At 61.5% G+C, this 54,682-nt stretch carries 59 protein-coding genes (2 of these 59 running past the window's edge); 26 read left to right on the top strand and 33 right to left on the bottom strand.

Going from position 1 to position 54,682, the window contains the following annotated elements; all coding sequences use genetic code 11:
• Positions 1 to 460, top strand: the 3' portion of a protein-coding gene (locus tag GZH79_RS17175) for a fasciclin domain-containing protein (RefSeq protein WP_211644969.1). Its footprint begins 119 nt before the window's first position; 460 of the gene's 579 nt are visible here — the last part of the coding sequence; the start codon falls outside the window, past its left edge; the stop codon is at positions 458 to 460.
• Between the two features lie 98 nt (positions 461 to 558).
• On the opposite strand, the gene GZH79_RS17170 is transcribed toward GZH79_RS17175, so the two are convergent.
• Positions 559 to 1,590 (bottom strand): M20/M25/M40 family metallo-hydrolase, encoded by a 1,032-nt coding sequence (locus GZH79_RS17170; protein ID WP_211644968.1) that lies wholly within the window; start codon positions 1,588 to 1,590, stop codon positions 559 to 561.
• Between the two features lie 293 nt (positions 1,591 to 1,883).
• Between GZH79_RS17170 and GZH79_RS17165 the strand changes: the two genes are divergently transcribed.
• From GZH79_RS17165 to GZH79_RS17150, 4 genes are all read left to right on the top strand, one after another.
• The gene (locus GZH79_RS17165; protein ID WP_211644967.1) at positions 1,884 to 2,387 is read left to right on the top strand and encodes a YbjN domain-containing protein; all 504 of its coding nucleotides are present in this window, start codon (positions 1,884 to 1,886) and stop codon (positions 2,385 to 2,387) included.
• Between the two features lie 82 nt (positions 2,388 to 2,469).
• Positions 2,470 to 3,285, top strand: coding sequence for a pyrroline-5-carboxylate reductase (gene proC, locus GZH79_RS17160; protein WP_211644966.1), 816 nt, complete (start codon positions 2,470 to 2,472; stop codon positions 3,283 to 3,285).
• Entirely contained in the window at positions 3,278 to 3,619 is a 342-nt protein-coding gene (locus GZH79_RS17155; protein ID WP_211644965.1) for a tRNA-binding protein, read from the top strand. Before proC ends, GZH79_RS17155 begins: the two co-directional genes overlap by 8 nt.
• Positions 3,616 to 4,560 carry a D-glycerate dehydrogenase gene (locus tag GZH79_RS17150; protein ID WP_211644964.1) on the top strand — a complete coding sequence of 315 codons (945 nt, stop codon included), beginning with the start codon at positions 3,616 to 3,618 and terminating at the stop codon, positions 4,558 to 4,560. Before GZH79_RS17155 ends, GZH79_RS17150 begins: the two co-directional genes overlap by 4 nt.
• On the opposite strand, the gene GZH79_RS17145 is transcribed toward GZH79_RS17150, so the two are convergent.
• Together GZH79_RS17145 and GZH79_RS17140 are read right to left on the bottom strand one after the other, a co-directional pair.
• Positions 4,557 to 5,045: a cytochrome b/b6 domain-containing protein gene (locus GZH79_RS17145; RefSeq protein WP_211644963.1), complete on the bottom strand. Its 489-nt coding sequence runs from the start codon at positions 5,043 to 5,045 to the stop codon at positions 4,557 to 4,559. The genes GZH79_RS17150 and GZH79_RS17145 overlap by 4 nt on opposite strands.
• Positions 5,046 to 5,075: 30 nt before the next feature.
• On the bottom strand, positions 5,076 to 5,675 hold the full coding sequence (locus GZH79_RS17140) for a thymidine kinase (RefSeq protein ID WP_211644962.1): 600 nt from the start codon (positions 5,673 to 5,675) through the stop codon (positions 5,076 to 5,078).
• A 109-nt stretch (positions 5,676 to 5,784) separates the two neighbouring features.
• Between GZH79_RS17140 and GZH79_RS17135 the strand changes: the two genes are divergently transcribed.
• On the top strand, positions 5,785 to 6,618 hold the full coding sequence (locus GZH79_RS17135) for an aldo/keto reductase (RefSeq protein ID WP_211644961.1): 834 nt from the start codon (positions 5,785 to 5,787) through the stop codon (positions 6,616 to 6,618).
• Here GZH79_RS17135 and GZH79_RS17130 read toward each other — a convergent pair whose 3' ends face one another.
• On the bottom strand, positions 6,619 to 7,737 hold the full coding sequence (locus GZH79_RS17130) for a beta-ketoacyl-ACP synthase III (protein WP_211644960.1): 1,119 nt from the start codon (positions 7,735 to 7,737) through the stop codon (positions 6,619 to 6,621).
• 123 nt (positions 7,738 to 7,860) lie between these two features.
• On the opposite strand from GZH79_RS17130, the gene GZH79_RS17125 reads away from it, so the two are divergent.
• Entirely contained in the window at positions 7,861 to 8,460 is a 600-nt protein-coding gene (locus GZH79_RS17125) for a DUF805 domain-containing protein (protein WP_211644959.1), read from the top strand.
• A gap of 3 nt (positions 8,461 to 8,463) precedes the next feature.
• Here GZH79_RS17125 and GZH79_RS17120 read toward each other — a convergent pair whose 3' ends face one another.
• The 3 genes from GZH79_RS17120 to GZH79_RS17110 all read right to left on the bottom strand — a co-directional run bounded on the left by GZH79_RS17120 (position 8,464) and on the right by GZH79_RS17110 (position 13,455).
• Positions 8,464 to 8,745: a hypothetical protein gene (locus tag GZH79_RS17120; protein WP_211644958.1), complete on the bottom strand. Its 282-nt coding sequence runs from the start codon at positions 8,743 to 8,745 to the stop codon at positions 8,464 to 8,466.
• A gap of 56 nt (positions 8,746 to 8,801) precedes the next feature.
• Positions 8,802 to 12,134: a carbamoyl-phosphate synthase large subunit gene (carB, locus tag GZH79_RS17115; protein ID WP_211644957.1), complete on the bottom strand. Its 3,333-nt coding sequence runs from the start codon at positions 12,132 to 12,134 to the stop codon at positions 8,802 to 8,804.
• Positions 12,135 to 12,228: 94 nt separating this feature from the next.
• Positions 12,229 to 13,455 carry a cyclopropane-fatty-acyl-phospholipid synthase family protein gene (locus tag GZH79_RS17110; protein WP_211644956.1) on the bottom strand — a complete coding sequence of 409 codons (1,227 nt, stop codon included), beginning with the start codon at positions 13,453 to 13,455 and terminating at the stop codon, positions 12,229 to 12,231.
• Between the two features lie 161 nt (positions 13,456 to 13,616).
• Here GZH79_RS17110 and aspS point away from each other — a divergent pair, with 161 nt between their 5' ends.
• Positions 13,617 to 15,395: an aspartate--tRNA ligase gene (gene aspS, locus GZH79_RS17105; RefSeq protein WP_211644955.1), complete on the top strand. Its 1,779-nt coding sequence runs from the start codon at positions 13,617 to 13,619 to the stop codon at positions 15,393 to 15,395.
• A gap of 187 nt (positions 15,396 to 15,582) precedes the next feature.
• Here the strand turns inward: aspS and GZH79_RS17100 are convergent, their stop codons facing one another.
• Entirely contained in the window at positions 15,583 to 16,185 is a 603-nt protein-coding gene (locus GZH79_RS17100) for a L,D-transpeptidase (RefSeq protein WP_211644954.1), read from the bottom strand.
• Positions 16,186 to 16,373: 188 nt separating this feature from the next.
• Here GZH79_RS17100 and GZH79_RS17095 point away from each other — a divergent pair, with 188 nt between their 5' ends.
• Genes GZH79_RS17095 through GZH79_RS17085 form a run of 3 tightly spaced genes read left to right on the top strand, consistent with a single transcriptional unit; the run spans position 16,374 to position 19,708 of the window.
• Positions 16,374 to 17,756, top strand: coding sequence for a DUF1800 domain-containing protein (locus GZH79_RS17095; RefSeq protein WP_211644953.1), 1,383 nt, complete (start codon positions 16,374 to 16,376; stop codon positions 17,754 to 17,756).
• Positions 17,757 to 17,758: 2 nt separating this feature from the next.
• On the top strand, positions 17,759 to 18,955 hold the full coding sequence (locus GZH79_RS17090) for a DUF1501 domain-containing protein (protein ID WP_211644952.1): 1,197 nt from the start codon (positions 17,759 to 17,761) through the stop codon (positions 18,953 to 18,955).
• A 12-nt stretch (positions 18,956 to 18,967) separates the two neighbouring features.
• On the top strand, positions 18,968 to 19,708 hold the full coding sequence (locus GZH79_RS17085; protein WP_211644951.1) for a GNAT family protein: 741 nt from the start codon (positions 18,968 to 18,970) through the stop codon (positions 19,706 to 19,708).
• Here the strand turns inward: GZH79_RS17085 and GZH79_RS17080 are convergent.
• Positions 19,685 to 20,401, bottom strand: coding sequence for a response regulator (locus tag GZH79_RS17080; protein ID WP_211644950.1), 717 nt, complete (start codon positions 20,399 to 20,401; stop codon positions 19,685 to 19,687). The genes GZH79_RS17085 and GZH79_RS17080 overlap by 24 nt on opposite strands.
• A gap of 151 nt (positions 20,402 to 20,552) precedes the next feature.
• On the opposite strand from GZH79_RS17080, the gene mce reads away from it, so the two are divergent.
• Positions 20,553 to 20,957 (top strand): methylmalonyl-CoA epimerase, encoded by a 405-nt coding sequence (gene mce / locus GZH79_RS17075; RefSeq protein WP_211644949.1) that lies wholly within the window; start codon positions 20,553 to 20,555, stop codon positions 20,955 to 20,957.
• Position 20,958: 1 nt separating this feature from the next.
• Entirely contained in the window at positions 20,959 to 21,246 is a 288-nt protein-coding gene (locus GZH79_RS17070; RefSeq protein ID WP_211644948.1) for a DUF1467 family protein, read from the top strand.
• On the opposite strand, the gene GZH79_RS17065 is transcribed toward GZH79_RS17070, so the two are convergent.
• Genes GZH79_RS17065 through GZH79_RS17050 form a run of 4 tightly spaced genes read right to left on the bottom strand, consistent with a single transcriptional unit; the run spans position 21,209 to position 23,901 of the window.
• Positions 21,209 to 21,922: an EI24 domain-containing protein gene (locus tag GZH79_RS17065; RefSeq protein ID WP_211644947.1), complete on the bottom strand. Its 714-nt coding sequence runs from the start codon at positions 21,920 to 21,922 to the stop codon at positions 21,209 to 21,211. The two genes, GZH79_RS17070 and GZH79_RS17065, sit on opposite strands and share 38 nt — an antisense overlap.
• Positions 21,919 to 22,497, bottom strand: a complete 579-nt coding sequence (locus GZH79_RS17060; protein ID WP_211644946.1) for a nitroreductase — start codon at positions 22,495 to 22,497, stop codon at positions 21,919 to 21,921. Before GZH79_RS17060 ends, GZH79_RS17065 begins: the two co-directional genes overlap by 4 nt.
• Before the next feature lie 58 nt (positions 22,498 to 22,555).
• Positions 22,556 to 23,659: a class II histone deacetylase gene (locus GZH79_RS17055; RefSeq protein ID WP_211644945.1), complete on the bottom strand. Its 1,104-nt coding sequence runs from the start codon at positions 23,657 to 23,659 to the stop codon at positions 22,556 to 22,558.
• Entirely contained in the window at positions 23,656 to 23,901 is a 246-nt protein-coding gene (locus GZH79_RS17050) for a hypothetical protein (protein WP_211644944.1), read from the bottom strand. Before GZH79_RS17050 ends, GZH79_RS17055 begins: the two co-directional genes overlap by 4 nt.
• Before the next feature lie 124 nt (positions 23,902 to 24,025).
• On the opposite strand from GZH79_RS17050, the gene GZH79_RS17045 reads away from it, so the two are divergent.
• Positions 24,026 to 24,772, top strand: coding sequence for a M48 family metallopeptidase (locus GZH79_RS17045; protein ID WP_349291226.1), 747 nt, complete (start codon positions 24,026 to 24,028; stop codon positions 24,770 to 24,772).
• Here the strand turns inward: GZH79_RS17045 and GZH79_RS17040 are convergent.
• Entirely contained in the window at positions 24,769 to 25,416 is a 648-nt protein-coding gene (locus tag GZH79_RS17040; protein ID WP_211644942.1) for a hemolysin III family protein, read from the bottom strand. The two genes, GZH79_RS17045 and GZH79_RS17040, sit on opposite strands and share 4 nt — an antisense overlap.
• Positions 25,417 to 25,533: 117 nt before the next feature.
• Between GZH79_RS17040 and GZH79_RS17035 the strand changes: the two genes are divergently transcribed.
• The 3 genes from GZH79_RS17035 (at position 25,534) to GZH79_RS17025 (ending at position 27,079) form a co-directional block, all read left to right on the top strand.
• The gene (locus tag GZH79_RS17035) at positions 25,534 to 25,881 is read left to right on the top strand and encodes a YigZ family protein (protein WP_211644941.1); all 348 of its coding nucleotides are present in this window, start codon (positions 25,534 to 25,536) and stop codon (positions 25,879 to 25,881) included.
• Between the two features lie 89 nt (positions 25,882 to 25,970).
• Positions 25,971 to 26,465 carry a peptide-methionine (R)-S-oxide reductase MsrB gene (gene msrB / locus GZH79_RS17030; protein ID WP_211644940.1) on the top strand — a complete coding sequence of 165 codons (495 nt, stop codon included), beginning with the start codon at positions 25,971 to 25,973 and terminating at the stop codon, positions 26,463 to 26,465.
• Positions 26,466 to 26,548: 83 nt separating this feature from the next.
• Entirely contained in the window at positions 26,549 to 27,079 is a 531-nt protein-coding gene (locus GZH79_RS17025; protein WP_211644939.1) for a tetratricopeptide repeat protein, read from the top strand.
• On the opposite strand, the gene rimO is transcribed toward GZH79_RS17025, so the two are convergent.
• Complete coding sequence (rimO, locus tag GZH79_RS17020) at positions 27,073 to 28,470, bottom strand: 30S ribosomal protein S12 methylthiotransferase RimO (protein ID WP_211644938.1); 1,398 nt, start codon at positions 28,468 to 28,470, stop codon at positions 27,073 to 27,075. The genes GZH79_RS17025 and rimO overlap by 7 nt on opposite strands.
• Positions 28,471 to 28,597: 127 nt before the next feature.
• Here rimO and GZH79_RS17015 point away from each other — a divergent pair, with 127 nt between their 5' ends.
• Complete coding sequence (locus GZH79_RS17015; RefSeq protein ID WP_211644937.1) at positions 28,598 to 29,695, top strand: endonuclease/exonuclease/phosphatase family protein; 1,098 nt, start codon at positions 28,598 to 28,600, stop codon at positions 29,693 to 29,695.
• On the opposite strand, the gene GZH79_RS17010 is transcribed toward GZH79_RS17015, so the two are convergent.
• Together GZH79_RS17010 and GZH79_RS17005 are read right to left on the bottom strand one after the other, a co-directional pair.
• Positions 29,692 to 30,468, bottom strand: coding sequence for an SDR family oxidoreductase (locus GZH79_RS17010; protein WP_211644936.1), 777 nt, complete (start codon positions 30,466 to 30,468; stop codon positions 29,692 to 29,694). The genes GZH79_RS17015 and GZH79_RS17010 overlap by 4 nt on opposite strands.
• A 169-nt stretch (positions 30,469 to 30,637) precedes the next feature.
• Positions 30,638 to 31,252 carry a GcrA family cell cycle regulator gene (locus GZH79_RS17005; protein WP_211644935.1) on the bottom strand — a complete coding sequence of 205 codons (615 nt, stop codon included), beginning with the start codon at positions 31,250 to 31,252 and terminating at the stop codon, positions 30,638 to 30,640.
• Between the two features lie 189 nt (positions 31,253 to 31,441).
• Here GZH79_RS17005 and GZH79_RS17000 point away from each other — a divergent pair, with 189 nt between their 5' ends.
• The 3 genes from GZH79_RS17000 to argF all read left to right on the top strand — a co-directional run bounded on the left by GZH79_RS17000 (position 31,442) and on the right by argF (position 34,594).
• Positions 31,442 to 32,254, top strand: coding sequence for an ABC transporter permease (locus tag GZH79_RS17000; RefSeq protein WP_249219244.1), 813 nt, complete (start codon positions 31,442 to 31,444; stop codon positions 32,252 to 32,254).
• Between the two features lie 184 nt (positions 32,255 to 32,438).
• Positions 32,439 to 33,608, top strand: a complete 1,170-nt coding sequence (locus GZH79_RS16995) for an aspartate aminotransferase family protein (protein WP_211644934.1) — start codon at positions 32,439 to 32,441, stop codon at positions 33,606 to 33,608.
• Between the two features lie 77 nt (positions 33,609 to 33,685).
• Complete coding sequence (gene argF / locus GZH79_RS16990) at positions 33,686 to 34,594, top strand: ornithine carbamoyltransferase (RefSeq protein ID WP_211644933.1); 909 nt, start codon at positions 33,686 to 33,688, stop codon at positions 34,592 to 34,594.
• Here argF and GZH79_RS16985 read toward each other — a convergent pair whose 3' ends face one another.
• From GZH79_RS16985 to GZH79_RS16960, 6 genes are all read right to left on the bottom strand, one after another.
• Positions 34,595 to 35,044, bottom strand: a complete 450-nt coding sequence (locus tag GZH79_RS16985; protein ID WP_211644932.1) for an NUDIX hydrolase — start codon at positions 35,042 to 35,044, stop codon at positions 34,595 to 34,597.
• A 70-nt stretch (positions 35,045 to 35,114) separates the two neighbouring features.
• A complete protein-coding gene (hrpB, locus tag GZH79_RS16980; protein WP_211644931.1) occupies positions 35,115 to 37,535 on the bottom strand; it encodes an ATP-dependent helicase HrpB in 2,421 nt (806 codons plus the stop codon).
• Between the two features lie 115 nt (positions 37,536 to 37,650).
• On the bottom strand, positions 37,651 to 37,932 hold the full coding sequence (gene rpmB, locus GZH79_RS16975; protein ID WP_211644930.1) for a 50S ribosomal protein L28: 282 nt from the start codon (positions 37,930 to 37,932) through the stop codon (positions 37,651 to 37,653).
• A gap of 182 nt (positions 37,933 to 38,114) precedes the next feature.
• Positions 38,115 to 38,888 (bottom strand): alpha/beta hydrolase, encoded by a 774-nt coding sequence (locus GZH79_RS16970; RefSeq protein WP_211644929.1) that lies wholly within the window; start codon positions 38,886 to 38,888, stop codon positions 38,115 to 38,117.
• Positions 38,885 to 39,865 (bottom strand): methylmalonyl Co-A mutase-associated GTPase MeaB, encoded by a 981-nt coding sequence (gene meaB / locus GZH79_RS16965; protein WP_211644928.1) that lies wholly within the window; start codon positions 39,863 to 39,865, stop codon positions 38,885 to 38,887. The genes GZH79_RS16970 and meaB overlap by 4 nt, the downstream gene beginning before the upstream one ends.
• 93 nt (positions 39,866 to 39,958) lie before the next feature.
• The gene (locus GZH79_RS16960; protein ID WP_211644927.1) at positions 39,959 to 40,261 is read right to left on the bottom strand and encodes an arginine transporter; all 303 of its coding nucleotides are present in this window, start codon (positions 40,259 to 40,261) and stop codon (positions 39,959 to 39,961) included.
• Positions 40,262 to 40,487: 226 nt separating this feature from the next.
• Here GZH79_RS16960 and lepA point away from each other — a divergent pair, with 226 nt between their 5' ends.
• The 3 genes from lepA (at position 40,488) to GZH79_RS16945 (ending at position 44,300) form a co-directional block, all read left to right on the top strand.
• Positions 40,488 to 42,287, top strand: a complete 1,800-nt coding sequence (gene lepA / locus GZH79_RS16955; protein WP_211644926.1) for a translation elongation factor 4 — start codon at positions 40,488 to 40,490, stop codon at positions 42,285 to 42,287.
• A 381-nt stretch (positions 42,288 to 42,668) separates the two neighbouring features.
• Positions 42,669 to 43,334, top strand: coding sequence for a hypothetical protein (locus GZH79_RS16950; protein ID WP_211644925.1), 666 nt, complete (start codon positions 42,669 to 42,671; stop codon positions 43,332 to 43,334).
• Between the two features lie 105 nt (positions 43,335 to 43,439).
• Positions 43,440 to 44,300: an NAD(P)-dependent oxidoreductase gene (locus GZH79_RS16945; protein WP_211644924.1), complete on the top strand. Its 861-nt coding sequence runs from the start codon at positions 43,440 to 43,442 to the stop codon at positions 44,298 to 44,300.
• A gap of 56 nt (positions 44,301 to 44,356) precedes the next feature.
• Here GZH79_RS16945 and mprF read toward each other — a convergent pair whose 3' ends face one another.
• The 5 genes from mprF to GZH79_RS16920 form a co-directional block, all read right to left on the bottom strand.
• Entirely contained in the window at positions 44,357 to 46,945 is a 2,589-nt protein-coding gene (gene mprF / locus GZH79_RS16940) for a bifunctional lysylphosphatidylglycerol flippase/synthetase MprF (RefSeq protein ID WP_211644923.1), read from the bottom strand.
• Positions 46,946 to 47,025: 80 nt separating this feature from the next.
• Positions 47,026 to 47,379 carry a hypothetical protein gene (locus GZH79_RS16935; protein ID WP_211644922.1) on the bottom strand — a complete coding sequence of 118 codons (354 nt, stop codon included), beginning with the start codon at positions 47,377 to 47,379 and terminating at the stop codon, positions 47,026 to 47,028.
• 43 nt (positions 47,380 to 47,422) lie between these two features.
• Positions 47,423 to 47,560, bottom strand: coding sequence for an entericidin A/B family lipoprotein (locus tag GZH79_RS16930; protein ID WP_211644921.1), 138 nt, complete (start codon positions 47,558 to 47,560; stop codon positions 47,423 to 47,425).
• Between the two features lie 72 nt (positions 47,561 to 47,632).
• Positions 47,633 to 48,004 (bottom strand): D-ribose pyranase, encoded by a 372-nt coding sequence (rbsD, locus tag GZH79_RS16925; RefSeq protein WP_211644920.1) that lies wholly within the window; start codon positions 48,002 to 48,004, stop codon positions 47,633 to 47,635.
• Entirely contained in the window at positions 48,001 to 48,756 is a 756-nt protein-coding gene (locus GZH79_RS16920; protein ID WP_211644919.1) for an alpha/beta fold hydrolase, read from the bottom strand. Before GZH79_RS16920 ends, rbsD begins: the two co-directional genes overlap by 4 nt.
• 81 nt (positions 48,757 to 48,837) lie before the next feature.
• Between GZH79_RS16920 and GZH79_RS16915 the strand changes: the two genes are divergently transcribed.
• A complete protein-coding gene (locus GZH79_RS16915; RefSeq protein ID WP_211644918.1) occupies positions 48,838 to 49,212 on the top strand; it encodes a hypothetical protein in 375 nt (124 codons plus the stop codon).
• Here GZH79_RS16915 and GZH79_RS16910 read toward each other — a convergent pair.
• From GZH79_RS16910 to GZH79_RS16900, 3 genes are read right to left on the bottom strand one after another with little or no spacing between them, the layout of a single operon-like run.
• On the bottom strand, positions 49,189 to 49,974 hold the full coding sequence (locus tag GZH79_RS16910; protein WP_211644917.1) for a 5-oxoprolinase subunit PxpA: 786 nt from the start codon (positions 49,972 to 49,974) through the stop codon (positions 49,189 to 49,191). The genes GZH79_RS16915 and GZH79_RS16910 overlap by 24 nt on opposite strands.
• Positions 49,971 to 50,996 carry a biotin-dependent carboxyltransferase family protein gene (locus GZH79_RS16905; RefSeq protein ID WP_349291225.1) on the bottom strand — a complete coding sequence of 342 codons (1,026 nt, stop codon included), beginning with the start codon at positions 50,994 to 50,996 and terminating at the stop codon, positions 49,971 to 49,973. The genes GZH79_RS16910 and GZH79_RS16905 overlap by 4 nt, the downstream gene beginning before the upstream one ends.
• Positions 50,993 to 51,730, bottom strand: coding sequence for a carboxyltransferase domain-containing protein (locus tag GZH79_RS16900; protein ID WP_211644915.1), 738 nt, complete (start codon positions 51,728 to 51,730; stop codon positions 50,993 to 50,995). The genes GZH79_RS16905 and GZH79_RS16900 overlap by 4 nt, the downstream gene beginning before the upstream one ends.
• A 155-nt stretch (positions 51,731 to 51,885) precedes the next feature.
• On the opposite strand from GZH79_RS16900, the gene GZH79_RS16895 reads away from it, so the two are divergent.
• On the top strand, positions 51,886 to 52,281 hold the full coding sequence (locus GZH79_RS16895) for a cupin domain-containing protein (protein WP_211644914.1): 396 nt from the start codon (positions 51,886 to 51,888) through the stop codon (positions 52,279 to 52,281).
• A 27-nt stretch (positions 52,282 to 52,308) separates the two neighbouring features.
• On the opposite strand, the gene GZH79_RS16890 is transcribed toward GZH79_RS16895, so the two are convergent.
• Both GZH79_RS16890 and GZH79_RS16885 read right to left on the bottom strand, forming a co-directional pair.
• A complete protein-coding gene (locus GZH79_RS16890) occupies positions 52,309 to 53,526 on the bottom strand; it encodes a mandelate racemase/muconate lactonizing enzyme family protein (protein WP_211644913.1) in 1,218 nt (405 codons plus the stop codon).
• A gap of 103 nt (positions 53,527 to 53,629) precedes the next feature.
• Positions 53,630 to 54,682, bottom strand: the 3' portion of a protein-coding gene (locus GZH79_RS16885; RefSeq protein WP_211644912.1) for a TCR/Tet family MFS transporter. Its footprint extends 153 nt past the window's final position; only the last 1,053 of its 1,206 coding nucleotides appear in the window; its start codon lies off the right edge, out of view — the gene reads right to left on this strand; its stop codon occupies positions 53,630 to 53,632.

The raw sequence follows: 54,682 nt of genomic DNA, 5'->3' as shown, positions 1-54,682 counted from the left end.
GATGCCCGACATGACCATCGTTGAAAACGCATCCAACGCCGAAAACCTGACCACACTGGTCGCTGCCGTTCAGGCCGCCGGTCTGGTTGACACGCTGTCAGGCGAAGGCCCGTTCACCGTGTTCGCACCCACGAACGAAGCCTTTGAAGCGCTGGATCAGGACCAACTGAACATGCTGCTGCAGCCGGAAAACCAGGCACAACTGGCCAACATCCTGACCTGCCACGTCGTTGCGGCCAATGCCGATTCCACCGCGATTGCAGGCATGATCGCTGACGACAACGGCGAACACGCCGTATCCACCGTCGGCGGCTGCACACTGACCGCAAAGCAGGACGGCGACACCATCACACTGACCGACGAACGCGGCCAGGTCGCAACCGTTGTGCAGGCTGATGTCACGCAGTCCAATGGTGTTGTCCACGTGATCGACACGGTTCTGCTGCCCGCAGCAGAATAAGACTGACTGACCCTGACCCCCGTTTTCGGGTCAGGCCAGCGCCCCCGCACATCGTTGTGCGGGGGCGATTTCGTTTGCGGCTGCCGTCGTGACGTGGGTCAGAATGTCCGCAGATAGGCGGTCAGGATATCCCGCGCAGCCGTCAGGTCGCCGCGATCCACCATTTCTGTCACGGTATGAATATAGCGCGTGCCGACCACGATCCCGATGGCGCGCGCGCCGGATGCCGCCTGCTGTGCAGCGGCCCCGTCCTGACCGCCCGCCGCCAGCATCGTCCGCTGATAGGGGATGCCCTTTTCATCCGCGAGCACCGCGAAATCGCGCACCAGTCCCGTGTCCGCGATGAACGAACTGTCCCGCACATGCAGGCCGAACCCCTTGCCGTGACGGGTCGTTGCCAGATGGTCCGCGATGCCGGGTGTGTCGCAGGCCAGTGTGGTGTCGATGCCGATGCCGATATCGGGCTGGATCCGGTGTGCGGCTGTCTTGGCGCCGCGCAAGCCGACCTCTTCCTGACTGGTAAAGGCCACGTGGATTTCCGCGCCGCGCCCGTCATCCCCCAGCGCGCGGATCGCTTCGATCCCCAGCCAGCAGGCGATGCGGTTGTCCAATGCCTTGGATACGATCTTGTCACCCATCTCCAACAATGGTTCGTCCATCACGACAAAATCACCGATCTGCACCCAATCCTTGGTCGCGGCGCCCAGCCCGGTGTCGATAAAGAACTCGCTGACCTCTGGCACCTTCTTGCGGTCCTCGGCGCTGGAAATATGGATCGGCTTTCCGCCGGGGTTCATCACACCTTTCAGGTCGCCGTCTTCGGTGCAGACCAGCACCCGGCGTGAAAACAGATTGCGCGGATCGAACCCGCCGACCGGCTGGACATAGATGAATCCCTTGTCGTCGATATGGCTGACCAGAAACCCGATTTCGTCCATGTGGCACAGCAGCATGATCTTTGGCGCATCCGCAGTTGCAGCGTCGCGGCGGCACAGCAAGCTGCCCATCGGGTCGGTTTCGACGTGGTCGAACAACCCGGCGATTTCCGACGTGATCAGGTCGCGGACACGGTCCTCTCGTCCGGGGACGCCGGGGGTTTCACACAGCCGCTTTAACAGGTCGATATTCATGGGTCAGGCTCTTGTTAAATATGGATTGGCGTCACCCTATGCGCCGTCTGTGGCACTGGCAATCTGACAGGTATGACCCCGTGCAGGATCACCAGCACAGAGTTATCCCCGTGAAACGGTGTGAAATCAGCCAAATACGGCCTTTGTCCACAGGTTATCCCCAAGAACAGGGTTTACAGAAAGTCAGCATGACGTCACGATATCTTGTAGGGGCGGAACAAGAACCATACCCGACCTAGAGCAGTGAACAAGCGGGCAGGACGACCATCCGAAGCCCGGAGAAAGGCAAAGCCATGGCCCTGACCGACACTTATCTGGACAGCGATGACATCCATCCGATCGACCTTGTCGAACAGTTGGCGGAACATCATGCTTGGGAATTCGACCGCGTCCACGACGACCGGATCGCGATGGCTGTCGAAGGGCAGTGGCGCACGTATTCAATCACGCTGGCATGGTCCGCGCATGACGAAACCCTGCGTTTGATCTGCACCTATGAAATGGAACCGCCCGCGTCGCGTTTGCCCGCACTGTACGAAGCGCTGAACGCGATCAACGACGACAGCTGGGCCGGCACGTTTACATGGTGGGGCGACCAAAAGATGATGGTTTACCGTTACGGTCTGGTGCTGGCAGGCGAACAGATCGCCAGCCCCGAACAGATCGACACGATGATCCATACGGCTGTCACCTGCTGCGAACGCTATTATCCCGCGCTGCAACTGGTCACCTGGGCGAACCGGTCGCCTGCGGATGCGCTGAAAATTGCGATTGCCGAAACCTACGGTCGCGCCTGATCATCTGACGCGGCGGCACTTGCTTGCACCCATCGGGGCCGGGGCGTAGCGTCTGGCAAAAGACGCAAACGGGGTATTTTACATGGATATGAACGATGTTGCCGAACGCGGCCTTGTGCTGCTGGGCTGTGGCAAGATGGGATCGGCGCTGCTGGACGGCTGGCTGAAATCCGGGCTGCCTGCGGGCTCTGTCTGGATACTTGACCCCAACCCCAGCGACTGGGTGCAGGCCACAGGTTGCCATATCAACGACGGCACACCCGATGCGCCCGCTGTGGCACTGGTCGCGGTCAAACCGCAGATGATGGGCGATGCGCTGCCCACGATGGCGGCGCTTGGCGGGGGCAGGACCCTGTTCATATCGGTGGCGGCAGGCACGCCGCTGGCGCGGTTCGAAACAGCCTTTGGTGCGGACAGTCCCATCGTGCGCACCATGCCCAACACGCCGTCGGCGATCGGACGCGGGATCAGTGCACTGGTGGGCAACCGGGCCGCGACCGACGACCATATGGCATTGGCCGAAACGCTGATGAACGCCGTGGGCCAGACCGTCCGGCTGGATGACGAGATGCAGATCGACGCCGTCACAGGCGTGTCAGGATCGGGTCCTGCGTATGTGTTTCATTTGATCGAAACGCTGGCTGCCGCTGGCGTCGCGCAGGGGTTGCCCGACGATATCGCCATAAAACTGGCCAAGGCGACCGTCGGCGGTGCTGGTCAGCTGGCAGAGGATTCCGACGAAGACCCTGCGCAATTGCGCCGCAACGTGACCTCTCCCAATGGCACGACACAAGCCGCGCTCGAGGTGTTGATGGACGCCGAACGTGGGTTTCCGGCGCTGCTGGCGCGTGCCGTTGCCGCCGCCACCGACCGCAGCAAGGAATTGTCGCGTGACTGATCAGATTGATTTCGACGACTTCATGAAGGTCGACGTGCGTGTCGGTCGGGTGGTCCGTGCCGAACCCTATCCCGAAGCCCGCAAGCCCGCGATCAAACTGTGGATCGACTTTGGTGGCGACATCGGGGAACGCAAGACCTCTGCCCAGTTGACGGTGCATTATACGCCCGACGGTCTGATCGGCAGGCAGGTCATGGCCGTCGTCAATTTTCCGCCCCGCCAGATCGGCAAGTTCATGTCAGAGGTTCTGGTGCTCGGCTTTCCCGACGCGGATGGTGCGGTCGTGCTGGCCACACCCGATATGGATGTCCCGGTCGGGGGGCGCTTGCATTGAAACGCCTGTTGCTGACCCAACCCTTTCCCGACGCAACCATCGACGCCGCACGCGCCCGTTTCGATGTCACCACCCGCGACGCAGGGCCGCTGTCGGTCCAAGACGCCGCCGCCGCGCTGCAGGACTTTGACGCGATCATGTGCACGCTGGGGGACGGGTTCAGCGACATGGCATTTGCCACGCCTGATCTGCGCTGCCGGATGCTGGCCAATTTCGGGGTGGGGTATAACCACATCGATGTGCGCGCGGCAAAGGTTGCGGGCGTCACCGTGTCGAATACGCCCGGTGCCGTGACCGATTCCACTGCGGATATCGCGCTGACATTGATGCTGATGGCCGCGCGTCGCGCGGGCGAAGGTGAACGCCTCGTGCGGTCCGGGGAATGGACCGGCTGGACACCCACGCAACTGCTGGGCATGCATCTGACCGGCAAACGTTTGGGGATCGTCGGCATGGGGCGTATCGGTCAGGCCATCGCACGCCGCGCCCATTTCGGTTTCGACATGAAGGTGATCTATTTCAACCGATCCGAAAAAGAGGTCGATTTTCCCGCCCGTCAGGTCCCCGATCTGGGCGCGTTGATGAACCAGTCCGACGTGGTGGTCGTGGCGGTGCCGGGCGGCGGTGACAACGTCCAACTGATTGACGCTGACGCATTGGCGCAACTGAACGACGGCGCTGTTTTCGTGAATATCGCGCGGGGCGACGTGGTGGACGAGGCTTCTTTGATTGCTGCGCTGAAATCAGGGCGCATCACGGCAGGTCTGGATGTCTACGAAAACGAACCGCAGGTGCCGCAGGAACTGCTGGATCTGGAAAACGCCGTCTTGTTGCCGCACCTTGGCACCGCCGCACTGGAGGTACGCGAAGCCATGGGGCAGATGGCGGTCGATAACCTGATGGCATGGGATGACGGGCACCGCCCGCCCAACGCGCTTTAGCGGGGGATCATCCGGCGGATGACCTGCCTGTCGCCCTTGATCAGGTGATGATACAGGCTTCCGCAGATGTGCAACACGACCAGCACGACCAGCGCCTTGGCACTGATTTCATGCAGATCCGCGATCATCCTTGCCTGATAAAACCACGCCAACGCGCCCGCCATCGGCATCCCGATCAGGATGGCATAAAAAGCCCAATGGGTCGCGCTGCTGATTTTTTGAATGACTGCGGGGGCGTCGGTTGGTGGCGGCGGGATCTGGGTGGTCAGGCGGATGCATAGCCGCCACAGCATCAACAGCCCGATTGAGGTGCCCAGAACCGCGTGCACGATCGCACCGGTGGTCCACCCGCCGGTTGCGGTTTCCATCCGCGCGCCAAATGCGGCTGACATCCCATCGGCCAGAACGAATTGTGCCAGCACCATGAGGGCGATCACCCAATGCAACACCATATGTTTTCGGGAATAGCGCTGCACGTCCGACATGGCATGTCATCCTTTGTCCATCGGCAAATCCTATAGCAGCCGATCGGGTTCCGCATCATCCATCGCCGCGCGCCAATGTTTACGGCAAAGCGAGATATAGCGTTCGTTGCCGCCGACCTGCACCTGATCACCGGATCGCAACACACGGCCCGACGCATCCTTGCGGACAACCATCGTGGCCTTGCGCCCGCAATGGCAGATCGTGCGGACCTCTCGCATATCGTCGGCCAGCGCTAGCAACGTGGCCGATCCCGGAAACAGCTGGCCCTGAAAATCGACACGTAACCCATAGCACATGATCGGCACGCCCAGATCGTCCACCGCGCGGGCCAGTTGCCAGACCTGTTCGTCTTCCAGAAACTGGGCCTCGTCGATGAAAACGCAAGCGCATGGACCGCTGGCGAGCCGACGTTCGATCTTTGAAAACAGATTTTCACCGGGGGCAAAGGTGTCTGCCGGCTCTCCGATCCCGATGCGGCTGGCGATGCGGCCCTGACCCGCGCGGGTATCCAGCCGCGCGGTCAGCAAATAGGTCTGCATCCCGCGTTCGATGTAGTTATGGCTGGCCTGAAGCAACACGGTCGACTTGCCCGCGTTCATTGTGGAATAATTGAAATACAGCTTTGCCATGGCGCTTGCCTACCGTCTGGGTCCGTAGATGTGCAAGACCTCGCAACATCGGGACGGAACAGATTTCGCCACGGTCCGTTTTGCCCTGTAAACGCAAAAGGACGATCCCATGACAACGATCCCCACCCAGACCTTTCACGACGGTCACGCCATTCCTGCATTCGGTCTAGGCATCTGGCAGGTATCCCGTGACGACTGCCCCCGCGTCGTCCGAGAGGCGATAGAGATGGGTTACCGCATGATCGACGGTGCCGCGATGTACGACAACGAAACCGAAATGGGGCAGGGCATCCGCGACAGCGGCATCCCTCGCACAGACCTGTTCCTGACGTCAAAGGTCTGGAACGACAGGATGGACCACGATGCCGTGCGCCGGTCGGTCGATGACAGCCTTGAACGGATCGGCGTCGATCAGTTGGACCTGATGCTTTTGCACTGGCCGTTTCCGGCTCAGGATACCTATGTCGCCGCATGGAAGGCGCTGATTGCCGCACAAGAGGATGGACAGGTCCGGTCCATCGGCGTGTCGAATTTTCAAAAGGACCACCTTGACCGCGTCATCGCAGAAACAGGTGTTCGTCCCGTCCTGAATCAGATCGAGGTGAACCCAAAGCTGCAACAGGCCCAGTTGGCACAGGTCAACGACAGCCGTGATATCGTTACGCAAAGCTGGTCGCCGCTGGGCAATGCCCGATCGTTTGACGCGGACCCGATCACCAAGATTGCAGAACGCACCGGCAAGACACCCGCGCAGGTGATCCTGCGCTGGCATCTGGATATCGGCAATGCCGTGATCAGCCGGTCGACAAAAACCGACCACCTGCGCGCCAACATGGATATATTTGATTTCAACCTGACCGACGATGATCTGACGGCAATCGCCACGCTCGATACCGGTGAACGCACCGGCCCCGATCCCGAACAGTTCAACGGTCTGGGCTGATCAGGCGCGTTCCACGACGACGGAACCGACGGAATACCCGGCGCCGAACGAACAGATGATGCCTTTGTCGCCGGCGACCAGATCGTCGGAATATTGGGAAAACGCGATGATCGACCCCGCGGACGAGGTATTGGCGTAATCTTGCAGGATATTGGGCTGTTCCCCCGGTTCGGGGTCGCGGCCCAGCACTTTTTTGCCGATATAGGCGTTCATCGTCTTGTTCGCCTGATGCAGCCATAGCCGTTTCAGATCCGTCGCCACCAGACCTTCGTCGGCCATGTGATCGGCCATGTGCTGGCTGACCAGCGGCAGCACTTCCTTGAACACCTTGCGGCCGTTCTGCATGAACTGCATGTCGCGGCGGTCTTCCATCTGGTCGCGTGTGCGGCGCAGGAATCCCGCGTTGTTGCGAATGTTGTTGGAAAATTCCGTTGCACAGCGGGTCGAAAGCACGCGGAAATGCGCACCCTTGGCATCTGTTGCGGGTTGCAGGACGGTTGCGGTGCAAACGTCGCCAAAGATGAAATGACAGTCGCGGTCGCGCCATTCGTGGTGGCCGCTGGTGATTTCGGGGTTCACCACAACCGCTGCCCTGACGGACCCCGATTTGATCATGTCAGCGGCCAGTTGGATGCCGAATGTTGCAGACGAACAGGCGACGTTCATGTCGAACGCAAAGCCGCCCGCGCCGATCAGATCCTGAATTTCGACCGCGACAGCGGGATAGGCGCGTTCAAGATTGGATGCGGCACAAATGACCAGATCGACGTCCGACCCGTCGAGCCCTGCCTGCGCCAGCGCCTTTGCAATGGCGTCCTGCGCGATTTCGGCCATCATGGACGGTTCGTCGTCGCTGCGGGCGCGGAACCGGGGATACATACGGTCAGGGTCCAGAATCCCTGCCTTTTCCATGACGTAGCGGCTTTCGATGCCCGATGCGGCTACGATAAAGTCTTCTGACGAATAGGGTTTGGCCACGATTGTTTCAGCAGCGATGGCATCGGCGTTTCCAGCGTTCCAGCGGTCCGCATAGGCGTTATAGGCGGCGACCAGTTCGGCGTTGGTGATCGTTTCTGGCGGGGTAAAGACACCGCTTCCTGTGATGGCGGCTGTGGGCATGTCGGAACCTTTCGATGCGTGCTGGATATTGCCGCCGGGACAGGGCGGTGTCCAGAGACAGCTCCCTTTACACTGCGTCCCGTTTCGTCGCAAATTTCCGTGAAACAGACAGGAGGCCCACCGATGGCCCAGTGGTATTATGTGAACGACGGTCAGGAACACGGGCCGATCGACGAATCTGAATTCGGTGCGCTGACGCGGTCCGGGGTTGTCGGGCCGGATACGCTGGTCTGGACCGATACGATGGAAAACTGGGAACCCGCGCGCCTGCATGTGCCGGGTGTGTCCGATGGGGTAGGGACATCAGCACGCGTGGTCCGGCCTGCGGTACCGTCGGATGACAGTGGCGGGCGCGATTATCGCCGTAAAAGCGGGATGAAAGACGCCCTTGTCGAATTCTTTCGGCGGTATTTCGATTTTCAGGGGCGCAGCAACCGGGGAGAGTTCTGGTGGCTGATCCTCGACAGCATTATCATCGGTGTCGTGCTTGGCGTCGTTGACGCCCTGCTGTTTGGTGATGTTGGGGCAAACTATGGTGTGCTGGGGAATATCTGGTCACTGGCGACGCTGATCCCCAGCATCGCTTTAAGTGTGCGGCGCTTGCACGACATCGATAAATCGGGCTGGTGGTTGCTGCTGGCGCTGGTCCCCGTCATCGGCTGGCTGGTCCTGATCTACTGGCATTGCCAGGTGCCGGATGAACACCCCAACCGCTTTGGCTAGGGGTTAGCGCACGGGCACCGAATACAGCACGTAGCCGGGCACGCGGTCGACTTCTGCAGCGCCGGTATCCAGTGCAAAGACGCCCAGATTTTCCATATCGGCCGGACAGGCGACCAGATCGGCTGCGTCGTCCAGAAACTGGTTGGTATAAGCGTTTTCACCCACGCGGCGGCATGGGTCACCATCCGCGCGGTATCCGTCACCGAACAGCGGTAAATCCGCAGGTGGCGGTGCGGCCGCCGTCGTGCAGGCCGCAATCACGACAAGGGGTAGCAATCGAAGCATGATGGGTCCTTTCCCTATGGATTGGACCCATCATAACACATGTGGCGCACGTCTGTTCAGCCTTGCAGGCTACGGACTTCTATTTCGCCATTCGCGCGCTCCTGCATTGCCATCACGGCGGCCTGTGCGGCTGCGGCGGTGGTGAAATACGGGATCTTGTCGTTCAGCGCGACCGCACGGATTTCGCGTGAATCCTCGACCGCTTGCGCGCCTTCCGTGGTGTTCAGCACCAGCGCGATTTCGTTGTCCTTGAGACGGTCCACGATGGTGCGCCCGCCTTCATACACCTTGTTCACGGTTTCGGCGGTGATCCCCAGATCGGTCAGCCACAGCGCCGTGCCACGGGTTGCGACGATCGTCAGGCCCAGATCGGTCAGGCCGCGTGCTGCTGTCGCCATCGCGTCGGTCTTGTCGTCGTCGCGGATCGACATGAACACCCGGCCTTCTTCTGGCAGATGCGTGCCTGCACCCATCTGTGCCTTCAGGAATGCGCGGGCAAAGTTCCGGTCCCACCCCATGACTTCGCCCGTGGACCGCATTTCTGGGCCAAGGATCGTGTCCACGCCGGGAAAGCGCGCAAACGGCAGTACCGCTTCCTTGACACTGAACCAAGGTGTGTTGGGATCGGCAAGTGTGAACGCATCGCCCAACGGCAGCACGTCCATCGGGTTTTCGGTGACGGGGTAGGGCGCGCGCAGCGGAAAGTTCGACAGCGGTTCGCCCGCCATCAGCCGTGCGGCGATGGATGCGATGGCGCTGTCTGTCGCCTTGGCCACGAATGGCACGGTCCGGGATGCGCGGGGGTTCACCTCGATCAGGTAGACCTCTTCGTTTTTGACCGCAAATTGCACGTTCATCAGACCGATGACCTTCAATTCCTTTGCCAGCATTTCGGTCTGCTTGCGGATTTCCGCAATCATCGCATCCGAAAGCGAATAGGGTGGCAGCGAACAGGCGCTGTCGCCGGAATGCACGCCCGCTTCTTCGATGTGCTGCATGATACCCGCGACATGGGTGTTTTCACCGTCACACAGGCAATCCACGTCCACTTCGACAGCGCCCGACAGGTAGCTGTCCAGCAGGACGGGACTGTCGCCCGACACAACCACCGCATCAGTGATATAGCGTTCCAGCTGCGCCTGATCGCGCACGATTTCCATCGCCCGGCCACCCAGTACATAGGACGGACGGATCACCAGCGGAAAGCCGATGTCCTTTGCAATTTCAAACGCCTGCGCGTCGGTCGATGCGATGCCGTTGATCGGCTGTTTCAGACCCAGCCGGTTGACGAGATCCTGAAACCGTTCGCGGTCTTCGGCCAGATCAATCGCATCCGGCGACGTGCCAAGGATCGGGATTCCGGCGGCTTCCAGATCGTTGGCAAGCTTTAGCGGGGTCTGCCCGCCGAACTGCACGATGACGCCGTGCAGCGTGCCGTTTTCCTGTTCGACCCGCAGAATTTCCATCACGTGTTCAAACGTCAGCGGTTCGAAATACAGCCTGTCCGACGTGTCATAGTCGGTCGACACGGTTTCGGGGTTGCAGTTGATCATGATGGTTTCATAACCCTGATCGGTCAGGGCATAGCAGGCATGACAGCAGCAGTAATCGAATTCGATCCCCTGACCGATCCGGTTCGGGCCACCGCCAAGGATCACCACTTTCTTACGGTCGGACGGGCGCGCCTCGTCTTCGACCTCGCCCATCATGGGGGATTCATAGGTGGAATACATATAGGGCGTCTGTGCTTCGAATTCGGCAGCACAGGTGTCGATCCGTTTGAACACCGCCGTCACACCGGCGCGGGTCCGCGACAGGCGCACGTCCTGTTCGCGCTGGCCTGACAGCGTGGCCAGCCGCGCGTCGGTAAAGCCCATCATCTTCAGTTTGCGCAGGCCGCTTGCATCTGCAGGCAGGCCGTTTGCGATCACCGCAGCTTCGGCATCGATGATTTCGCGGATGCGTGCCAGGAACCACGGGTCGAACCGCGTGACCGCCTGAATGTCGTCATTGGACAGACCGTGCCGCATCGCCTGTGCGATCACGCGCAGCCGGTCCGGCGTCTGGCGGGCCAGCGCCTTGGTGATGGCGGTGGCGTCGGGTGCGCCGAGGATCGTGATGTCGTCAAATCCGGTCAGACCTGTTTCCAGGCTGGCCAGCGCCTTTTGCATGGATTCGTGGATGGTGCGGCCAATGGCCATGACTTCACCCACGGATTTCATCGCAGTCGTCAGCAGGGGTTCGGACCCTGCGAATTTTTCAAACGCAAAGCGCGGGATCTTGGTCACGACATAGTCGATGGTCGGTTCGAACGACGCAGGCGTGACGCCGGTGATGTCGTTGTCCAATTCATCCAGCGTATACCCCACGGCCAGTTTCGCCGCGATCTTGGCAATCGGGAATCCCGTGGCCTTTGATGCAAGTGCGGACGAGCGTGACACGCGGGGGTTCATTTCGATGACGACCATGCGCCCGTCGTCCGGATTGACGGCCCATTGCACGTTGGACCCGCCGGTTTCGACCCCGATTTCGCGCAGCACGTTGATGCTGTGCGTCCGCATGATCTGGTATTCCTTGTCGGTCAGCGTCAGGGCCGGTGCCACCGTAATGCTGTCACCAGTATGTACGCCCATCGGATCGACGTTTTCGATGGCACAGACGATGATGGCGTTGTCGGCGGTGTCGCGCACCACTTCCATCTCGAATTCTTTCCAGCCCAGCAGGCTTTCGTCGATCAGGATCTGCGCCATTGGCGACGCTTCCATGCCGGTCCGGCAATAGTATTCATACTGGTCGCGGTTGTAGGCCACGCCGCCACCGGTGCCGCCAAGGGTAAAGGCGGGCCGGATGATCGCGGGCAGGCCCACGTATTCGATGGCTTCGACCGCTTCCTGCACACCGGCCTTGATGTCGAATTTACCGTTCGGGCCCTTGGGCGCCGTGACGATGGTGGCTTTGGGGTTTTCGATGCCCAGCCGGTCCATCGCTTCGCGGAACAGCTTGCGGTCTTCGGCCATTTCGATGGCGGCGCGTTTGGCGCCGATCAGTTCGACGTTGTATTCTTCCAGCACACCCATGTCGGCCAGTGCCAATGCCGTGTTCAGACCCGTCTGGCCGCCCATCGTCGGCAGCAGCGCGTCGGGGCGTTCCTTGGCAATGATCTTGGCGACCACCTCTGGCGTGATCGGTTCGATATAGGTGGCGTCGGCCATCCCCGGATCGGTCATGATCGTCGCTGGGTTGGAATTGACCAGAATGACCCGGTAGCCTTCTTCGCGCAGCGCCTTGCAAGCCTGCGCCCCGGAGTAGTCGAATTCACAGGCCTGACCAATGATGATGGGTCCGGCCCCGATGATCATGATGGACTTGATATCGTCGCGCTTCGGCATCGTGGCCCCCTCTGGTCTGGCAAATTGTCCGCGTTATAGGGGCGCGGCTGCGGGGGGCAAGGGGCAAACGACCCCATCCTGCCGATGTATGCGGTTAGCTGTCTGGCTGGGTTGTCGCAGGCTGGTCGGTGTGGTGCAGATAATCGCGCGTGATCGGCACCGCCGCCTTGTCGCGGGCTAACTGGAACTGAAATACGACCAGCCGTTCGTCGATGAATGACCGTTCCGACGCCGCCAGATAGAAACGCCACATCCGCACGAAACGTTCGTCATATAACGCGCGGGCTGCGTCGGCGCGCGCCTCGAACCGGTCGCGCCAGTGCCGCAGGGTATAGGCGTAATGCAGGCGCAGCACTTCGATATCGGTGGGGATCAGCGCGCTGGATTCGATTGTGTGCTGCATTTCGGACAGCGCAGGCAGATAGCCGCCCGGAAAAATGTGTGTGCGAATCCATTCGCTGGTGGCCCGTGGCCGGGTTGCGGTGCCGATGGTATGCACCAGTGCCACGCCATCCGGGGTCAACAGATCGCGCAGCGTGTTGAAATAGGTGCGGTAATGCGGCTTGCCGACGTGTTCGAACATGCCGACCGACACGATCCGGTCGAACGGGCCGCTGGCCTGACGGTAATCCTGCAGCCGGATGTCGATCCGGTCCTGCAGCCCCGCATCGTGCACCCGCGCACGGGCCATCCGGTGCTGTTCATCCGACAATGTGACGCCCACGACCCGCACGCCGTAATCGCGTGCCAGCGTCAGCGCCATGCCGCCCCAGCCACAACCGATATCCAGAACCCGCATATCGGGCTGCAGGCACAGCTTGCGGGCGATGTGATGTTTCTTTGCCTCTTGTGCCTCATCCAGCGACATCGATGGATCGCGGAAATAGGCGCAGGAATACTGACGGTCACGGTCCAGAAAAAGGTCATACAACTGCGACGACAGATCATAGTGATGCGCCACGTTTGCCCGCGCCCGCGTCAGCGGATTGCGCCGTACGATGCGTTGGACGGGCAGGGCCGCCTTGCGTGCGGCATCCATCAATGCGGTTGTGTGGCCTTGCTGGCGGTTGCGCATCAGCAGCGACAAAAGCCCGTCGATATCATCATCCGCGACGGTCAGGTCACCGTTCATGTAGGCATTGCCCAGCGTCAGGTCGGGCCGCAGAACCAATCCCCGGATCACGTCCTTGTTGTGCAACGTTGCGGCGACCGGGTTTGGACCACGGCCATATCGCACCTGTTGCCCGTCAGGCCACGTCAGATCCAGCGTATCGACCACAATCAACTGGCGCAGCGCCTTATCAAGTAAGGTGTGCCACATGGCGGGGTCCTTTCATCCCGGCGGTGGTGCAGTGTTTCCCATTTGAGTTAGGGCAGAATGCCGCAATGCCAAACGGGGGGCGGTCGCGCAGGCTTTGCCTTGACTTCCATGGGCGCGCGGGGTGTATCGGGGCGACCCGTTGCAGACCAAAGGACCAGCCCATGCACGCCTATCGCACCCATACTTGCGCCGATCTGACGGCCGCCAATGTCGGCGATACCGTCCGGCTGTCCGGCTGGGTTCACCGCGTGCGCGATCACGGCGGCATCCTGTTCATCGACCTGCGCGATACCTATGGCGTGACACAAGTTTTGTGCGACCCCGATTCCGACGCCTTTGCGGCCGTCGAAAAGGTCCGCGCAGAATGGTGCATTCGCATCGACGGAGAGGTCAAGGCACGCGCCCCCGAATTGGTGAACCCCAAATTGCCCACCGGCGAGGTCGAGGTGTTCGTGCGCGGCATCGAGGTGTTGGGATCGGCCAAGGAACTGCCATTGCAGGTCTTTGGCGATCAGGAATATCCCGAAGAAACCCGTCTGAAATATCGCTATCTGGACCTGCGCCGCGATGCGATGCAATCCAACATGAAACTGCGGTCCGACGTGGTGCGGTCCATGCGTCAGCGGATGTGGGATCAGGGCTTCCGCGAATTCCAGACGCCGATCATCACCGCATCCAGCCCCGAAGGTGCGCGCGATTTTCTGGTTCCGTCCCGGCTGCATCCCGGCAAATTCTATGCCCTGCCGCAGGCGCCACAGCAATTCAAGCAGCTGATCATGGTGTCGGGCTACGACAAGTATTTTCAGATCGCCCCCTGTTTCCGCGACGAAGACCCGCGTGCCGACCGTTCGCCCACGGATTTCTATCAGCTTGATCTGGAAATGAGCTTTGTCGAGCAGCAGGACGTGTTCGACACGATCCAGCCCGTGATCGGCGGAATCTTCGAAGAATTCGGCGGCGGTCGAAAGGTCGACCAGACGTGGGAACAGATCAGCTACCGCGATGCGGCCCTGTGGTATGGCACCGACAAACCCGACCTGCGCAACCCGATCAAGATGCAGGTCGTCAGCGACCATTTCCGCGACAGCGGCTTTGCGATCTTTGCCAAGCTGCTGGAACAGGATGGCACCCAGATCCGCGCCATTCCCGCGCCCGGTGGTGGGTCGCGCAAGTTCTGCGACCGCATGAACGCCTTTGCCCAGAAAGAGGGACTTCCGGGCATGGGGTATATCTTCTGGCGCGATCAGGGCGACGGCATGGAAGCCGCCGGGCCGCTGGCCAAGAACATCGGCCCCGAACGGACCGAAGCGATCCGCCAGCAACTGGGTCTGGGCATCGGTGATGCGGCGTTCTTCCTGGGTGGCAAGCCTGATGCGTTTGAATCCGTCGCCGGGCGTGCGCGGACCGAAATCGGGACGGAACTGAACCTGATCGACACCGACCGTTTCGCTTTTGCTTGGATCGTCGATTTCCCGATCTACGAACGGGACGAAGAAACCGGCAAAATCGATTTTGAACACAACCCGTTTTCAATGCCGCAGGGCGGGATGGCCGCACTGGAAGGCGACCCCGAAGACGTGCTGGGTTATCAGTATGATCTGGCCTGCAACGGTTACGAACTGGTCAGTGGCGCCATCCGCAACCACCGCCCTGAAATCATGTTCAAGGCGTTCGAAATCGCAGGCTATGGCCGGGACGAGGTCGAAAAGCGGTTCGGTGGCATGGTCAACGCGTTCCAGTATGGCGCACCACCCCACGGCGGCTGTGCGGCGGGAATCGACCGGATCGTCATGCTGCTGGCGAACGAAGCGAACATCCGCGAAGTCATCATGTTCCCGATGAACCAACGCGCCGAAGACCTGATGATGGGTGCGCCGTCGGAGCCGCAGAATGAACAGTTGCGCGAATTGCGTCTGCGGGTTTTGCCACCTGAAAACTGAACCAATCGGCAAGTTCTGCGTTATTTCCCTGCCAAGACAGGAGATATGCCATGCGTAGACTGTTGAAATATCTGGCGTTCTGGAAAGCTTTCAAACGCTTTCGCCGGGGTCGCCGGTAACCACAAGATCAACGAAAAAGGCGCGACCCGACGGGGCCGCGCCTTTTTTGTGCGTCAACGCCGTTTGATCAGGCGCGGGGCAGCAGGTTTTTTTCGTACAAGAACACCTTTGCGCCGATCGGCACGCGTGGATACAGGTCTTTCACCTGTTCATTGGTCAGACGTGCGCAGCCATTCGATACATCTGTGCGGATCGTGCTAGGATCATTGGTGCCGTGGATACGCAGGAACGTATCGCCGACCTGCGGTTGGAACAGATACAACGCGCGCGCACCCAATGGGTTTTCGGGGCCGCCCGGCATCCCGTCCGCATGTTGGGCATAGGATTCAGGATCCCGTTCGATCATGTCGGGCGTGGGTGTCCAGCTTGGCCATTCCTTTTTCGCGCCGACGTTAAATTCGCCAGCTTCGTACAGCCCGTCACGACCGACACCCACATAATAACGGATCGCTTCGGCATCCGGCAGGGTCCAATACAGTGAATAGACATCCGGAACGACGTGGATTTCACCGGGCGGCAGCGGATTGTCAAGCTGCACCAACTTGGGCGACAGGTCAAAGGACGGCGCCTCGATGGCTTGGGTTTCTTCCTGAGCGCGCAGCAGTGTCGGCAACGTCAGGCCGCCCGCACCCAATGCAGAGCTCATCAAAAATCGTCGGCGGTCGATCATGCGTTTCGTCCTTCAGTCGCGTATCATTGTGATATTTGGTCACTTTTGACCAATGGTGCAAGCCTCGGGCGGTCACAAGCGCATGTGTAATTGTTTCGATCCATGTTGTGTGGTCGAACACACACCTTTTATTCCGGCCCGCCCGGACCTAGCTTATCAGATATGGTGCGCGCAAAGGATTTGACCATATGACCGCGTCTTTCGACCCGATCATGGCGGCCACAAGGTTCGGCATCGGGCTTTCACCCCATCAGTCGCCCCCCGCTTCGGTAAATCAAATGCTGCAACGGCTGACGGGCCGCGATGATGCCGCCGCGCGCTTTCCCATTTCGGGGATGGATGACCTGACCCCGTCATTGGGTGATTTTCAGGACGCCAACGCCGCCAAACGCGCTGCAGGTGGCACCCCGCGCGAAGATGCGACCGTCGACGCCGCCCGCGTGATCCGCCGGGCGATGTCGACGATCCACCGCACCGATCATCTGGCCACCATCGCGCGCGGGGTATCTGCTGCGGACGGTCTGCGCGAACGGCTGACGCATTTCTGGGCCGATCATTTCACGGTCAAAGCCAAGAATTTTGGCACGCATTATCTGATCGCGCCCTTTGTGCAAGACGCGATCCGTCCCCATGTCGTGGGCCGGTTTTCCGACATGCTGAAAGCTGTGACATTTCATCCTGCGATGCTGATGTATCTGGATCAGGTGTCATCCAGTGGGCCGAACAGTGTCTTTGGCCAGCGGACAGGGCGCGGGTTGAACGAAAATCTGGCCCGCGAACTGCTGGAATTGCATCTGGTCGGGCCGCATATGGACTTTTCACAGACTGACGTGACCGAACTGGCCGAATTGCTGACAGGTCTGCAATATCAAGGCCGCAGCGGGTTTGCATTTCGCGCAGACCGTGCCGAACCGGGGGCAGAGGTGGTGCTGGGTCGCAGATACAGCGCGGACGCGACCCTGCGCACCATCGAAGCCGCACTTGAAGATCTGGCGACCCGCCCCGAAGTCGCGCGCCATATCGCCACGAAACTGGCGGTGCATTTCGTATCCGACACACCTGACCCGAACCTGATCGCCACGATGGAATCGGCATTTTACGACACCGGCGGTGATCTTGCTGCTGTTTGCGAATCCATGCTGACGCATCCGTTGGCGTGGTCACCTGTCCGGGCCAAGGTGCGCAGGCCCGATATCTACATGATGGCCGCGTGGCGCGCCCTTGGCATCACGGGCGAGGCAATCATGACCACTCCGCCAAAGGTGTATGACGACTGGATTCGCAAACCAATGGCGATCATGGCCCAACCCTATCTGGCACCGGTCGGTCCCGACGGCTGGGCAGAGGACCCGACCGACTGGATCACGCCGCAGGGGCTGGCTGGACGGATCAACTGGGCCATCGGTGCGCCTGCCGTCTTTTCCGACCCGCTGCCCGACCCGCGCGATTTCGTAAACGATGCGCTGGGTCCGCGCCCCCCGGCGGAGGTGGTGTTTGCCGCCAGTGCCGCAGAGACACGCGCCGACGGGATCGGAATTGTTCTGTCCGCGCCTGCATTTCAAAGGATATGACAATGGACCGTCGCACGTTTTTGGCAAACGGTGCTGCCTTGGGATGTTCGCTGGCGGCCAGCCCGCTGATGACGCCCATCGCCTTTGCGTCCGGACCATGGGACGCGCGGCTTGTGGTGATCGTGTTGCGCGGTGCGATGGACGGGCTGGATGCAGTGCGCCCTGTCGGCGATCCCGATTTTATGGGTCTGCGGTCCAGGATGCCGATGGAACTGGGTTTACCCGTCGATCCGTTCTGGGAACTGCATCCGGCGCTGGCCCCCCTGTTGCCGTTATGGGACCGGGGCCAGTTCGGTGCGTTGCACGCCACGTCGACCCCCTACCGGGGGCCACGCAGCCATTTTGACGCGCAGGACCTGCTAGAGGCGGGGACCATGCAGATGGGGCAAGCCACTGGTGGTTGGCTGAACCGGATGCTGGGCGTCGTGCCGGGCATGACCGCTGACACCGCATTTGCCATCGGGCGCGATCAATCTGCGATCCTGTCGGGTCCGCATCCGGTGATGCAATGGTCGCCGCAATCGCGGTTGGACATGACGCCCCAGACCCGGCGGCTGCTGGAACTGATCCTGCATGATGATCCCTTGTTTCGGAACGCGGCACTTGAAGCGGTCAATATCGCGGACAGCCTGACCGCCGAAGCGGCAGAGGCTGAAGATGCGCAGGATACGGGGGCGATGATGATGGTCGCCGATTCAGCCAAAAAGGACGCTGACGTCGTCGCCCGTTTTGCAGCCCAGCGGTTGCGGGCCGATACGCGGATCGCCAGTTTTTCGCTGAACGGCTGGGACACGCACGGGCGGCAGCATATTTCCCTGCGGCGGGCGCTGGATAATCTTGCACGGGTGATCACAACGCTACACGGCGAACTGGGGCCGATCTGGGACCGCACCGCCGTCTTGTGCGTGACCGAATTCGGCCGGACTGCGCGCGAAAACGGGACGCTGGGCACCGATCACGGTACCGGGGGCGCGATGCTGTTCGCCGGGGGCGCGCTGGACGGTGGGCAGGTGCTGGGCCGCTGGCCCGGCCTGTCAGAAGCCGATCTTTTTGAACGGCGCGATCTGATGCCGACAGTGGATGTGCGTGCGGCGGCAGGCGGCGTGATGCGCGATCTGTTCGGACTGCCGCGCGATGCAATCGAAACGATTGTGTTTCCGGGTCTGGATCTGTCGGATGCACCCCAACTCGTGTTGTAAGGATATGGGCCGATGACGGATCGACCACTGGGCGCAGTCTTGGCTGGCTGGCATCCGCCCGCCCGCCCGGCGACTGATCTGGCACTGACCGGACACCATGCGCATATGCGCCCGCTGGACCCTGTGGGCGACGCGCCTGCGCTGTTCGTACAACTTGGTCCGCATCCTTTGCTATATGATTATCTATTCGAACCGCCGCCTGCGACAGTTGACGATCTGCGGGCCATCCTGCTGGCCATTGCGGCACAGGATGTGCGGCTCTTCGCCATCTGCCGCGCAGGCCGGACCGATCCGCTGGGATATGCCTGCCTGATGAACATCAACACCGCCGCGGGCGATATCGAAATCGGCAACGTCAACCTGTCTCCGGTTCTTCAAAAAACGCCGGTGGCAACCGAAGCATTTTATCTGATGTGTGACTGGGCGTTCACGGCCGGTTACCGCCGCGTTGTCTGGAAATGCAATGCGCTGAATGCCCCGTCCCGCAGCGCCGCACAGCGGTTGGGGTTCAGTTACGAAGGCGTGTTTCGCAACCACCTGATCGTCAAGGGCCGAAACCGCGACACCGCCTGGTTTGCGATGACCGATGGTGACTGGACGGGCCTGTCGCGCGCCTATGATGAATGGCTGACACCCGCTAATTTTGACGCGCAGGGACGGCAGCGCAGTCGACTGGGTCCGATGACCGCACCGTATCGCGTGACATCCGATCCGGCATTGTCCGCGCCCTTAGAACCCGGCAGCGGTTTTTAGCCGCGATGTGACCATATCCGTCAGGTCGGTCAGTGGCAGGTCGGTATTCAACCCCGCCTTACGATCCAGCAAAAGCCGTTCGACCACATCCTGCAGGTCGCGGTCATCAGCGCTGGATGCGACCCCGGCCAGAAACTGTGCAATGTAATCCAGTGTTTCGGCGCTACGGTCATGTTCCAGCACACCGGCCGCATGTTTAAGATCATCGCGGTAGGCCAGCGGGTCGGGTGTGATCCGTTCTGTTGACAACAGCCGTGGCCCCGCAGGTTGCCGTTCGACAGGCAGATAAGAAAACAGAATCGTCTGAAACGCGCTGACTCTGGCGATTGGTTTTTCCATGAACCCATCCGCGCCCGCCGACAGGGCCGCATCACGCAGATCGGGATTGCCTGAGCTGCCAAGGATCACGTCGATGCGCGGGACCGCCTGTGAGAGCTGCGCGATCAGGTCCAGACCGCATCCGTCGGGTAAGCCGATATCGATGATCAGTACGTTGGGCCGATAAATCGACAGGTGTTTCATGGCGCTTGCCACGCTGTCGGCCCGACGAATGCGCGCGCCGGACCGCATGCACATCATGCGGACCGCTTCACAGGCGAAACGGCTGTCTTCGACCAATAGCACGGTGAGTCCCAAAAGCGGGCGCAACGCCGTTGGTGGTCGCCGCATCATGAAGGTGTCGACATTGTCCATGGTCCCCATTCCTTTGTTTTGTCTGTCTGGCCCTACAAAATCACTGGAAGGTGAAGGGGTGCTTAATGCCGCAGGGCAGGCGTGGCCTTATGCTTGGCAACTGGGCTGCGGGACGCCATAAGCGCACCAGTCTATGAAAAAGGGGAACGTGATGATCGGACGTTTGAACCATGTGGCCATCGCAGTGCCGGATCTGACCGCTGCCGCCGACCAGTATCGTGGTGCCCTGGGGGCCAGTGTCGGCCCGGCCATCGCGCAGCCCGCCCATGGTGTCACCGTAATCTTTGTCGAACTACCGAATACAAAGATCGAATTTCTGCACCCCCTTGGCGACGATTCGCCCATCGCAAAGTTCCTTGAAAAAAATCCTGCAGGCGGCATCCATCACATTTGTTACGAGGTCGAAGATATCATCGCGGCCCGCGACCAGTTGACCGCGTCAGGTGCCCGCGTGCTGGGCGATGGCACGCCCAAGATTGGCGCCCACAACAAACCCGTGCTGTTTTTGCACCCCAAGGATTTTCAGGGCTGCCTGATCGAGTTGGAAGAGGTCTGACATGAGCATCGTTTCAGCCATCGTTCTGTTCGCCGTGATCTGGTGGATGACGTTCTTTATCGTGCTGCCGCTGCGTAACGTGACGCAAGGCGAAGACAACAATGTCGAACCGGGCACCCATAGTTCAGCACCCGCCAGCTTCAGTTTCAAGAAAAAGGCCCGCACCACGACGCTTTGGGCGATCCTTGCCTATATCATCATCGCCGGGATCATCCTGACGGGTGCCATCGAAGTGCGGGATTTCGACTGGTTCAACCGGATGGGTGCGCCGAGCCTGCGTCCCGAGTAATCCGGTGGTAAAGGTGCGTGAACGTCGCAGCCCCCAAGATAGGGATGAACAGGTTCACCAAAGGGATCGAAAGCGGCAGCGCCATCAGAACGCCAGCCGCCCATATGGTCGGCATGTGCTTTTTGCGTAAGACGCGCGCGCCGTCGCGACCCAGACGGCGCATCGCGGCGACCTGAAAATACTCGCGTCCCAGCAAGTAACCGTTCAGCCCGTAAAAGATGAACGGCGCGGCAATGGGCAACAACACGTAAGCGACAAGTGCGACGATATTGGCCCCCACCAACACGCCAAAAAACCCCACGCTGTCGCGGATGCCGTCCCAGACCGATACGGGTGTGACTTGGGGCAGGGATGGATAATGTTTGTCCTCTACTGCCTGTGCGACGGTGTCCAGAAACAGCGATGTGATGGCGGATGCGACCGGAATCATCAGGAATACAGACGCAATCAGCATGCCGATCAGCGACCCCCAGCCCAGCAGGTTGTCCAGCCACGTGACAGGCCCGATCCAAGGCAGCGATATGGGGCCGGATACGAACCACTGGATCAACAGCAGGATCACCGCATAAATCATTCCCAACAGGGCCAGCGACAGCCCGACGCCCAGCCACAGCACCCGTCGGAACCGGGGATCGGGCAGTTGTGACATCGCGCGGGCAAAGGCCGTCAGGATCATGCGGAAACCCAGCGTGTGATCCGGTCAAGATCGGGGCGCGGTCGGTCGGGCGGCGTGCTGGTATCGGTGCCGATATGGATGATGCCCGCAATGCGTTCGTGTGCGGCCAGACCCAAATGCTGCTGCGAGAATAGGGGCGCGTGGCTGGCCCAGCCGGACAGCCATTGCGCGCCCCAGCCTGCAGCCAGCGCGGCGTTCACCAACGCAAGGCAGACACCGCCGACGGCATAGGTCTGTTCGATCTGCGGCACCTTTTCGGAATCCACTGTGGATTCGACCACCACAACCGCCATATGGGCCGCGCTGAACTGGCTTTGCTGCTTTGCGATCTTGTCGTCCGGTATGGAAAGCCGCGTGCCGATGTCGGGGATCGTCTGCGCCAACCGTTGCAGCGCAGGCCGTTCCAGCACGATGAACCGCCACGGTTCCAGTTTGCCATGGTCAGGTGTGCGCGCCGCTGCGGTCAGGATTTCAGTCAGCTGATCCCTGTCCGGCACAGGGGCGGTCAAAGTCAGACTGGGACGTGACCGCCGTGTCAGCAGGAACTGCAGGGCGGCATCGTTGCGATCTGGCATAGTGGCGTGTCCTTTCGATTGCTGCCCAGATAAGCTGCCGCAAGGAGGCGAACAACCATTAGCGCAACGCCTGTTCCATACCTGACAGCACCCCGTCCAGATAGGCGGCGAATGCGGCATCGGGTTGCCGGGCCGCAAATGTATCCGCCATCGGGTCAGGTGCGGTGATGCTGCTGCCCGACAAGGCTTGCAGCACCGCATGGCCGCAGAACGGGACATATGTTTCGGAATAACCGCCTTCGTGCACCAAGAGCAGGCGGCCATCGCAGACGTCCTGCGCCAATGCGCGGATCCGCGTTGTCATATCGCCAAACGTCTGCGCCGTGGCCAGCATGCGCCCCAGCGGGTCGTTGCCGGCTGCGTCATAGCCGCAGGCGACGATGATCACGTCGGGCGCAAAATCGCGGATCGCGGGCAGGGCCAGCCTGTCCATCGCGGCCAGATACCCGTCATGCCCTGTACCCGGCGGCAGGGGAATGTTCAGGTTGAATCCCAGCCCCGCACCGCGCCCGCGGTCGGCAAATGCGCCGGTATCCAGCGGGTAGTTGCGGTCCTGATGCAGGGACACGGTCAGCACGTCGGGATCGTCGTAGAAAATCGCCTCTGTCCCGTTGCCGTGGTGCACGTCCCAATCCAGCACCGCGACGCGTGCGGCCGTTCCGTCGGCCTGTGCCGCGCGCACGGCAATGGCGATATTGGCCAGCAGGCAGAATCCGTTGGGAAAATCCGGCAGGCAGTGGTGGCCGGGCGGGCGGGACAAGGCATAGGCATTGGTATGCGTCCCTGACAGCACAGCGCGCAGCGCGCCGACTGCCAATCCCGCAGACAGGGCCGCGATTTCAAATCCGCCGGGGCCAAATGGCGTGCGGCGACCCAGTTCGCCGCCCTGCGCGTCGGACAGTGCCTTGAATTCTGCCAGATATGACGCGGGATGGACGCGCAACAGCTCTTCTTGGGTGGCGGGTGCGGCACCTTGCATGTCCAGATCGCGGTCCAGCCCCGTGACGGCGATCAAATTCTTTAGCCGCCGCTTTGTTTCGGGGCTTTCGGGCAGACCACCGCTCACCATCGGCTGCACCAGCCCGCCGACGGGCAGGATGCCCGCGTAATTGCCGCCGCCGTGCCAGAAACAGCGTTCGTCCCAGAAAAACCCGGTCGTCATGATGTATCCTTGGCTGGCCGCAGGCTGTAGGCGCCTTCTGGCAGGTCGAGCGCCGCGAACAGATCACGCACCTGCGCCAGCGACAGGGTAATGGTGCGGTCTTCGTTCAGGCGCGTGTCAAACTGGCTGACGGTGACGCAGTCTTCGAATGTGTTGATGATCACGTCCTCTTGGAACGGCGGTCCTGCGTCGTCCACAAGCGTTACGGTCGTCGCGTCAAAATCGTGTTCGATGGTAAACATGTGCCAACCCTAGCGCGGCCATCAGCGCGGGCCAAGAGCGGTTTGACGCAACTGTCATTGACACGCTCTGGTCCCCTTGTCCCGGCGTTGCTACCCTGTGTCCGAACCGGACATGGAGCGGGTGGTGAAGCGACATATTCTGACTGTGATCGGTGCATTGACCCTGACGGCCTGCGCAGCGTCGGCCCCGGTGCCCACGGCACCTGTGGCGATCCCGGCCCCTGTGGTGTTGACGCCGCAGGCTGCTGCGGAATCGCGTTTCGTCGACCGGATGGATGCGCAAACCGCCGTACGCACACTGGTCAGCGTGGTTGACCGGATCGAACCCGTGGCCGAAGCGGCGTGCCGCGAAGCCGGTATCGAACCGAATTGCAATTTCGAATTTGCGGTCGATGCCAACCCGCTGGCGCAGCCCAATGCCTTTCAGACATTGGTAAAAGGCGACCAGCCCCTGATCGCGTTCACCGCATCGCTGGTGGCAGAGGCGCGCAATGCCGACGAACTGGCGTTCATCCTAAGCCATGAGGCAGCCCACCACATACTGGGCCATATCGCGCAACAGCGGCAAGCCGCATCCATCGGGGCTGCAGTGATGGGGCAGTTGGTCGGCCTGTCTGACGATCCGCGCGCACGACGCGACGCGGCAGCATTTGGCGCGGCGGTCGGGGCGCGCACCTATTCGCAACAGTTCGAACTTGAAGCAGACGTGCTGGGCACACAGATCGCGGCGCGCGCGGGGTTCAATCCGTTGCGGGGGGCTGAATTCTTTTTCCGCATTCCCGATCCGGGCAATACGTTTCTGGGCAGTCACCCCGCCAACGCGGACCGCGTCCGGGTGGTTCAGGCGACGGCCCGGTCACTGGGGTATTAGGTCAGTGCGGCGGCGCTGATCGCAATGGCCGCGAAAAAGCAGGCAGAGGCCGCCACGACAAATCCGTGCCAGATGGCGGTGCCAAACCGCAGCGCGACAACAGCGTAAAACAACACGCCGATCGAATACAGCGCGCCGCCTGCAACCATCAGGCCCAGTGCCACGTCGGGCACCAGCCCCATCAGGTCGCGCACCAGCAAGATTCCCAGCCAGCCCATCGCCAGATAGATCAATGGCCCCAGTCGTCCGGGCGTCGCCCAGAAAAAAAGTTTGCGCGTCACGCCGACTGCGGCAATCGCCCAGACCGCAGCTAACAGGACGTAGGCGAATGTCGTGTCCACCATGACCGCCAGCGGGGTGATTGTGCCTGCAATCATCACAAAAATTGCCGCATGGTCGATCCGCCGCAAGGTAGGCCGCACGTGATGCCAAGGCGTCATGTGATAGACGCCGGATGCCAGAAACGTGGCGACCAGTCCAAAGCCATAGATCGCCAATGCCGCCACATGCGCGCCGCTGGCGTGCATCGCGGCCCAGCCGACAAGCAGCGTGCCGCCGATCAGAGCAAAGGTCACGCCAAGGGCATGAACGGTGGCATCGGCCAGCCGGGCCGATTTGTCTTGCGTCGGGTAGGTCTGTGTCATTCCGATATGATAACCATTCTGAACGATGTCGTGTAGATGACGCTGTGTCACGACACCTCGATTTCTGGCACACTTGCCCTGTTGGCGATCTGTGCTGCGCCATATAGGCAGGCTGCCATGCGCATCATTGAAAAAGCCCTAACGGATCGTGGGTCCAGCTATGCCGTGTCCGGCGGGACCGTTGATACCGCCGACGCCGCAAAGGCATTCGTCAAAACCCTGCGTCGCAACAAGAAATTTGCCAAGGCCACACATAATACCTGGGCTGTGCTGTTGCCGGACGGCCCACTGAAAAACGACGATGGAGAGTCGGGCGCCGGTCTGGTGATCCTGCGGATGCTGGAACGCGAAGGGTTGGAAAACCACATCGTCGTCGTCACGCGCTGGTTCGGTGGCACGAAACTGGGTGGTGACCGCTTTCGTCGGGTGCAGGACGCGGTCCGCATTTATCTGGACCGTCGCTGACGGTATCCTCGCACGGATGTGTTGAAGCCTGCGGAACTGCATCAGTGCCCTTGCGTTGATCTTGTAACGTAATGAAGCAAGAGGCTTGCATGACTCAACGACGCACATTTTTACTGGGCGGCACGGCGCTGATCGTGGTGGGTGGTGCTGCGGTTCTGGCCACACGTGGCACCGACGCGCAAGCGCAGGACTTTCCCGTTTCACTGACACCCGAAGAATGGCGCGCCCGCCTGACCGACGCGGAATACGCCGTTTTGCGAGAGGAAGCGACCGAACCTGCCTTTTCCAGCCCGTTGAACGACGAACAGCGCGCGGGTACTTTCATTTGCGCGGGCTGTGAAACGCCGGTTTATCCGTCGGATACGAAATTCATGTCCGGCACCGGTTGGCCCAGCTTTTGGGACAGCCTTGATAATGCGGTGGCCACCAAAACCGACTACAAAATGGTCCTGCCCCGGACCGAGGTGCATTGCGCCACATGCGGCGGCCATCTGGGCCATATCTTTGACGACGGACCGGAACCCACCGGCAAGCGTCACTGCCTGAACGGTGTGGCGTTGGATTTCGTGCCTGAGACAACGTAACGCAACACCGTCAGATTATTTGTGTGTCAAGGTAAAGGCGCTGACCGCGATCTGCGTTAGCGATTGCAAATCGGAGAGTTGCTATGCGCATTGCCTTGATCGTCGGTGCTGCGATGATGCCTGTGTCAGTCTTTGCCGCAGGTCCGGCGCCCACACCGCCAAAGCCCACGCAAACGACCGAAGATTGCCCGCAAGGTCAGATTTTTGATCTTGCGACGCAAACCTGCATGGCACCCGAAGACAGCACCAACGACGATAGCGCCATGATGGATGCCGTGCGAGAGCTGGCTTATTTCGGGCGCTATACCGACGCCGCGGCGATCCTTCGGATGATGCCGGACCAGCAGGATGATCTTGTCCTGACCTACAAAGGTTTCGTCACCCGCAAGATGGGGGACATGGACGCTGGCATGGCTTTCTATGCCGATGCGCTGGCGATCAACCCAGCCAATTTGCTTGCGCGGTCATACATGGGGCAGGCCCATGTCGAACTTGGCGAAATAGAGCTGGCTTCGGTGCAGCTGTCTGAAATTCAACAGCGGGGCGGCAGCGGTACGTGGGCTGAGTCGTCGTTGCGTCAGGCCATCAATAGTGGCCGTAGCTACAACTATTGAACGCGCGCGGGCGAGCCCCACAGATCGTATTCGCTGGCTTCCTCGACCGTCACCTTGACGATGTCACCGACGGCCAGTCCGTCGGTGTTTTCGTCGATGAACAGATTCCCGTCAATTTCCGGCGCGTCGGCCCATGTGCGGCATGTGGCGATACCGTCTTCGTCGATGTCGTCGATCAAGACCTCTAGCACTTTTCCAACTTTTGCTTCCAGTTTGGCGGCGGAAATGGCCTGTGCTTTTGACATAAAGCGATCCCAGCGGTCCTGTTTGACCTCTGGTGCGATATGGTCGGGCAGGGCGTTGGACCGGGCGCCGGCGACGTTTTCGTATTGAAAGCAGCCAACGCGATCCAGCTGTGCGACGTCCAGCCAGTCCAGCAGGTGCTGGAATTCCGCCTCTGTCTCGCCCGGATATCCCACGATAAAGGTTGAACGCAGGGTGATGTCGGGGCAGATCGCGCGCCATGCCGCGATTTCATCCAGCGTTTTCGATCCGGCGGCGGGGCGCGCCATACGGCGCAGCACGTCGGGGTGGCTGTGCTGAAACGGAATATCCAGATAAGGCAGCACGCCAGACGCGGGGTCCGCCATCAGCGGGATCAGGTCGCGCACATGCGGATAGGGATAGACGTAGTGCAGCCGGACCCACGCGCCAAGCGTGCCCAGTTCGAGGGCCAGATCCGTGATATGACTGCGCACTTCGCCATTTTTCCACGGATTCAGATCATAGCGCCGGTCAAGACCATAGGCACTGGTGTCCTGACTGATCACCAGCAGTTCGCGCACACCGGCATCGACCAGTTTTTCCGCCTCGCGCAGCACGGCATGGGCGGGGCGCGATGCCAGTTTCCCGCGCATGTCGGGGATAATGCAGAATTTGCACTTGTGATTGCAGCCCTCGGAAATTTTCAGATAGCTGTAATGCCGTGGCGTCAGTGATACGCCGCGCGCGGGCAAAAGATCGACAAACGGGTCGGGCGACGGCGGCACGGCCAGATGCACCGCGTCCAGCACCTGTTCGTATTGATGCGGGCCGGTCACGGCCAGAATGTTGGGGTGATGTTCGCGGATGTAATCCGGTTCCGCCCCCAGACAGCCTGTCACGATAACACGTCCGTTTTCGACCAACGCCTCTCCGATGGCGTCAAGGCTTTCAGCCTTGGCGCTGTCCAAAAACCCGCAGGTGTTGACGATGACCGCCTGCGCACCCGTATAGTCGGACGAAATCGCGTAACCTTCGGCGCGCAGGCGCGTCAGGATGCGTTCGCTGTCCACCAGCGCCTTGGGGCAGCCCAGTGACACCATGCCGATGACAGGTTGGCCGGGGCGCGCGGCGTCGGTCACACGGGCGCGGGCAAGATCGGGGCGAAGCTCTGGCGGGTTCTGTGTCATACGGCGCCTATACGCCGGGTGGCCGGTTTCGGAAAGGGGTGGTGCATCCTGAGACGTTTTGGCACAGATGAGGGCGCAACATTCCGCCGCGCCGGGGTGATGCAGCAATGACATGCAAGGATGACGGATGCTTGTGATCTCGATTACGCTTTGGGTGCTGACGGCCTGTGTGGTTTTCATGACTGTGGTACCGATGTCCCGGGTATCGCACGGATTTATTCGCGCGGCCGATTTTCCCCGTCAGCAATTGCTGGTCCTTGTGGTTGTGCTGTTGGGTTTCGCAGGCTGGCTGAACCCTGCGGGATGGATGTGGATGATGGGGCTGCTGGCCCTCTGCGGATTGAATCAGGGGTTCTACATCGGGCGATACCTGCCGATCTGGCACGTGCAGTCGCTGCGCCCGCGCGTCAACGAAGCGATTGAAGCCGGCCATACCGTCAGTCTGATCGCGGCCAATGTCAAAAAGTCGAATCGCGAATATCACCGCCTGATCCAGTTGGTCAGGAAAATCGAACCGGATATCCTGATGGCTTTGGAAACCGACGCTGACTGGGTCGAAGGGCTTGCATCGCTGGCCGACACTTACCCCCATGTAATGACGCAGCCGCAGGACAACGGCTATGGCATGGCGGTTTACAGCAAATATCCGCTGGAACTGGCGGCCTTTCGCACGCTTGTGGTGGATGATGTTCCATCGTTGCGCGCGCGGGTCACGTTGCCGTCGGGGCAGTCTTTCCGGCTGTATGTGCTGCATCCAGAACCGCCCGTGCCCTTTCAAAATACCGAAGGCCGGGATGCGGAATTGGGTGCCGCGGGCATCGAGGTGCGTGACGACCCGCTGCCGGCCATTGTGGCAGGTGACATGAACGACGTGGCCTGGTCGATCACGACCAAGCGGTTCCAGAACGTGTCGGGGTTGCTAGATCCACGTGTCGGTCGCGGGTTCTTCAATACCTTTTCGGCACGCATGCCGTTGATGCGCTGGCCGCTGGATCACCTGTTTCATGACGCGCAGTTCCGTCTGGTTGAAATGAAGCGCCTGGAAGACATCAATTCCGACCACTTTCCCATGTATTTCAAACTGCTGCTGACGCCGCGCGAAGAGGCCGAAACCCGCCCCGAAGAGATCGAGGAGGAGGAGATGGAAGAAGTCGAAGACATGATCGCGCGCGAAAAGAAGTCCAACCGCGAAGCCATCGGTAGCGAGTGGGAAGACGAAGCCTAACGCTGTTTCTTTTGCATGCGGTAAACGCCAGCCAGCACGGCACGCAGCGGTAAAAGCGGGAAAATCCAGTTCAACGCGATGTCGAGCTTGCGGTCGTTGATGACGTGCAGCTTGCCCTTCATCATCGCGTCATAGCCAAAGCGTGCCACCTGTTCCGGCGTGGCGGCCCCGCTTTTGACAAGGTTGGTGCCCTGCAGATCGGCCACATCGGCAAAGCCGGTTTTCACATAGCCGGGGGCCAGCACGGTGACCGTGACGCCCTTTGGCGCGAGTTCATGGGCAAGTGCCAGCGAATAACTGCGTACGAATGCCTTGGACGCGAAATAAACCGCCTGTAGCGGACCGGGCATCATTCCCGCCGTTGACCCGACGTTCAGGATGCGACCACTGCCGCGCAAGGCCATCTGCTGCCCGATGTTATGGCTAAGTGTGACCAATGCCTTCACGTTCAGGTCGATCATCGCCTGTTCGCGCACAAGGTCGCGGTCGATATGCTGACCGTGACCGCCGAAACCCGCGTTGTTGATCAGGATGTCGATAGGCTGCCCACTGACCTGTTCCGCCAGATCGGCCGCGCCGTCCGGGGTGCCAAGATCAAGTGCGATGGTCTGCACACTTACCCTATGCGCCGTTTCAAGTTCCGCCTTCAGGGCGTCCAGCTTGTCGCCGCTGCGGGCCGTGATGATCAGATCGCCGCCACGGCTTGCGTGGTAGCGAGCGAATTCCATTCCGATCCCGGACGATGCGCCAGTAATCAAGGCAAGGTTTGGCATAAAGCGGTCCTGACGAATGATGCGGTCAACTTTGCGATCATGTCGTCCGCCGGGGTTTAGGTAAAGTCGTGTAATAATCGCCACAACAAATGACGTTGCTAAGCAAAACGCCGCGCCCATATCATCGGGTGCGGCGTCCATTCTGCATCATATTCGCCGGTCAACCAGTCTAGCGGCGACGGTCGCGCCGTGATGACATCGGCTGAAACGCAACCCCGACATGCGCTTCACAATAGGGTTTGCCAGCTTGCGACGGCAATCCGCAGAACCAGAAATCCGGGGTCGCGGGATCACCGACCGGCCATTTACAGGTCTTTTCGGTCAGGTCCATCAAACCGATCTTGCGGGCGGATTTTTCAACCTCGTTCACTTTGGCCAGTGCTTCGGGGCTGATTTCATTGGCGCTGGGCTGCGGCGGCAGGGGCTGACCTGCGGGAATAATCGCGCGCCGCGCTGCACTGATCGGGATGCCGTTTTCGTCCAGTTCTTCGGCTTCGTCCTCATCGACAGCTTTTTTGACCTTGGCAGGCGGGGCCGCCGATGTGGTCATCATTTCGGGCTTGATCGGTGCGGCTTCGACCGGTTCGGGCGCGACGGGGGTTTCGGGTTCGTCTGCGGGGGCCGCAGCGGCGGTTCCGGCACGGTTTGACAGGCCAAGGCGATGCACCTTGCCGATCACGGCGTTACGGGTCACACCGCCCAGCTCTTTGGCGATCACGCTGGCAGACTGGCCTTCGCCCCACATCCGTTTCAGCGTGTCGACACGTTCGTCAGTCCAGGACATCGGTTTTCCTTACTTCACTCGGGGCAGGGGGGATCAAAGCCCCGACCTGCGTCAAAATCGGGTCGTTCCCTATTCTAAGCATGCCAGCGGCGGATACAACCGCAGCCGCACTGCAAATCGCAGTGCTGTGCTGCTCTGGCCAATCCGGCTGGGTCGGTTATGTCTGGCGCATTGACCAAGGAGATCGCGATGACCACCACCACACGACCCACCCAGATGGGCGTGCGCCGTTTCGGGCGCTGGAACAAGCAAGGCACCCTTACCCTTGCCGGCAGAGAGGTGCGGCGGTTCATGAATGTCTGGTCACAGACGGTCATGGCCCCGCTGATCAACGCCGGCCTGTTGCTGATGATCTTCACCATCGCGATCGGGCCGCAGCGCGGCGACGTCATGGGCGTGCCGTTCATGACCTTTCTGGCACCGGGCATCCTGATCATGACCGTCATCCAGAACGCGTTTGCCAATACGTCATCCAGCCTTGCATCGGCCAAGGTCGGCGGCAACATCGTCGATACGCTCATGCCGCCGCTGTCGGCACTGGAATTGCTGATCGGCTATCTTTCGGGCGCTGTGGCACGCGGGTTGATCGTCGCCTTTGTCATCGCATTGGGGTCGTGGATTTTTCTGGGGGTCGCGATCCAGAACATCCCATGGGTGCTGACCTTTGTGACGCTGGGTTCGTTGTTCATGGGGGGGCTGGGCATGATCGCCGGTATCTTCGCCAATAAATTCGACCAGTTGTCAGCCATTTCCAACTTTCTGGTGACGCCGCTGTCGTTCCTGTCCGGCACGTTCTACAGCATCGAAGCACTGCCCGGTCCCCTGCAGGCTGCATCGCACGCGAACCCGTTCTTTTATATCATCGACGGGGTGCGCTACGGCATGATCGGCGTGTCTGACAGTTCCCCGTGGTTGGGGCTGGTGATCGTGCTGGTGTCGAATGCGTTTGTGCTGGGGCTGGTCTGGCGCTGGCTGGATCGCGGCTACAGGCTGAAGGCATGAACAGTCTTGCCGTTGCGTCAGTCAAAGGGTAGCAAAGGCGTATGAACATGTGCGCCACATCCCCGATCCGACGCCGACGCTGACACCGTCTGTCGATCCCGCACGTCTGCCACACCTAAAAATCGTTGACCCGCCCGCGCCGCTTCGGCATCACACGGGCTTGTTGTTTGACAGGAGCGATCTGATGATCCCATCCGTTTTGCCGACCTATAACCGCGCGCCCATGGCCTTTGAAAAAGGCGAAGGCAGCTGGCTGATTGCACAGGACGGAACCCGTTATCTGGACCTTGGTGCCGGGATCGCGGTCAATGCGCTGGGGCATGCCCATCCCGCGTTGGTGGCGGCGTTGACCGCACAGGCGCAGATGCTGTGGCATACCTCGAACTTGTATCACATCCCCGCGCAGCAGGAACTGGCCGACCGGCTGGTGGCTGCGACCTTTGCCGATACCGTATTCTTTACCAATTCCGGGACCGAAGCCTGCGAACTGGCAGTCAAGATGGCGCGCAAGTATTTCCACGACGCGGGCCAGCCCGACCGCACCGACATCATCACATTTTCCGGCAGCTTCCACGGGCGGTCGTCCGCCGGGATCGCCGCCGCCGGTTCGGAAAAAATGACAAAGGGGTTCGGCCCGCTGTTACCCGGCTTTGTCCATATGAATTTCGGTGATCACGACGGACTGACGGATGCGGCGGCATCGCCCACCGCCTGCGCCATCCTGATCGAACCAGTGCAGGGCGAAGGCGGCATACGTCCGGTCCCTGACCAATGCCTGAAAGGTCTGCGCGATCTGGCCGACGCCCACGGTCTGCTGTTGATATTTGACGAGGTCCAATGCGGCGTCGGGCGTACGGGCAAACTTTTCGCACATGAATGGGCCGGGATCGCGCCCGATATCATGATGGTTGCCAAAGGCATCGGCGGCGGCTTTCCGCTGGGTGCCGTTCTGGCGACTGAAATGGCCGCATCGGGCATGACGGCGGGCACGCATGGGTCCACCTATGGCGGCAACCCGCTGGGCTGTGCCGTGGGCAACGCCGTGATGCAGATCATCACCGACCATAGCTTTCTGGCAGAGGTCAACCGCAAGGCGGGCCTGCTGCGACAAAAGCTAGAAGGTCTGGTTGCATCGCATCCGGATGTCTTTGACAGCGTGCGCGGCGCTGGCCTGATGCTTGGCCTGAAATGCAAGGTCAGCAATGCCGATATTGTGCAGGCGGGTTATGCGCAGCACCTTTTGACGGTGCCCGCTGCCGACAACGTGGTCCGACTTTTGCCGCCGCTGACCATCACCGACGACGAAATCGCCCAGGCCGTTGATCGGCTGGACGCCGCCGCCGCCAGCCTGTGATCATCATCTTGCCCGAAATACTCCACGGGGGTGCGGGGGTGTGAAACCCCCGGACCTCGCCCGCCAAGGAACCGACCATGACCCATTTCCTAGACCTGCATCTGACACCTGCCGCTGATCTGCGGACCATCATCGACGACGCGATCCGCATCAAGCAGGCCCGCAACGGCCACCCAAAGGGCCAGCCTGACGTGGAACTACCGCTCAAGGATCACATGGTCGCGCTGATCTTTGAAAAGCCGTCGACGCGCACGCGGGTGTCGTTTGACGTGGGCGTGCGCCAGATGGGCGGGCAGACCATGGTGCTGTCGGGCGCCGATATGCAACTGGGCCACGGCGAAACCATCGCGGACACCGCCCGTGTGCTGTCACGCTATGTCGATCTGATCATGATCCGCACCTTTGAAGAAGCGACGTTGCTGGAAATGGCTGAATACGCCACGGTTCCGGTTATCAACGGGCTGACCAACCGCACACACCCCTGCCAGATCATGGCCGACATCATGACCTTCGAAGAACACCGTGGCCCGATCAAGGGCAAGCGCGTGGTCTGGTCGGGTGACGGCAACAACGTCTTTGCCAGTTTTGCCCATGCGGCCAAGCAATTCGATTTTGATCTGGTCTTCACCGGACCGGCACCGTTGGACCCAGAACCTGCCCTGAACGGGCTTTATACGATCGAACGTGATCCGGCCCGGGCGGTGCAGGGGGCGGATCTGGTGGTGACGGATACGTGGGTCAGCATGCACGATCCGCAATCGGCGCGGGAACGGCGGCACAACCAGTTGCGCGGCTATCAGGTCAACGATGCGCTGATGGCGCAAGCCAATCCTGACGCGCTATTCATGCATTGCCTGCCGGCCCACCGCGATGACGAGGTGACATCAAGCGTCATGGACGGTCCGCATTCGGTCATTTTCGACGAGGCTGAAAACAGGCTACACGCGCAAAAGGCGATCATGCGCTATTGCCTGCAAGCTGGGTGACTACAGTGCCTTGATGGCCTTGCGAAATCCCTTGTCACTCAGAAGTTTGGCCGCCTTTGACAGACTGACCCACTGGCGGTCACGACGCTGACGTTCGGGATATTTACGGGACATTTCGCTGACCCGGATGCCGTAAACCTTCACGCGGGCCGGTACTTGGCGGCCGTCGCTGAACCGTTTGCTGCCGTTGAATTTCGCCACCGGCTTGCTTGTGACCTGTCCCTTGCGCACGCCGCCTTCTTCCCAGGCTTCCTGCATCGCGGCTTCGGCATCGGTCAGGCCGTCGATTGGCCAGCCCTTTGGCAAGATCCACCGCCCACGAGAGGATGTGACAAGCAGGACTTCGCGGCCCTTCTTGCCTTTGCGGTGACACAGCGCAGCGACCTGCACCACTGGGCTCAATTCCGAAGTGACAGGATCTGCCCCGATAAAATCCATTTTCGCGGTCATGACGATGATAACTCTGCTGCTTTTCTTATTGCTTGCATTCAACCATATAGTTTTGCGCGAAAAAATTCAATTAATGCTTGCGGGGTTTCGCGCGCAGGGTCGGATCAGCGGCGCGGGGGTCTTCTGGCCAAGGGTGACGTGGGTAGCGTCCGCGCATGTCCCGGCGCACGTCAGCATAGGATGTTTCCCAGAACCCCGGCAGATCCTGCGTGGTCTGAACCGGCTTGTGTCCCGGTGACAACAACGTGACGCGTAGCGGTGTGCGCCCAACCGTTGGATGCACGGTCTGGCCAAACATTTCCTGAATCCGCAGGGTGATTTCGGGCACCTCGCTGTCGTAATCGATCGGAATCCGCCGTCCCAGCGGCGTGGTAAAAACAGGCGGTGCGGCCCGGTCCAGTGCCTGCAATTGATCCCAGTCCAGCATCGCGCGCCACGGGTCCAGCAGATCGAACTGCGCCCAGTCTTGTGCGGACCTGACCTGACCCAGATGCGGTAGCAGCCAGTCGTCCAGCGTGTCCATCAGGGCGTCGTCCGACAGATCCGGCAGGTCCACGCCACCGGCACGGACCAGTGCGACACGGGCGCGGAACCGCTGCGCAGCAGGGCTGGGACGCAGGCCCAGGTGGCGCACCCCGTCCAGCATCGCGCGGGCGGTCGCGTCCTGCGGCGCGTCATCCCAACGGCGATCATCCAGCACGATGGCGCCCAGTTGTTCGTGTTCGCGCGCGACGACACGACGATCGCGGCGGGACCATGCGCAGACCCGATGCCACGCGATCCGGTCCCCCAGCACGGCGCGCAGCTCCGCTTCGGCAATCGGGATGGCCTGCCAGATCCCTGCTTCGCGCGGGTTGCCGTCGGTGTCCGTCACCACCAGCAACCGTTGACCCGCCAAAGGATCGGCAGCGTCCAGCATCGCACCCTTGCCGCCGGACAACAGGTAGCGCGGATCATCCCCCGGGCGGCGCAGCGCGATACGGTCGGGATAGGCCAGTGCGGCCATCTGCGCGGCACCAAGACGCGCGCCCTGCGGCACGGTGCGCGTCAGGCGTTTCGCCTCTGCCTTGATCTGTGCCAGTGCCGCGCGGTCGGCGGTGCCCGGCACAGACCCACCTTGCAGCGCCGTCAAACGCAGCGACAGATCGGTGCCCGCCCCGCGCAGCGGATCGCGCGTATCCAAAAGTGCTGCAAGCGTGGCTGCGGCCGTCCCGGCGGTGGCCAGCATGTGACCCAGCCGTGGATGCAGGGGCAGGGCGGCCAGCGCGCGCCCGTGTGACGTGATCCGGTCCTGTGCATCCAGCGCGCCCAGATCGCGCAGCAGGGCGCGCGCCTCTGCCAGCGCGGTGGTGGGGGGCGGGGTCAGGAACGACAAATCTTCGCTGCCCCATTGCGCCAGATCCAGTGCCAGACCGGTCAGGTCGGCAGCGGCGATTTCGGGGGGGGCAAAGCCGGGCAGCGCGCCGTGTTCACCAGCCGTCCACAGCCGATAGGCGGTGCCTGCGGCCACACGGCCCGCGCGACCCGCGCGCTGGTCGGCTTCGGCGCGCGATACCCGTTCGGTCACCAGCCGAGACATGCCTGATCCGGGATCGAACCGCGCACGCCGGGCCTGTCCTGCGTCCACGACGACGCGGATATCCTCGATTGTCAGCGATGTTTCCGCAATGGCCGTCGACAGCACGATCTTGCGGCCCGAGGTGACGGGCGCGATCGCGGCGCGCTGTGCGGCAAACGGCAATGCGCCGTAAAGTGGCCGGATGTCGCAATCTGGCGGCAACCGTCCGTTCAGGGCGGCAGCGACCTGTCGGATTTCACCTGCACCGGGCAAAAAGACCAACACCCCGCCGTCCGTGTCCGGGACGATCCGGGCAACCAGATCGGCGACGGCATGTGTCAGGCGCACACGTGGCCCAAGCGACCGGTCCAGATAGCGGATATCGACGGGATAGGCGCGGCCCTGTGCCGTGACGACGGGTGCGTCGTCCAGCATCGCGGCGACCGGGGCTGCGTCCAGCGTCGCGGACATCACGATCAGCGACAGGTCAGGACGCAGCGCGGTCTTGATTTCCCATACGAATGCAAGCCCCAGATCGGCCTGAAGCGAGCGTTCGTGGAATTCGTCAAAGATGACGGCGCCGACGCCCGTCAATTCCGGATCATCCTGCACCATGCGGGTCAGAATGCCTTCGGTCACGACAAGGATGCGACAGTCCGGACCGACGCTGGATTCGCCGCGCATGCGGTAGCCGACACGCGTGCCGACCTGTTCGCCCAGTTGTGCTGCCAGTCGGTCGGCGGCGGCGCGCACGGCCAGACGCCGGGGTTCCAGCATCACGATCAACCCTGCGGTCAAATCGGCCTGCAACAGCGCCAGCGGCACGCGGGTCGTCTTGCCCGCGCCGGGCGGGGCCTGAAGCACGACGCGGCCCGTCGTGCGCAAGGCCGCCACAACGTCAGGCAGCACAAGATCAATAGGCAGATCAGTCATGACCGCACTGCATTTCAGCAAAAATACCGGCGGTGTCCGATATTTTCGGTGGCTTTACGCGAAAAGCCCGGCTGGAAACCAACCGGGCCATATCGTCAGATGCGCGGGGCAAGGCTTATGCCGTTGCTTTTGCGATCTCTTTTTTGACTTTCAGCGCCTCGGCAGACAATTCTGCCTCTTTCGCTTTTGCCATGAACGCGTCCAGACCGCCGCGGTGATCAACGGTGCGCAGGGCTGCGTTGGACACGCGGAACTTGAATGTCCGGCCCAAGGTGTCGGACATCAAAGTCACGTCCTGCAGGTTCGGCAGGAACCGACGACGCGTGCGGTTGTTCGCGTGGGATACGTTGTTGCCCGACATCGGGCCTTTTCCGGTCAGATCGCAACGGCGCGACATGGGCGTGTTCCTTCTTCTTCTTCGGTCCGTGCGTCGCGGTGCGCCGCAGGCCTGACATGGAGGCCACGCAGGGGTGGCCGGATGGACATTTGGCCCGCGCGGGACGAGGGCGTGAATTCAGTTTGCAGCGCCTACGGTGAATCGGATTTCGCGTCAACCCCCGAGAGGCTGGCCGCCGCGTGTCAGCGCGTCCGTTCACGCGCTTTTGCCGCACAGACCGGGTGGTTGCGATCCAATCCGCGCGCCAGACGGGACCAGTAATCCTGTTGCCCGCCGCGTCCGGCACGGTGGTCGTCCAGCAAGGGCCGCAGCCCCGCGTCAGGGTCCAGCAGCAGCCCCTGGACGCGTCCGGCACGCTTTGCTTCGCGCAGCACACCGACGGCGGGGTGCCCGCCACCCGTCAGGCGGACCAGCCGCAAGCGCGGACACAGCCGTTGCAAAGCCTTGCCGTGGGCCAGATCGGCGGCGTTCAGGTCATCCAGCAGGATATGCCCGGCCAATGCAGGATCGGCGGTGGTTGTCAGATCGCCAAGGGCCGCATCGAAACCAACCGCTTCTTCGCGGTAGCGCCATTCGAACGGGGCATGGATGTGGCTGATCGAGACTTGCGGCGACACGGCGACGATCCGGTTGATCCGCAGTTTCCGGCTGAACCGCACAGCGCCATAGCCGCCCATCGAAAACCCGATGCCAAGCACCTGATCATAATCCTGTGCCACCGGGGCCAGTGCGGTTTCCAGGGCGCGGGTATCGGCGTTGACGAACCAATCGTTCGCCGCCGTGCCGATCATCAACTGGTCATAGCCCGCCGCCAGAAAGCGCGGGTTTGGGGTCATGTCGGTGAACCCGCTGCGGCCAATCACCCGCCAGTCGAACGACACGACCAGTCGGCGATGCCCTGCGCTGACCAGATCGGCGCGCAGGTAGGCGCCGTCGAACCGCCGCGTGACAATCATCCGCGGTCCAGCGGCGCCAGCGCTGCACGGGCCGCTGCCGCCGGGGTCATACGCCCTTGTGCGACGTCGTTCTCCAGGTCGGCCAGCCGGCTGCGCAGGGTCGCGTCGTTGGTCAGCAAGGCCATCATTTCGGCGCGCAGCTCCTCTTGGAACCAATGACGCGCTTGACGTGCCCGCACGGCGTCCCAATGGCCCGTATCGCGCCGCCACGCGGCCAGCGTCTGCATGTCGGTCCATGCCTGGTCCAGCCCGCTGTGGTCCAGCGCAGAGACGGTCATCGCCTTTGGATATCCGTCGGGGTCACCCTCGCGCCGCCGCATCAGGCGCAACGCGCCCGCATAATCGGCGCAGGTCCGGCTGGCCTGTGCGCGCAAATCGCCGTCGGCCTTGTTCACCAGCACCAAGTCCGCGATTTCCATGATGCCGCGCTTCACACCTTGCAATTCGTCCCCGCCCGCTGGGGCCAGCAGCAACACGAACAGGTCGGTCATCAGGGCAACGACGGTTTCGGATTGACCAACGCCCACCGTTTCCACCAGCACCACGTCAAAGCCTGCCGCTTCGCACAGGCGGATCGCTTCGCGGGTGCGCCGCGCGACCCCGCCCAGATGCGTCTGGCTGGGCGAGGGGCGGATGAACGCGCGCGGATCGCGGCTAAGATGATCCATACGCGTCTTGTCGCCCAGAATGGACCCACCCGACCGGGCTGATGACGGATCGACCGCCAGCACCGCGACACGCATGTCCTGCGCGGTCAGCATCAAGCCAAAGCTTTCGATGAATGTGGATTTGCCGACGCCGGGGGTGCCGGACATCCCGATCCGCAACGCCTGCCGATCTGAACCCACGGCATCCAGCAGCGCAAGCGCCTGATCGCGATGATCGGCTTTGCCGCTTTCGACCAGCGTGATCGCACGGGCCAGCGCCCTGCGGTCACCGGTGCGGACAGCCTTGGCCATGGCGGCAATGTCGGTCATCGCGTCCCCCTGTGGTGGCCGGATGCGGGCGCCCCGGCCTTGTGCCACCTGTCTAGCCAGAACACGGCTGGACCGCCAGCCGATGGCCGCGATCTAGCGGCACTGGCGCTGGGCGCGATCTGTAAATGATTTGTAGCGGGCCCAGAACGCTTCGTCTGCGGATCTGTCGGACTGGCGGATATCCTGCGCCTTTTGCGGTTCGTCAAAGAACGTCGCGGCCAGTTTCTGGTCGCGTCCCGATAGATTCTGGTTGGCGGTCTGCTGCACGCAGGAACACAAGGCCGAATTCGCCGCCGACCGGCCAGAGGCCATGCAGGCCTTGCCCAATTCACCACGCACGCCGAAACCACAGGAGTTCAAAACAAGGACCGTCACGGCCAGAAACAAAAATTTCATGGTGCTGCCTGTCAATTTACCCGGACGCGCCCGGTTTTCCGGTGTCATCGCCCACTGCCTGACTCAACTATGCCAGCACAGCCCGTGCGTGGCAATGCCGGATCGGGTGCACTGACGCATCACAGGCGTGGTTTTTGGGGTGCAGCCGCGGCGGCGTGTCCTCTTGCAAAAGCGGGTGCATGACGGCATTGACACGTAACCCGAATTTGCCGGAAAGCATGTCCCGATGACCGATCTGTCCCGTATCCGCAATTTCTCTATCGTGGCGCATATCGACCATGGCAAATCGACGCTGGCCGACCGCCTGATCCAGTCGACCGGCACCGTGGCCGACCGCGACATGAAAGCACAAATGCTTGATTCCATGGATATCGAGCGTGAGCGCGGCATCACAATCAAGGCGCAGACCGTGCGTATTGATTACAAGGCGGACGACGGCGAAACCTATGTGCTGAACCTGATCGACACCCCCGGTCACGTCGATTTCGCCTACGAGGTCAGCCGGTCCATGCGCGCCGTCGAAGGATCATTGCTGGTGGTCGACAGCACCCAGGGCGTCGAGGCGCAGACGCTGGCCAACGTCTATCACGCGATTGACGCAGATCACGAAATCGTGCCCGTGCTGAACAAGATCGACCTGCCCGCATCCGAATGCGACCGCGTCGCCGAACAGATCGAAGACGTGATCGGCATCGACGCATCGCAGGCGATCCGCGTCAGCGCCAAAACCGGTGTCGGCATCAAGGAAACGCTCGAAGCCATCGTGACCCGTCTGCCCGCCCCCAAGGGCGACCGCGATGCCCCGCTCAAGGCGATGCTGGTCGACAGCTGGTATGACAGCTATCTGGGCGTCGTGGTGCTGGTCCGCATCATCGACGGCGTGATGAAGGTCAAGGAACGCGTGCGTTTCATGCAGAATGGCACGCTGCATCTGATCGACCGGCTTGGCGTGTTCAAGCCCGGCATGCTGCCCGTCGACGAACTGGGCCCCGGCGAAATCGGGTTTTTCACCGCCCAGATCAAAGAAGTGCGCGACACCCGCGTCGGTGACACGATCACCACCGAACGCAAGGGCGCCGACAAACCGCTGCCCGGCTTCAAGCCGTCGCAACCGGTGGTGTTCTGCGGCCTGTTCCCGGTCGATTCCGCCGAATTCGAGGATTTGCGCAACGCCATCGACAAACTGGCCCTGAACGACGCGTCCTTCAGCTATGAAATGGAAACCTCTGCCGCGCTCGGTTTTGGGTTTCGCTGCGGCTTCCTCGGGTTGCTGCACCTCGAAGTGATCCGCGACCGGATCGAACGTGAATACAACATCGACCTGATCACGACCGCGCCCTCTGTCGTCTACCACGTCTATATGAAAGACGGCACGCAGGTCGATCTGCACAACCCCGCCGACATGCCCGACCTGACGCTGGTCGACCACATTCAGGAACCGCGGATCAAGGCGACGATCCTTGTGCCCGACGAATATCTGGGCGACGTGCTGAAGCTGTGTCAGGACCGCCGCGGCGTGCAGATGGAACTGACCTATGCCGGGTCGCGCGCCATGACGGTCTATGACCTGCCCCTGAACGAGGTGGTGTTCGATTTCTACGACCGCCTGAAATCGGTGACAAAGGGCTACGCCTCCTTTGACTACCAGCTGACGGGGTATCAGCAGGACAATCTGGTCAAGATGAGCGTGCTGGTGAACGACGAACCCGTCGATGCGCTGTCCATGATGGTCCACCGTGACCGGGCCGAAATGCGGGGCCGCGCCATGGTTGAAAAGCTCAAGGACCTGATCCCCCGCCACATGTTCAAGATCCCGATTCAGGCCGCCATTGGCGGCAAGGTCATCGCCCGCGAAACCCTGTCCGCCCTACGCAAGGACGTCACCGCCAAATGCTACGGCGGCGATGCGTCCCGCAAACGCAAGCTGCTGGACAAGCAGAAGGCCGGTAAGAAGAAGATGCGGCAGTTCGGCAAGGTGGATATCCCGCAGGAAGCGTTTATTTCCGCGCTTAAAATGGACAGCTGAAAGCTGGCCATTTTAGGCGCGCGTGCGGGAAAGCGGTTGGCGTAGCCAACTTCGGCCGGCACCGGGTTATGTCCCAGCAGTTTTTTGCGTGACTTGCTTCTGCGGTATGTTAGCTTTGTGAGTAACGCAAAACTTATTTTACATGAGACTAGAGCGCCTTGCGACGAAAAGTTGCTGTTGGTGAGCTTCGTCTATGCCCGCCGACCGCTGGACATATGTCGTGAGGATCGAGAAATTTAGCTCCTTTTGTCTGAGTTAAGCGAAAATAGATCAAGGTGTTTCCATGCTTGTGGTATTTTTGGAGAATGGAGTTGGACAAGAGAAACGCTACAGTCTCGATATATTTTTGTAGCGATTATTTTTAGAGGGCGTACTCGATCTGTGAGTGATTTTCCTAGAGTTCCGCAAACCATTGCGAGAATAGGAGCCGGCTTGGTTTCTATGGCTGCTTTAACTTGGTTGTTTTGGGACGGGGTTTTAACCGCACCTGACGCTGAACCACTACTTACATTTTCAATTTCACTATTTGTTTGGTTTTCAACCGAATTTAAAAGGAGTGATGAGATTGTTTACCGTGCGTCAACAGCCAACGATATTAGGGTGGCAAAGCTATTTTTGGGATACCATGCGCATCAACTTAGGACTTTACTGTGGGAGCACAGTTTTAGAAACAGCCTGCCGTCGGAATATTTTGATGAGTTTTCTGCATTAACTACAGACATTGACCGTAGACTGATTAAATTCCAAAAACCTCGTCTACGTAACTCTTTTGATGATTTTAGTTTCAAGTTTATAAAATTCATACAGCAGCTTGCGACCAATACTACTCGAGAGGGCGATGAGGAATCGGCGCGAATTTACGTTAAAGCACGTCGGCTGTCCCCGGGCCCTTGGACAGCGCATGAAAAAGCAGAAGCGAATGAATTAGATGCACTAGGTTCGGAGTGCTGGGAATTATTAAATAGGCTTATTGAGAAAGTACATACCGAAGTCCCAGAGGCCTTTGACGATGAAATAAATATATCTTGGCGATATGTTAGATCCTAGCTTTATCTCGTTTAATAAGGTTTGCTCTTCCCTAATTTGGCGGCCGACTCCGCTTCACAGTTGCGGCAAAATCAACATGCTGCGTCTCAAACAAGGACCCCCACCATGAACCTCACCTTCCTCGGCCTTGGCGTGATGGGCTACCCGATGGCGGGCCACCTCGCCAAATCCCACAGCGTCACCGTCTACAACCGCACCGCGTCCAAGGCCGAAGGCTGGGCCAGTGAACACGGCGGCAAACACGCCGACACTCCGGCCAAGGCGGCACAGGGCGCCGACATCGTCTTTGCCTGTGTGGGCAACGACGACGACCTGCGCAGCGTGACGCTGGGGTCGGACGGCGCATTCGCGGGCATGGCAGCAGGGGCGGTCTTTGTCGACCACACCACCGTCAGCGCACAGGTCACGGCGGAACTGTACGCCGCCGCCCGCGCGCTTGACCTGCACTTTGTCGATGCGCCGATCAGCGGCGGGCAGGCGGGGGCGGAAAACGGCCAGCTGTCGATCATGTGCGGCGGTGATCAGGCCGCCTATGACACAGCCGAACCTGTCATGCAGACCTATGCCAAACTGTGCCGCCGCATCGGCGCGTCGGGCGCGGGCCAGACCACCAAGATGTGCAACCAGATCGCCATCGCGGGGCTTGTGCAGGGTCTCGCGGAATCGCTGCATTTCGCGCAAAAGGCGGGCCTTGATCCCGCTGCCGTGGTCGAGGTGATCAGTCAGGGCGCCGCCGGATCATGGCAGATGGCCAACCGGTCGGACACCATGCTGGCGGATCATTACGACCACGGTTTCGCCGTCGACTGGATGCGCAAGGATCTGGGCATTTGCCTGGCCAAGGCGAATGAAACCGGCGCCAGCCTGCCCGTCACCGCTTTGGTCGATCAGTTCTACAAGGACGTCCAGACCATGGGCGGCGGCCGCTGGGATACATCTTCCCTGCTGAAACGTCTGACGCGCTGACGGCCCGGCTTCTTCTTGCCGTAAATATCCCGGGGGTCCGGGGGCAGCGCCCCCGGTCACTTGCGCCGCAATCCGCGCAATCCCCCTGAAATCAGCAGCGACACTTCATAAAGCACCCGCGCGGCCTGCAACTGCCCCGGAGAGGCGAGGTAGTTCGGCTCCCACTCGGGGTCGAATTTCTGCTTGAACGACCGCAGCCCTTCGAAATGATAGAACCGCGCGCCGTGGGTATAGATGAACCCACCGACACGGTTCCAGACGGGCGCATGCGGACGGCTTTCCAGACCTGCCAACGGGGCGCCCCCCAGCGAAAACCATGTGTATCCACTGTCCCGCGCCCACAACAACAACCCCGCGAACAGCCCGTCCATCGCCGCAGGCGTGGTCGCTGGATCGTACCGCATCAAATCGATCCCCAGTTCGCTCTTGTCGGACGCCTTCAAGATGTTGGCAAAGGACGCGATGCGCCCCGTTTCGCGGTGGCGCAGAACGGCAATATCGAAATATTGCAGGAACGCCGGATCGAACCGGCCCAGTGCGAAATTCTTTTCCGATCCCCCCTTCAGCGCCAGCCAGGCGTCCGATACCGTGCGCAGCGCATCGATATATTCCGGCACCTCTGCGGCAGGGATGATGGCAAAGTCATAACCATCGCGGATCGCGCGGCTTTGGGCATGGCGCCAGTCCTTGCGTTTTGGACCGTCCAGGCTGAACCCGGCCAGTGGCACCCGCGCGATTTCCCCGATCTTGACCACATGCAGCCCCAGATCAAGGTAGGCTGGCAGATAGGCGGTCTGCACCGCGTAGAATGCACAGGTGCGCCCCATGCGGTCGGCCATGTCGCGCAGGTCCCAGATCAGCGATTCGCCTGACACGCGGTTGCCGATGGGGTCGCCCTTTGCGATCAGGCTGCGCCCGGTATCGGCATAGGCGATCGCGGCGTCGCCGTCGGGTGAGATTAAGAACCGTTTGTCACCGGTCAGCGCCATCGCGGCATCGGTGACCGTGCTTTGCGCCACAAGCTTGCGCACCACGTCCGGGATCGGTTCAGGACGCAGCCGGGTTGCGGCGCGGCTGATCAGCGAATTCAGCGATACCGCCGCCAGCAGGACCGATACGAGGACCGTCGCGCGCAAAAAACGCGGCGCATCGGCGGACCACGCGAACTGCCACCACAGCTCTTGCGAATAGGCGACGTTGCGATAGGCGAAAAACCCGATCCAGGTGATCCCCGCGAACAGCAGCACCAGCGACACGATCCAGCGCACATTCAGCCGCAGGGCAGATCCCAGACCGACCCGGTGGAACGCGTCGCGAAACGACCACAACACCAGCAGTGACAGCGACAGGGCAATCATTGCTTCGTATTCGATGCCGCGCAGCAGTGATGCGACCAGCCCGGCAGCCAGCAACCCCATCGCGATCAGCCATGCGCGGCGCATCCGGCGATATAGCCCGCGCGCCACGATCAGCAACATGACGCCAGCAACCGATGACAGCAGATGCGAGGTTTCGATCAGCGCCAGCGGCAAGATATCTTGCAAAATGTCCATCCGTTTTGACACGGTAGGCAGGTCGCCCGACAACAGCAGCGCGGCGCCTGACAGCATCGCCAGTACGGCGGTCAGAACCGGCACGATCGGGCGCATGGCCCGGCGCAGCGCCAGTGCCGCCGCACCCGCACGACGGCGGTTCGCAAGGGTCCAGGCCAGTGCCAGACCCAAAACAGCAATGCCAAAGGGCATCAGCGTATAAATCAGTCGGTAGACCAGCAGTGCGGCCAACAGGTCGGGCCGCCCGGTGCCGCCCAACGCGGCAATGATCGTCGCCTCAAACACACCCAGGCCGCCTGGGGCGTTGCTGATGAACCCCAGCCCCAGCGCACCGATGAAGATGATGAAAAAATAAACGAAATTGCCCGCCAGATCCGCCGGCATCAGAAAATACAGGGTCAGCGCCGTGGCGATCAGGTCGGTCAGCGCAATGGCCATCAGAGTCAATCCGCGCGTCGCCTTTGGCAACGAGGTGGACAGCACGCCGATCCGCAATTCACGGCTGCTGGGCCAGGTCCATAAAAACAATGCGCCGACACCGGCCAGCAAGCTCAATCCGATGATCGTGCCCGGTAGTGCTGGCAGATTGATGACCTGCGACAGCCCTTCGGGCCGAAAGGTGAACATCAGCCCGATCAGCGTCAGCAGACCTAATGCAAAGGCGATCCAAGACGTGGCGATCAGACGCGCGACGGCAGCGATATCGACCCCGAACGCCGCATAAATGCGATACCGGATCGCACCGCCTGTCAGCCATGAAAAACCCAGCAGGTTCGACACCGCCATTGAACTGACGCCGGTCAGGACGGGCACCCAGCCCGGCATCGCGGGCGTTTTCATCCCGCGCAGGATCACCGGATCATAAAGCGCCAGCGCAATGTAGCTGCTGACCATCGCCGCGACCGACATTCCAATCGCCTGCCAGGAATAGCCCTGCACCGCGCGCATCAGGTCGGCGGGCACGATTTCGCGGCTCAGATTGCGCAGGACAAACAGCGCGATCAGCATGATCGCCAGCGGGATCAGCATTCGCAGCAGGGGATGCGACAGGATGCCGGACATTCTGTTGTGTGCGGCGGGCGTGTCGGACATCCATTGCTCCGGTCCGGGGATAAACGAAAGCGGACCCGTGCGCGTTATGGCACGGGTCCGCCTGAGATGACATTAACGGATCAGGATTTCTTGCGGTAGGTGGCCGCAAAGATGATCGTCGCGGTCAGCGCATAGACAAAGTTCACGCCCAGAACAAAGCTCCATGGTGCGTTCGCGTCAAAGACATAGACCGCCAGCAGGGACGGCAGAACGGTCAGCAACGCAAGCCCCCCAAAAAACGCCCCGGCCCCGGTGCCACGATGAAACAACGGGATCAGCAACAGCGCGATCAACACCGCCACGGCGTTCCGACCAAAGGACATAATCAGCGGCATCACATCCGCGCCCGCCAGTATATTGATGGCAATCGCGTTGGCGATCGTTCCGATGATACCGGCAATGACGGCGACAATGACGCTTCGGGTCAGGGACATGCTAAAATTTCCTTTGGTCAGAACGGGACGTGAAGTGATGCGCTTACAGGTCGCTTTGAATTTCGCGCGTCTCCTGCGTGATGGTTGAACCGGCGGTTGACAGATCCTGACCTGCACCCGCAATGGTGTTGCAGGCGGTCAGTGCAGTCAGCGCAATGGCGACGATAGTCAGACGGGTCATGATGGGCACCTTTGTATATGATACAGTTGAGCAGCTAAAGTAGATCCGGCAACCGCGTCTTCAACGCACGGGTCAGAATGTAACACCGGAATACAAAACGATATTGGCATAGGGTGTGGTTTCCCCGGTGCGCACCAGAACGCGTGCGTCCCGTGTCGCCAGCTTGAACGCATCGTGTGTCACCAGCCGGGGCGGGCAGGGCGCAAGCAATTGCAGGTCCGTACCTGACTCTTGCGCCATCAGGCAATGTTCGACTTCCAACTCTGTCAGGATCGCGGCTAGGACATCGGCAAAACTGGGCAATCCTGCAATGACCGCCAGATCGACAACGGGCACGCCGGGCGGCACGGGCAAGCCTGCGTCCGCAATGACAAGACCGTCACCATGTCCCATCCGCGCGATGGCCGCCGACAGGGCTGCGTTCAGGATACCGCGCTTTTTCATGCGGCCATTTCCAGAAAGCTGCGAACGGCGGATTCCACCGCGCGGGGCTGTTCGGCGTGCAGCCAATGGCCTGCGTTCGCCACCGTTTCGATCCGGGCACCGGGGAAAACCGCACTGATCGCATCGGCATCAGCGTCCGCGACATAATCGGAATTTTCGCCGCGCAGCACCAGTACCGGTCCGCCAAAGCGTCCAACTGGTTCGGGCCAGCCCGTGATATGGTCCATATCGTCCCCCAATGCAGTCAGGTTCAGATCCCAGCGGCGGTCGCGCAGGTTCAGGCTTTGCAGCAAAAACGGGATCACGGCGGGGTCGATATCCATCTGTGCTGCGGCGTCTTTGCGGGTTTCGACCGCAGACAGATCGACGCCGCGCATCGCGTTCAGTGGACCGAACTGGTCGTGCGCATAGGCCTTTGGCGCGATATCGGACACGATCAGGCGGCGCACCATATTGGGTTGCGTCAATGCCAGCACCATCGCAGCCTTGCCCCCCATCGAATGCCCCAGCACATCCGCGTGCCCGCCATGTGCCGCGATGACGTGGGCCAGATCGTCTGCCATATCGGGATAACGGTGCGTGTCGCTGTGAAAGCTGTCGCCGTGGTTCCGCATATCCACGGCGATCACCTGCCGCGTGTCCGACAGACGTTTCGCGATCACGCCCCAGTTGCGCGCAGAACCAAACAGCCCGTGGGCGATCAACAGGGGCGGCGCATCGGTGGGTTCACCGTGCAGGATGGTGTTCAGCATGTGGCCTCCTCGTGACAGGCGCGCGGGGCTGTGGTGCGTGGTCGCTTGAGAACGCCGCGCCGCGCGCTTACACCGCACCTTATGCCTGATGCCCAGACAACCCGCCACATCCAAGATGTCCACCGCCTGATCGAGGCGCGACTGGGCCTGAAAGGCAGCACGATCCAATCCCAGATGGGCAAACTGGGGCGCAGGCGTCTGCCTGCCACCCTGCGCCGCGATATCGATGCAGTGGCGGCGGCGGAACTGCATGCCAGCCACCCCACGCTGTCGCGCCAGATCGACGTGGGCCGCGTCGCCCGTTCCGCCACGCTTGCGGTCAAGGCATTGAAAACCATCGATCCGATGGAACGGCGCAAGACCCTGATCCTGCGCGGCCTTGCGAAATGGTCGGCCTTGGGGATCGCGGTGTTTATCGCAGTCGTCTGGTGGTTATGGGCCACGGGTCGGGTCTGATCGGTCCGGCGCGGCGACGGTATAACCCGCATCGTGCAATGCCGCAGCCAGCCTGCCCGCAATCGCCAGCGCGCCCGCGTTGTCACCATGCACGCAGATGGTGTCGATCGGGCACGCCAACAGCCTGCCGGACCGTGTCGTGATCCCGCCATTGTTTAACATGTCGACAATGCGGGCGGCTGCCATGTCTGGATCGCTGATCATCGCATCGGGCTGTGCGCGGTCTGTCAGCGTGCCATCGTCGTCATAGGCGCGGTCGGCAAAAATCTCTGCTGACCAACTCGCATCCAGCGCTGTCGCTGCGGCCTGATGGGCGGTCAGCGGCATGATCGTCAGCCGCAGATCCGGTTGCACCGCAAGGGCTGCGCGAAAACAGGTGGTGGCCAGCGCCGTATCTTTTGCCGCCATATTGGCCAGCGCACCATGCAGCTTGAAATGCGACAGCCGCGCGCCGCGCGCCTGCGCCAGCGCCATGGCGGCCCCCAACTGATACTGGATCAGATGCGTGACCTCTGCCGCGGACAGGTCGATCCGCCGCCGCCCAAAGCCTTGCAGATCGGCAAAGCCCGGATGTGCGCCCAACGCGACCCCGGCCGCCAAGGCAAGGTCCATAGTCCGCGCCATCGTGTCGGGGTCGCCCGCATGAAATCCGCAAGCGATGTTGGCGGAACTGACCAGTTTCAGCAGGGCGGCGTCGTTGCCCATGTTCCAAGGGCCAAAGCTTTCGCCCATATCGGCGTTCAGATCGACGGTTCTGGTCATGGGTCATTCTCCGGATCATGGCCGGCGGTCGCGCCGCCGATCAGTTGATAGGACAACAGGTCGGGAATGTCAGCGGGATCGCGCAACAGTGGCTGCACCCGGGGTGCAAGCGCGCGCAGTTGTGCTGTCTGTGACATGTTTTCCGCATCCGCCTGTGCCGACGTGATCCATGCAAACCGCAGGGCCGCGCCTGCGGCGGCCTGCACCGCGCGGGGCAGGTCATCCGTTATGATCGTGCCGATCCGGGGATAGCCGCCGACGGTCTGGCATTCGGCCATCATGATGAACGGCCGCCCGTCGCCGGTGATCTGGACGTCGCCCGCAGTGATGAAATCCGACACCGGGCTGGTGGTGGTGCGCGGGGCGAAATGCGCGCCGTCATGATCCAGCGGCGTGCCTGTGCGGCTGGACCGTGCGGCACGGGTAAACATTGTTTCAGCAAACCGGGTGCGGGCATCTGCGGTAAACATATCCGTCTGCGGTCCGGGCATCAGGCGCAGCAGACCGCCCGACAAGCGGTCCGTCACGTCCAGCGCGCACGGGGCCCTGTCCGGGTCCGGATCGTGGCCCAGCGGCAGCTGATCGCCGTCCTGCAACCTGCGTCCCAGCCCGACCGACAGATGCGCGGCGCGACTGTCCAGCACCGGGTCTGTCAAAATCCCCGCAGCGGGTGTCATGTAACCATAGTTGCCTGCCAACGTGCCCCGAATGTCCAGCACCTCGCCGGGGCGCAGGCAATGCGTTGCGTTCCAACGCAGTGCGACCCCGTCGATCCGTGCATCCATACGCGCGCCCGTCAGGGCAAACCGCAGCGGCGCATCACTGCGGAACCGTCCGCCCATGCCCGCCATCTCTATGGTTTCGCCGACACCTTCCAACCCCAGCAGCGCCGCCGCCTCGAGAAGGGCCAGACGGTCCATCGCGCCGCCGGGCGACAGCCCGTCACCGATGCGACCCGGCCGGCCCTGATCCTGCACCGTGCTCAGCGGTCCGGCGCGCAACACATGCAGCAGGGCGGTCACGCCAGACCCTCGCATGCCGCACCGCCAAGGCCGTCGGGCTGGTCGCGCAGTCGGTCGATGGTGTCCGGATCGGTCGCGGTAAAGCGGATGAGGTCCCCGGCGCGCAGCGCGAACGGCGTGGCCCGGTCGGGCTGAAACGGTGCAAACGCACATGTCCCGATCCAGCGCCAACCGGTCGGGCTGGCATTCGCGAACAGCACCATCTGCCGCAGCGCCACGACCAGTGCGCCAGCCGGAACGTGGGGTGACAGGTTCTGCTGACGCGGCATGTCCCAACCGGGCCCAAGGTGCCCGAGATAAGGCTGGCCGGGTGCAAACCCGATCGCCAGCACCGACAGATCGACGCCCGTCACCTCTGCCACGGCATCAGCGGTGGACAGGCCCGCCAAAGCTGCCGCCTCTGCCAGTTGTGGGCCGCTGTCGCCGCCAAAGCTGGCCGGGATTGTCCAGCGCCGCAGGGCTTTGTTCTGGCGCGTGACGGGGTCTGCGGCCAGCGCACGCAGCCGGTCGGACAGCGCGGCCCGTGTCACGACCCCCGGCGCAAAGCGGATGAACACGGATGCAAGAGAGGTGGCAATTTCTGTCACACCCGCCAAGTCTGCCGCGCGGACCCTGTTGGCCAAGGTTTGCGCCGCATCGGGGGCGGCGGCGAAACCGTCACCACACCGTATCAGGATGCCGTCCTGCCCCAGCGGGAACAGCGCGGGGGTCGAATCGTTCGGCGGCGTAGACATGGGGATCGGATCCTTGGCGGGGTGGCGAAGTGGGTTTCAGCATGGGACAGGCGCGCGCCGCAGACAAGCAGCGCCTGCACGTGGTCGCAAAATCGTTTTGGCCCCCGCACTGATCGGGCTAGGTTTGCAGAGATCCGCCATGAAAGGCCACCGCGATGTCGATTACTGCCCTCAATGCGCTGCCCGTCACGCCCGCGCCTGCGGACTATTTCACCGGCGATGTGTCGCTTCGGCGGATGTTCGCGGCAGAAGGTGAAAGCCGTCTGTCGGGGCTGCAGGTCACATTCGCGCCCGGCGCGCGGACCGCTTGGCATACCCATCCCGCCGGTCAGGTTCTGATCGTGACCGAAGGCGCGGGTCGCATCCAGATCGAGGACGGCCCGATCCAGCCTGTTGTGGCAGGCGACATCGTGCGTTTCCCGGCAGGCGTGCGGCATTGGCACGGGGCTGCGCCCGATGTTGCGATGACCCATCTGGCCCTGCAGGAAGACATCGATGGGTCCGCCGTCACGTGGCTGGACCATGTGACTGACGCCGAATACGGCGGCTAGACGGCCCAGAATGACCGCGTCAGGTGATTAGATCGAGGGCGGCAAATGGTGCGGCGCATGGTGGTCGATGGCGTCCTGCTGCATCTCCAGATGCAGCGCGTCAACGCTGTAGGGGTGCGCGCGGGCCAAATCCTCATCGACGTCGATACCAAGGCCGGGGGCGGTGGGCACGGGGATATAGCCGTTCTCGACCGTCAGGGTGTTGCGGATAAGGTCAAAGTGAAAGGGCGTTTCGATGGTTTCGGCCATCAGGATATTGGGAATGGCGGCGGACAGTTGGATATTCGCCGCCCATGCGATCGGTCCGGCGTACAGGTGCGGGGCCAGTTGCGCGTTATAGGCTTCGGCCAGGACAGCGATCTTGCGCCCCTCCCAGATACCGCCGCAGCGCCCCAGTGCCGGTTGCACAATCGTGGCGGCACCTGACCGCAGCACAGGCGCAAATTCCGACCTTGTGGTCAGGCGCTCGCCCGTGGCGATGGGGATACCGCACTTGGCTGCGACCTTGGACATCTCGTGCGTGTTGTCTGGGGGGATCGGTTCTTCGAACCAGAGGGGCTGATAGGGTGCAATGGCCTGACCCAGTCTGATCGCACCACCGGTGGAAAACTGGCCATGGGTGCCGAACAGCAGGTCGGCGCGGTCACCGACGGCGTCGCGGATCGCCTTGCAAAATGCGACCGACCGCGAAATGTCGTGCAGCGACGGCATATGCCCGCCCCGGATCGTATAGGGTCCGGCGGGGTCGAATTTTACCGCCGTATAACCACGGTCCACAAGCGCGCGGGCCGATTCCGCCGCCAGATCGGGGCTGGACCAGAAATCGGGCAGGGCGTGACCGGGTTGCGGATAAAGATAGCTGTAGGCGCGGATGCGGTCGTTGGTGCGCCCGCCGATCAACGCATGAACGGGGCGGTCGCGGTCTTTGCCCAGAATATCCCAGCACGCAATTTCCAGCCCGGACCACGCGCCCATGACGGTCAGATCGGGGCGCTGGGTAAACCCTGCAGAATAGACACGCCGGAACATCAGGTCGATATTTTCGGGGTTTTCACCCGCCATGTGCCGCGCGAAGACATCCGTGATAACTGCCCGCATCGCGTCCGGACCGATACTGCTGGCATAACATTCACCCCAACCCGTGATCCCGGTGTCGGTCGTGACCTTGACCAGTATCCAGTAGCGCCCGCCCCAACCCGGCGCCGGTGGGGCAGTCACGACAATGTCGAGGTCTGCGAGTTTCATCGGGTGTTCCTTTTTTGAGTATTTTTTGGCAAGATGATGCAATGGGTCAGTCGATATGATCACGGTCCGTCCAGACGACTGCGTTTGGTGCCGACGGGGTCCGTCATGGTAACCGGGGCTGGCGGGACGAGGCCAGCATCAGACCCAAACAGCCCAGCGTCAGCACCGCTGCCAGCAGGAATGGTGCACCCGGCATGTAGATCTGCGCGCCCGGGACGGTGAAGGCATAAAAGGTCTGGGTCATCACGAGTGGCGCAAGAATGGTGGCGACGGCTTGCGTACTGGTCAAAACGCCCTGTAATTCGCCCTGTTGGTTGTCCTGAGCCGTGCGCGACATGATCCCCTGCAAGGCGGGCGCTGCAACAGATCCAAGTGCTGTCAGCGGCGTCAATGCCAGCGCGATCCAGCCGTTGGTCACGAACCCCAGCGCCACGAAGGCGGCAACATCCATCGTCAAACCGGCCAGAACGGCACCCCGGTCACCTAGCCATGCGATAATAGGGCGGATCAGCAGGCCTTGTACCACCGCGATGCCGATGCCGAACATGCCCAGTGACAGGCCCACCATGCCCGGCCCCCAGCCAAAGCGTTCCTGACCGAAGTAAGCCCAGATCGCCGGATAGACGTAAAACGCCACGCCATAGACAAAGGTGACGATCAACAAACGCCTGACGCCGGGCAGCGCCGCGATATGGCGGAACGCGCCGACCGGATTTGCCCTGCGCCAGCTGAACGGGCGGCGAATGCGGTCGGTCACAGTTTCGGGCAGGACGAACCAGCCAAAGATCAGATTTGCCGCCGCCAAAAATGCTGCGGCATAAAACGGCGCGCGTGTTCCGTATTCGGCCAGCACACCGCCCATCAGTGGCCCCAGCACAAAACCCACGCCAAAGGCCGCGCCGATCAGGCCGAAGTTGGCGGATTTTTCCTGTGGGGCGCTGATATCGGCCATATAGGCACCGGCGGTCGATTGGGTCGCGGCTGTGATGCCGCCGATGATCCGTCCGATCACCAGCAGCCAGATCGTGTGCGCCAGTGCCATCAGGATGTAATCCAGCGCCATGACGGCCAGGGCGACCAGCAGAACCGGGCGGCGGCCATAGCGGTCGGATATCGCGCCCAGAAGCGGGCCGAACATGAACTGCATCACCGCAAA

This window comes from Loktanella sp. SALINAS62 (genome assembly GCF_018263905.1).
Taxonomy (GTDB): Bacteria; Pseudomonadota; Alphaproteobacteria; order Rhodobacterales; family Rhodobacteraceae; genus Loktanella.
The sequence above is the reverse complement of the archived record's forward strand: the minus strand, read 5'-3'. Positions and strand labels throughout refer to the sequence as shown.

What these genes read in the sequence shown, in the direction of transcription:
- GZH79_RS17170 (WP_211644968.1), bottom strand. Translation starts at nt 1,590, where the DNA reads ATGAATATCGACCTGTTAAAGCGGCTGTGTGAAACCCCCGGCGTCCCC.
- GZH79_RS17165 (WP_211644967.1), top strand. Translation starts at nt 1,884, where the DNA reads ATGGCCCTGACCGACACTTATCTGGACAGCGATGACATCCATCCGATC.
- proC (WP_211644966.1), top strand. Translation starts at nt 2,470, where the DNA reads ATGGATATGAACGATGTTGCCGAACGCGGCCTTGTGCTGCTGGGCTGT.
- GZH79_RS17145 (WP_211644963.1), bottom strand. Translation starts at nt 5,045, where the DNA reads ATGTCGGACGTGCAGCGCTATTCCCGAAAACATATGGTGTTGCATTGG.
- GZH79_RS17140 (WP_211644962.1), bottom strand. Translation starts at nt 5,675, where the DNA reads ATGGCAAAGCTGTATTTCAATTATTCCACAATGAACGCGGGCAAGTCG.
- GZH79_RS17135 (WP_211644961.1), top strand. Translation starts at nt 5,785, where the DNA reads ATGACAACGATCCCCACCCAGACCTTTCACGACGGTCACGCCATTCCT.
- GZH79_RS17130 (WP_211644960.1), bottom strand. Translation starts at nt 7,737, where the DNA reads ATGCCCACAGCCGCCATCACAGGAAGCGGTGTCTTTACCCCGCCAGAA.
- GZH79_RS17125 (WP_211644959.1), top strand. Translation starts at nt 7,861, where the DNA reads ATGGCCCAGTGGTATTATGTGAACGACGGTCAGGAACACGGGCCGATC.
- GZH79_RS17120 (WP_211644958.1), bottom strand. Translation starts at nt 8,745, where the DNA reads ATGCTTCGATTGCTACCCCTTGTCGTGATTGCGGCCTGCACGACGGCG.
- carB (WP_211644957.1), bottom strand. Translation starts at nt 12,134, where the DNA reads ATGCCGAAGCGCGACGATATCAAGTCCATCATGATCATCGGGGCCGGA.
- GZH79_RS17110 (WP_211644956.1), bottom strand. Translation starts at nt 13,455, where the DNA reads ATGTGGCACACCTTACTTGATAAGGCGCTGCGCCAGTTGATTGTGGTC.
- aspS (WP_211644955.1), top strand. Translation starts at nt 13,617, where the DNA reads ATGCACGCCTATCGCACCCATACTTGCGCCGATCTGACGGCCGCCAAT.
- GZH79_RS17100 (WP_211644954.1), bottom strand. Translation starts at nt 16,185, where the DNA reads ATGATCGACCGCCGACGATTTTTGATGAGCTCTGCATTGGGTGCGGGC.
- GZH79_RS17095 (WP_211644953.1), top strand. Translation starts at nt 16,374, where the DNA reads ATGACCGCGTCTTTCGACCCGATCATGGCGGCCACAAGGTTCGGCATC.
- GZH79_RS17090 (WP_211644952.1), top strand. Translation starts at nt 17,759, where the DNA reads ATGGACCGTCGCACGTTTTTGGCAAACGGTGCTGCCTTGGGATGTTCG.
- GZH79_RS17085 (WP_211644951.1), top strand. Translation starts at nt 18,968, where the DNA reads ATGACGGATCGACCACTGGGCGCAGTCTTGGCTGGCTGGCATCCGCCC.
- GZH79_RS17080 (WP_211644950.1), bottom strand. Translation starts at nt 20,401, where the DNA reads ATGGACAATGTCGACACCTTCATGATGCGGCGACCACCAACGGCGTTG.
- mce (WP_211644949.1), top strand. Translation starts at nt 20,553, where the DNA reads ATGATCGGACGTTTGAACCATGTGGCCATCGCAGTGCCGGATCTGACC.
- GZH79_RS17070 (WP_211644948.1), top strand. Translation starts at nt 20,959, where the DNA reads ATGAGCATCGTTTCAGCCATCGTTCTGTTCGCCGTGATCTGGTGGATG.
- GZH79_RS17065 (WP_211644947.1), bottom strand. Translation starts at nt 21,922, where the DNA reads ATGATCCTGACGGCCTTTGCCCGCGCGATGTCACAACTGCCCGATCCC.
- GZH79_RS17060 (WP_211644946.1), bottom strand. Translation starts at nt 22,497, where the DNA reads ATGCCAGATCGCAACGATGCCGCCCTGCAGTTCCTGCTGACACGGCGG.
- GZH79_RS17055 (WP_211644945.1), bottom strand. Translation starts at nt 23,659, where the DNA reads ATGACGACCGGGTTTTTCTGGGACGAACGCTGTTTCTGGCACGGCGGC.
- GZH79_RS17050 (WP_211644944.1), bottom strand. Translation starts at nt 23,901, where the DNA reads ATGTTTACCATCGAACACGATTTTGACGCGACGACCGTAACGCTTGTG.
- GZH79_RS17040 (WP_211644942.1), bottom strand. Translation starts at nt 25,416, where the DNA reads ATGACACAGACCTACCCGACGCAAGACAAATCGGCCCGGCTGGCCGAT.
- GZH79_RS17035 (WP_211644941.1), top strand. Translation starts at nt 25,534, where the DNA reads ATGCGCATCATTGAAAAAGCCCTAACGGATCGTGGGTCCAGCTATGCC.
- msrB (WP_211644940.1), top strand. Translation starts at nt 25,971, where the DNA reads ATGACTCAACGACGCACATTTTTACTGGGCGGCACGGCGCTGATCGTG.
- GZH79_RS17025 (WP_211644939.1), top strand. Translation starts at nt 26,549, where the DNA reads ATGCGCATTGCCTTGATCGTCGGTGCTGCGATGATGCCTGTGTCAGTC.
- rimO (WP_211644938.1), bottom strand. Translation starts at nt 28,470, where the DNA reads ATGACACAGAACCCGCCAGAGCTTCGCCCCGATCTTGCCCGCGCCCGT.
- GZH79_RS17015 (WP_211644937.1), top strand. Translation starts at nt 28,598, where the DNA reads ATGCTTGTGATCTCGATTACGCTTTGGGTGCTGACGGCCTGTGTGGTT.
- GZH79_RS17010 (WP_211644936.1), bottom strand. Translation starts at nt 30,468, where the DNA reads ATGCCAAACCTTGCCTTGATTACTGGCGCATCGTCCGGGATCGGAATG.
- GZH79_RS17005 (WP_211644935.1), bottom strand. Translation starts at nt 31,252, where the DNA reads ATGTCCTGGACTGACGAACGTGTCGACACGCTGAAACGGATGTGGGGC.
- GZH79_RS17000 (WP_249219244.1), top strand. Translation starts at nt 31,442, where the DNA reads ATGACCACCACCACACGACCCACCCAGATGGGCGTGCGCCGTTTCGGG.
- GZH79_RS16995 (WP_211644934.1), top strand. Translation starts at nt 32,439, where the DNA reads ATGATCCCATCCGTTTTGCCGACCTATAACCGCGCGCCCATGGCCTTT.
- argF (WP_211644933.1), top strand. Translation starts at nt 33,686, where the DNA reads ATGACCCATTTCCTAGACCTGCATCTGACACCTGCCGCTGATCTGCGG.
- GZH79_RS16985 (WP_211644932.1), bottom strand. Translation starts at nt 35,044, where the DNA reads ATGACCGCGAAAATGGATTTTATCGGGGCAGATCCTGTCACTTCGGAA.
- hrpB (WP_211644931.1), bottom strand. Translation starts at nt 37,535, where the DNA reads ATGACTGATCTGCCTATTGATCTTGTGCTGCCTGACGTTGTGGCGGCC.
- rpmB (WP_211644930.1), bottom strand. Translation starts at nt 37,932, where the DNA reads ATGTCGCGCCGTTGCGATCTGACCGGAAAAGGCCCGATGTCGGGCAAC.
- GZH79_RS16970 (WP_211644929.1), bottom strand. Translation starts at nt 38,888, where the DNA reads ATGATTGTCACGCGGCGGTTCGACGGCGCCTACCTGCGCGCCGATCTG.
- meaB (WP_211644928.1), bottom strand. Translation starts at nt 39,865, where the DNA reads ATGACCGACATTGCCGCCATGGCCAAGGCTGTCCGCACCGGTGACCGC.
- GZH79_RS16960 (WP_211644927.1), bottom strand. Translation starts at nt 40,261, where the DNA reads ATGAAATTTTTGTTTCTGGCCGTGACGGTCCTTGTTTTGAACTCCTGT.
- lepA (WP_211644926.1), top strand. Translation starts at nt 40,488, where the DNA reads ATGACCGATCTGTCCCGTATCCGCAATTTCTCTATCGTGGCGCATATC.
- GZH79_RS16945 (WP_211644924.1), top strand. Translation starts at nt 43,440, where the DNA reads ATGAACCTCACCTTCCTCGGCCTTGGCGTGATGGGCTACCCGATGGCG.
- mprF (WP_211644923.1), bottom strand. Translation starts at nt 46,945, where the DNA reads ATGTCCGACACGCCCGCCGCACACAACAGAATGTCCGGCATCCTGTCG.
- GZH79_RS16935 (WP_211644922.1), bottom strand. Translation starts at nt 47,379, where the DNA reads ATGTCCCTGACCCGAAGCGTCATTGTCGCCGTCATTGCCGGTATCATC.
- GZH79_RS16930 (WP_211644921.1), bottom strand. Translation starts at nt 47,560, where the DNA reads ATGACCCGTCTGACTATCGTCGCCATTGCGCTGACTGCACTGACCGCC.
- rbsD (WP_211644920.1), bottom strand. Translation starts at nt 48,004, where the DNA reads ATGAAAAAGCGCGGTATCCTGAACGCAGCCCTGTCGGCGGCCATCGCG.
- GZH79_RS16920 (WP_211644919.1), bottom strand. Translation starts at nt 48,756, where the DNA reads ATGCTGAACACCATCCTGCACGGTGAACCCACCGATGCGCCGCCCCTG.
- GZH79_RS16915 (WP_211644918.1), top strand. Translation starts at nt 48,838, where the DNA reads ATGCCTGATGCCCAGACAACCCGCCACATCCAAGATGTCCACCGCCTG.
- GZH79_RS16910 (WP_211644917.1), bottom strand. Translation starts at nt 49,974, where the DNA reads ATGACCAGAACCGTCGATCTGAACGCCGATATGGGCGAAAGCTTTGGC.
- GZH79_RS16900 (WP_211644915.1), bottom strand. Translation starts at nt 51,730, where the DNA reads ATGTCTACGCCGCCGAACGATTCGACCCCCGCGCTGTTCCCGCTGGGG.
- GZH79_RS16895 (WP_211644914.1), top strand. Translation starts at nt 51,886, where the DNA reads ATGTCGATTACTGCCCTCAATGCGCTGCCCGTCACGCCCGCGCCTGCG.
- GZH79_RS16890 (WP_211644913.1), bottom strand. Translation starts at nt 53,526, where the DNA reads ATGAAACTCGCAGACCTCGACATTGTCGTGACTGCCCCACCGGCGCCG.